Annotated in this window: 32 protein-coding genes and 2 tRNA genes (1 of these 34 cut by a window edge); 8 read left to right on the forward strand and 26 right to left on the reverse strand. The window is 33.8% G+C overall.

The window, feature by feature from the left end:
* From recN to GWR14_RS21915, 7 genes are all read right to left on the reverse strand, one after another.
* On the reverse strand, window positions 1-1,478 hold the 5' portion of the coding sequence (recN, locus tag GWR14_RS21885) for a DNA repair protein RecN (protein ID WP_163411279.1). The gene continues 175 nt to the left of window position 1, outside the view; the window shows 1,478 of its 1,653 coding nt (coding positions 1-1,478); the start codon lies at window positions 1,476-1,478; its stop codon lies beyond the left edge, outside the window.
* Window positions 1,479-1,519: 41 nt separating this feature from the next.
* Complete coding sequence (porD, locus tag GWR14_RS21890) at window positions 1,520-2,404, reverse strand: type IX secretion system protein PorD (RefSeq protein ID WP_163411280.1); 885 nt, start codon at window positions 2,402-2,404, stop codon at window positions 1,520-1,522.
* Window positions 2,397-3,608, reverse strand: a complete 1,212-nt coding sequence (gene coaBC, locus GWR14_RS21895) for a bifunctional phosphopantothenoylcysteine decarboxylase/phosphopantothenate--cysteine ligase CoaBC (RefSeq protein WP_163411281.1) — start codon at window positions 3,606-3,608, stop codon at window positions 2,397-2,399. The genes porD and coaBC overlap by 8 nt, the downstream gene beginning before the upstream one ends.
* A 9-nt stretch (window positions 3,609-3,617) precedes the next feature.
* Window positions 3,618-3,935 carry a DNA-directed RNA polymerase subunit omega gene (locus tag GWR14_RS21900; RefSeq protein WP_008463064.1) on the reverse strand — a complete coding sequence of 106 codons (318 nt, stop codon included), beginning with the start codon at window positions 3,933-3,935 and terminating at the stop codon, window positions 3,618-3,620.
* 8 nt (window positions 3,936-3,943) lie between these two features.
* Complete coding sequence (locus GWR14_RS21905; RefSeq protein ID WP_163411282.1) at window positions 3,944-4,738, reverse strand: outer membrane protein assembly factor BamD; 795 nt, start codon at window positions 4,736-4,738, stop codon at window positions 3,944-3,946.
* 135 nt (window positions 4,739-4,873) lie between these two features.
* Window positions 4,874-5,755 (reverse strand): 4-hydroxy-tetrahydrodipicolinate synthase, encoded by an 882-nt coding sequence (dapA, locus tag GWR14_RS21910; protein ID WP_163411283.1) that lies wholly within the window; start codon window positions 5,753-5,755, stop codon window positions 4,874-4,876.
* Between the two features lie 16 nt (window positions 5,756-5,771).
* Window positions 5,772-6,269, reverse strand: a complete 498-nt coding sequence (locus tag GWR14_RS21915; protein ID WP_246236367.1) for a DUF6913 domain-containing protein — start codon at window positions 6,267-6,269, stop codon at window positions 5,772-5,774.
* Window positions 6,270-6,331: 62 nt separating this feature from the next.
* Here GWR14_RS21915 and GWR14_RS21920 point away from each other — a divergent pair, with 62 nt between their 5' ends.
* Both GWR14_RS21920 and GWR14_RS21925 read left to right on the forward strand, forming a co-directional pair.
* A complete protein-coding gene (locus GWR14_RS21920; RefSeq protein WP_163411285.1) occupies window positions 6,332-7,111 on the forward strand; it encodes a 5'-nucleotidase C-terminal domain-containing protein in 780 nt (259 codons plus the stop codon).
* A gap of 54 nt (window positions 7,112-7,165) precedes the next feature.
* Window positions 7,166-8,077: a bifunctional metallophosphatase/5'-nucleotidase gene (locus GWR14_RS21925; RefSeq protein ID WP_163411286.1), complete on the forward strand. Its 912-nt coding sequence runs from the start codon at window positions 7,166-7,168 to the stop codon at window positions 8,075-8,077.
* Here the strand turns inward: GWR14_RS21925 and GWR14_RS21930 are convergent.
* From GWR14_RS21930 to rpsF, 9 genes are all read right to left on the reverse strand, one after another.
* Window positions 8,067-8,747 carry a hypothetical protein gene (locus GWR14_RS21930; protein ID WP_163411287.1) on the reverse strand — a complete coding sequence of 227 codons (681 nt, stop codon included), beginning with the start codon at window positions 8,745-8,747 and terminating at the stop codon, window positions 8,067-8,069. The genes GWR14_RS21925 and GWR14_RS21930 overlap by 11 nt on opposite strands.
* Entirely contained in the window at window positions 8,734-10,740 is a 2,007-nt protein-coding gene (gene ligA / locus GWR14_RS21935; protein WP_163411288.1) for an NAD-dependent DNA ligase LigA, read from the reverse strand. The genes GWR14_RS21930 and ligA overlap by 14 nt, the downstream gene beginning before the upstream one ends.
* A 243-nt stretch (window positions 10,741-10,983) precedes the next feature.
* Complete coding sequence (locus GWR14_RS21940; RefSeq protein WP_163411289.1) at window positions 10,984-12,918, reverse strand: OmpA family protein; 1,935 nt, start codon at window positions 12,916-12,918, stop codon at window positions 10,984-10,986.
* An 11-nt stretch (window positions 12,919-12,929) separates the two neighbouring features.
* Window positions 12,930-13,862, reverse strand: a complete 933-nt coding sequence (locus GWR14_RS21945) for a PorP/SprF family type IX secretion system membrane protein (protein ID WP_163411290.1) — start codon at window positions 13,860-13,862, stop codon at window positions 12,930-12,932.
* A 47-nt stretch (window positions 13,863-13,909) separates the two neighbouring features.
* Window positions 13,910-24,157 carry an Ig-like domain-containing protein gene (locus tag GWR14_RS21950; RefSeq protein ID WP_246236368.1) on the reverse strand — a complete coding sequence of 3,416 codons (10,248 nt, stop codon included), beginning with the start codon at window positions 24,155-24,157 and terminating at the stop codon, window positions 13,910-13,912.
* 1,281 nt (window positions 24,158-25,438) lie between these two features.
* On the reverse strand, window positions 25,439-25,912 hold the full coding sequence (locus tag GWR14_RS21955; protein WP_163411292.1) for a DUF6495 family protein: 474 nt from the start codon (window positions 25,910-25,912) through the stop codon (window positions 25,439-25,441).
* Between the two features lie 130 nt (window positions 25,913-26,042).
* Entirely contained in the window at window positions 26,043-26,483 is a 441-nt protein-coding gene (gene rplI, locus GWR14_RS21960) for a 50S ribosomal protein L9 (RefSeq protein ID WP_163411293.1), read from the reverse strand.
* Window positions 26,484-26,549: 66 nt separating this feature from the next.
* Complete coding sequence (rpsR, locus tag GWR14_RS21965; protein ID WP_007138295.1) at window positions 26,550-26,846, reverse strand: 30S ribosomal protein S18; 297 nt, start codon at window positions 26,844-26,846, stop codon at window positions 26,550-26,552.
* A gap of 5 nt (window positions 26,847-26,851) precedes the next feature.
* Window positions 26,852-27,193 carry a 30S ribosomal protein S6 gene (gene rpsF / locus GWR14_RS21970; protein WP_035634940.1) on the reverse strand — a complete coding sequence of 114 codons (342 nt, stop codon included), beginning with the start codon at window positions 27,191-27,193 and terminating at the stop codon, window positions 26,852-26,854.
* 179 nt (window positions 27,194-27,372) lie between these two features.
* On the opposite strand from rpsF, the gene GWR14_RS21975 reads away from it, so the two are divergent.
* Window positions 27,373-28,071: a LytR/AlgR family response regulator transcription factor gene (locus GWR14_RS21975; RefSeq protein WP_163411294.1), complete on the forward strand. Its 699-nt coding sequence runs from the start codon at window positions 27,373-27,375 to the stop codon at window positions 28,069-28,071.
* Here GWR14_RS21975 and priA read toward each other — a convergent pair.
* The 5 genes from priA to nadC all read right to left on the reverse strand — a co-directional run bounded on the left by priA (window position 28,068) and on the right by nadC (window position 33,596).
* Window positions 28,068-30,518, reverse strand: a complete 2,451-nt coding sequence (priA, locus tag GWR14_RS21980; protein ID WP_163411295.1) for a replication restart helicase PriA — start codon at window positions 30,516-30,518, stop codon at window positions 28,068-28,070. The two genes, GWR14_RS21975 and priA, sit on opposite strands and share 4 nt — an antisense overlap.
* Before the next feature lie 25 nt (window positions 30,519-30,543).
* Complete coding sequence (gene bla-B1-FLAV, locus GWR14_RS21985; protein WP_163411296.1) at window positions 30,544-31,302, reverse strand: subclass B1 metallo-beta-lactamase; 759 nt, start codon at window positions 31,300-31,302, stop codon at window positions 30,544-30,546.
* Window positions 31,303-31,319: 17 nt separating this feature from the next.
* Window positions 31,320-31,751 (reverse strand): DUF2147 domain-containing protein, encoded by a 432-nt coding sequence (locus GWR14_RS21990; protein ID WP_163411297.1) that lies wholly within the window; start codon window positions 31,749-31,751, stop codon window positions 31,320-31,322.
* Window positions 31,752-31,754: 3 nt separating this feature from the next.
* Complete coding sequence (locus tag GWR14_RS21995; protein ID WP_163411298.1) at window positions 31,755-32,675, reverse strand: YihY/virulence factor BrkB family protein; 921 nt, start codon at window positions 32,673-32,675, stop codon at window positions 31,755-31,757.
* A 63-nt stretch (window positions 32,676-32,738) separates the two neighbouring features.
* Window positions 32,739-33,596, reverse strand: a complete 858-nt coding sequence (gene nadC, locus GWR14_RS22000; RefSeq protein ID WP_163411299.1) for a carboxylating nicotinate-nucleotide diphosphorylase — start codon at window positions 33,594-33,596, stop codon at window positions 32,739-32,741.
* A gap of 270 nt (window positions 33,597-33,866) precedes the next feature.
* Between nadC and GWR14_RS22005 the strand changes: the two genes are divergently transcribed.
* The 4 genes from GWR14_RS22005 (at window position 33,867) to GWR14_RS22020 (ending at window position 36,708) form a co-directional block, all read left to right on the forward strand.
* On the forward strand, window positions 33,867-34,967 hold the full coding sequence (locus tag GWR14_RS22005; protein WP_163411300.1) for a DNA alkylation repair protein: 1,101 nt from the start codon (window positions 33,867-33,869) through the stop codon (window positions 34,965-34,967).
* 169 nt (window positions 34,968-35,136) lie between these two features.
* Window positions 35,137-36,018 (forward strand): pirin family protein, encoded by an 882-nt coding sequence (locus GWR14_RS22010; RefSeq protein WP_163411301.1) that lies wholly within the window; start codon window positions 35,137-35,139, stop codon window positions 36,016-36,018.
* A gap of 3 nt (window positions 36,019-36,021) precedes the next feature.
* Window positions 36,022-36,417 carry an OsmC family protein gene (locus GWR14_RS22015; RefSeq protein ID WP_163411302.1) on the forward strand — a complete coding sequence of 132 codons (396 nt, stop codon included), beginning with the start codon at window positions 36,022-36,024 and terminating at the stop codon, window positions 36,415-36,417.
* Between the two features lie 6 nt (window positions 36,418-36,423).
* Window positions 36,424-36,708, forward strand: a complete 285-nt coding sequence (locus GWR14_RS22020) for a GNAT family N-acetyltransferase (protein WP_163411303.1) — start codon at window positions 36,424-36,426, stop codon at window positions 36,706-36,708.
* Here GWR14_RS22020 and GWR14_RS22025 read toward each other — a convergent pair.
* From GWR14_RS22025 to GWR14_RS22035, 3 genes are all read right to left on the reverse strand, one after another.
* Window positions 36,697-37,653: an ABC transporter ATP-binding protein gene (locus GWR14_RS22025; protein WP_163411307.1), complete on the reverse strand. Its 957-nt coding sequence runs from the start codon at window positions 37,651-37,653 to the stop codon at window positions 36,697-36,699. The genes GWR14_RS22020 and GWR14_RS22025 overlap by 12 nt on opposite strands.
* 103 nt (window positions 37,654-37,756) lie before the next feature.
* A complete protein-coding gene (locus GWR14_RS22030; protein ID WP_163411304.1) occupies window positions 37,757-38,452 on the reverse strand; it encodes an OmpA family protein in 696 nt (231 codons plus the stop codon).
* 17 nt (window positions 38,453-38,469) lie between these two features.
* Window positions 38,470-38,973: a lipocalin family protein gene (locus tag GWR14_RS22035; RefSeq protein WP_187356557.1), complete on the reverse strand. Its 504-nt coding sequence runs from the start codon at window positions 38,971-38,973 to the stop codon at window positions 38,470-38,472.
* Between the two features lie 202 nt (window positions 38,974-39,175).
* Between GWR14_RS22035 and htpG the strand changes: the two genes are divergently transcribed.
* Window positions 39,176-41,059: a molecular chaperone HtpG gene (gene htpG, locus GWR14_RS22040; protein ID WP_163411305.1), complete on the forward strand. Its 1,884-nt coding sequence runs from the start codon at window positions 39,176-39,178 to the stop codon at window positions 41,057-41,059.
* 395 nt (window positions 41,060-41,454) lie between these two features.
* Here htpG and GWR14_RS22045 read toward each other — a convergent pair.
* Window positions 41,455-41,540 (reverse strand) — tRNA-Leu (locus GWR14_RS22045).
* Window positions 41,541-41,545: 5 nt separating this feature from the next.
* Window positions 41,546-41,618, reverse strand: a tRNA-Phe gene (locus tag GWR14_RS22050).
* Window positions 41,619-41,621: the final 3 nt, after the last annotated feature.

The following is a 41,621-nucleotide window of genomic DNA, read 5'->3' on the forward strand; positions in this document are numbered from 1 at the left end:
ATCTGCGGCAAATGTGTAATAGCGAATATTTGCATTTTTGCACTCATCTCTTTCATAATTTCCCCCATTCTAATGGCAATTTCTCCGGAAACCCCTGTATCTATTTCATCAAAAATCAAAGTTGGCAATTTAGAATATTGTGCTAATATTGCTTTTACTGCCAGCATTATACGTGACATTTCACCCCCTGAAGCCACTTTTTTCAGTAGCCCGAAATCTGTTCCTTTATTAGCGGAAAACAAAAATTGCAATTCATCTTTTCCGTTTTGAAAATAAGTTTCAGAAGGAGTAAGCTCCATTTTAAACTGCACATTCGGCATTCCTAAAGTTTCTAATATCGAAATCAATTGTTTTGACAGAACCGGAATCGCTTGTTCCCTATTTGAATGAATTTTGACGGAAAGACTATCTAATTCTTCTGTTTTTAATTCAATTGATTTTGATAAAGCAGCTATTTCTTCTTCAATATTGCCTAATTCTAAAACAGAGTTTTCCAGATTTGTCTGTATCTGCAATAACTCCTCAACAGTTACTACCTGATGCTTCTTTTGCAAATTATAAATCATCTGCAGTTTTTGACTAGTCATCTCTAACTTTTCAGGATCGTTTAATACCTTTTCAGAAACGTTTTGTAATTCTTTCGAAACATCATCAAATTCGATAGCAACACTCGAAATTCTGTCAAATAAACTTTGATACTCAGACGAAAAAGCCGTTATTTTTTGCAATGCCGTCTTGATTTCGTTCAAATTATGAAAAACACCAAATTGCTCTTCATTTGCAATTGCCAGCGATTTATCAATTGATTCTTTTATAATCTCAACATTGTTTAGCTTTTCAAAATCATCTTCTAACTCTTCCTGTTCCCCTGATTTTAATTTTGCAGCCACCAGTTCATTCAATAAAAAAGTATTGTATTCCTGTTCTTTTCCAGCATCGCTTTGTTTTTTAAGCAAAGCGTTTAATTTTGATTTTTCTGATTTATATAATTTCAGTAATTTCTGATACGAATCTATAATCTCTGAATTTTGCGCAATCGCATCAATTATTTTAAACTGCACTCCTTCATCTGAAAGCTCCTGGGTTTGCTGCTGTGAATGGATATCGATCAAAAACAGACTTAGATCCTGCAACTCCTGAAGATTTACCGGACTGTCATTGATAAAAGCACGTGATTTACCCGAAGGAAGTATTTCTCGTCTGATAATTGTTTCATCTTCATAATCCAAATCATTTGCTTCAAAAAATGCTTTCAAATTATATTTTGAAATTTCAAACTGCACTTCAATTACACACTTTTCTTCTTTATTCTTAAGAGATGTCAAATCTGCCCTTTTTCCTAAAACCAATCCTAAAGCTCCTAAAATAATAGATTTTCCCGCCCCTGTTTCACCAGTGATTATAGAAAATCCTTTCGAAAAATCTATAGAAAGTTTTTCAATTAATGCATAATTTTTAATTGACAGCGAAGTAATCATATAGTATTAAAGTAAAATTATTGACGAAAAATAAAAAATAATTAATATTTAATCTGTGACCATTTTGTAGAGTTTAATGGTGAAACCCTGTTTAGATTATCCACCAAATCAGTAACAGTAATACTTGGCCCTCCTGAGAAAATTGATACAATCTCATCAGATTTTGCATCAAAAAATACCCTTGTTAAAAAAGCGTTTGGCTTAACTGAATTCAGTTTCCCTATTAACATTAGAGACGATTTTATTTTTTCTTTCGCCCCTTTTAAATCCTCACTCATTATATCTAAACCTGAAAAATAAAGAAAAGTAGTTTGTCTCAGATCAGAATAAACAGGAGCTGCCATATCGTTTATCAAAAAATAACGATTTTGAAGTCCATCAGCCTGAGTCCATCCTTTAGAACCTCCCTGCTGTGCTACATTGGCAACATTTTGGGCTGTTTCAAAATAAGGGTTACCTCCCGCAAACTGAAATGTATCAGCATCCATTCCTAAAATCATATAACTGTAAAAAGATATTACCGATACTAAATTAGACTCAAACGTAGTTGGATTGTACAATAAAGGCTCAAATTCTGTATACCTGAAATTAAAATCTTTATCATTAAAATTAAAAACAGGCGATGAATAGGTTGAATTATAAATTAATCTCGAAGACTGTACTTGTATTGTCCCTGAAAACTGGTCTGAGTTATGAGACATAAGCGTAATATACATAGAACAGTTAATTCGCTCATTTTGTTTTAAAACTGCACCCATCCAATCCGTTTTATTTACAAATTCAGATAAAGAAGCCTGAAGTGTTTTATAAACCTGCAGATTTGGATTTGGCAATCTTTCCGTATTTATAGTAACCGTACAATTTAACTGTTGTGCCTGCCCAAAACTAAAAAACAAAAACGCTAAAAAAGTAACTAATTTATACATAAAAATGCCCTATAACTTTGTTTAAAATATCTACTGCAACAGATTCTTTTGATTTTAAATCCATCGGTTCAATTTTAAATTCCTTATCTATAAAAGTAACTTTATTTGTCGGCTGCTGAAAACCTGCCCCTTTATCTTGTAAAGAATTTAAAACAATCAAATCTAAGTTTTTTTTCTGGATTTTCAACTTGGCATTTTCAATTTCGTTTTCAGTTTCCAAAGCAAAACCAATTAAAAACTGATTTTTTTTAATTCTACCTAACGAGAATAAAATGTCTTTTGTTTTTTCGAGTTCTATTGAAAACTCATCAGCTGCCTTCTTAATTTTCTGAACAGCAATTACTTTTGGTTTATAATCTGCTACAGCAGCTGCTGCAATAGCAACATCTACATCATTAAAATATAAATGACAGGCATCATACATTTCCTGTGCTGAAACTACATTAACAACCTCAATCAGGGAGTTTTCAATACTTAAATTTGTAGGCCCTGAAACCAAAACAACAGAAGCCCCCAGATTAGCTGCTGCTTTTGCAATATCAAATCCCATTTTTCCTGAAGAATGATTTCCTATAAAACGTACAGGATCTATCGCTTCGTATGTTGGTCCGGCAGTTATTAGTATTTTTTTTCCTTTTAAAGGCAATTTACTTTCCAGATCAGCTTCTAAAAAAGCAACTATATTTTCAGGTTCTGCCATTCTTCCTTCACCTGACAAACCACTTGCCAGTTCACCTTTTTCAGCGGGAATCATTACATTTCCAAATTGCTTTAAAGCATTAAAACTGGATAAAGTAGAAGGATGTTTATACATGTCCAAATCCATTGCCGGAGCAAAATAAACAGGACATTTAGCCGATAAATAAGTAGCAATTAAAAGATTATCACTATTTCCTGTTACCATTTTAGACAACGTGTTGGCAGTAGCAGGAGCAATTAACATAAGATCAGCCCAAAGAGCCAGATCAACATGATTGTTCCAGACAGCATCCTGGTCGTCTTCATTAAAAAAACTGGAGTGTACAGGATTTTTTGATAACGTAGATAACGTAAGTGGAGTTACAAAATCCTTAGAAGCAGGTGTCATGATCACCTGGACATGTGCACCTGCTTTTATAAAGAGTCGTACTAATGAGGCTGTTTTATAGGCTGCAATTCCACCGGAAACACCCAGTAAAATTTTCTTCCCGTTTAAAACTGACATTGTACTGTATTATTTGTTTGAGCTTCTGTGGTATGTTTTACCGTCTAACCATTCCTGAACAGCTAAAGCGTGTGGTTTAGGCAATTTTTCGTAAAATTTAGAAACCTCAATTTGTTCTTTATTTTCAAAAACTTCTTCAAGACTGTCATTATAAGTCGCAAACTCTTCTAATTTCTCAGTTAATTCTTTTTTAATTTCAGAATTAATCTGGTTCGCTCTTTTAGCCATAATAGTGATTGCTTCATACACATTTCCTGTTGGCTCTTCAATAACTGTTTTATTGTAAGTTATTGTATTTACAGGAGCATTCGTCTTTTTTAAATCCATGACTTTATTTATTTAGTAAATTTTTGTAAATCTGTTTCAACTCTGGCATTCATTTCATCTGCCTGTTTTTTGTATTTTGTGTCGCTTTTAAACTTCAGCAAGTTATTATAAGCCACTTTTGCAACATTTAAACGTTCTTCCATTTTTTGAGGAATACTGTTTATTGCCAATTGATATGCTGAATCATATTTGTAAAACAATGCATCTTCTTTAAAAGGAGTTCCCGGATAGTCTGCAATAAAATTATCGAAAGCAATCAATGCTGATTTATAATCTGAAATGGTATTATAACCTTTGGCATTCTCATATGCTTTTTTCTCTAACTTACCATTTAGAATCTTTACAGCTTCATTTGCCTGAGCAATGTATTCCGAGTTTGGATAATTATCAATAAAAGCTTGTAATTTATCTAATGCCTTAACTGTATCTGTTTGATCCAGACTATAAACCGGAGCTAATTTTGAATAGCTGTAAGCTCCCAAAAAAGCAGCTTCCTGAACTTTTTCACTTCGCGGATAACCAGAAACAAAACTTTCAAACTGATAACCTGCTAAATAATACTGTTTTGTTTTATAGTATGACTGAGAAAACATATAAAACAGTTTTTCTGCCTGAGGTTTTCCTCTGTATGTAGGGGCTAATTGTTCAAAAAGCCTAATTGCCTTATTATATTTACCTGCATCATACATTTTTGTTGCAATTTCAAACTTTGCGGCAACATCTTCATTTTTTAATGCTTTTTGGTAATCACTACAGGAACAAAAAAGGGCAACAACAATTAACAGCGATACTATTTTTTTCATTTTCTTACTTTTATTATGATTTCTTAGACAATTATGCCAAAGCAAAATCACACCGAAGATTCGGTGGCAAATTTAGTTATTAATTTAGCTACTACAAAATATTTTTTAGCATAATAAAACGCAAGTATTTTTACTTTATTTTAATGCTTCTTTCACAAATTTATTCAATCGGTCAGCTAATGATTCATCAACAGAAACCAATGGTAAACGAACAGTATTATCTGCAATTCCTAAAGCCTGAAACACATGTTTGATTCCCGCAGGATTTCCCTGTTCAAAAATCATATCAATACAATCAGACAAGAAGTATTGGGTTTTGAAAGCTTCATTTACTTTTCGGTTCAGACCTAAACGAATCATTTCTGAAAATTCTTTTGGAAATCCCTGACCAATAACTGATATAACTCCTGCTCCACCGGCCAAAACCATTGGCAAAGCAATCATATCATCGCCTGAAATTACAAGAAAATCTTTTGGTGCGTTTTTAATCAGCTGCAGAGCCTGAGCCATATCACCGGCTGCCTCTTTTATCGCTACAACATTCTTAAAGTCATTTGCAAGACGAATAACTGTTGCCGGAGCCATATTGCTTGATGTTCTTCCGGGAACATTATATAAAATTACCGGAACAGGAGAAGCTTCTGCAATAGCTTTAAAGTGCTGATAAATTCCTTCCTGTGTAGGTTTATTATAGTAAGGGGAAACAGAAAGAATAGCTTCAAATGCTGAAAAATCCCTGTTTTTTAATTCTTCAACAATCTGCAACGTATTATTGCCTCCAACTCCAAGAACCAAAGGCAATCTTCCATTATTAACTTCAATAACAGTATTAATAACTAACTCTTTTTCGGTTTGCGTCAATGTCGCATTTTCTGCGGTTGTCCCCATAACAACAAGATATTCAACTCCTCCGTCTATCGAAAAATTAACGATTCGGTGCAAAGCTTCTATATCAATTGAAAAATCTTTTTTAAATGGAGTAACAAGGGCAACACCAGTTCCTATTAATGATTGCATATTCTAAATTATATTTTTATTTTATACTTCTTAAATACTTAAACAATTCGAAAACGAAAAGTTTATAATCTTCTAAAGCTGTATTTATCATCCAACGATTTATATTTTTATCAATGGAGGCAAATCCTACCTTAAATTTAGCTTTTGATTGATTCGTAATCAGTTTCAAAACAGGCTTCTGAACATCATAATAACTAATCAAAAGATCAAATTCTGTCTCTATAAATTCAGTCAAAAAAGGTGTTTTAACACTCCCGTTCCAGTCTACATGCTTTTTTCCAAAAGCGGGAAACGAGTATTCCTTTTTATCCTTAAATTTATTTCTGTATACAACAATTTTAATTTTATCAGAATTAATTCCGTTTAAAACCAATTCTTTTATCAACGCTTTTGAATGCCTGAAATCACTTTCATCAATCAATAAGCCAATTGTTTGTATATTACGGGTAAAGACTTCTTTTTTTACATTATGTAAATTATTTTTTAATGTTTTTTTTATGAAAAAATCCTTCAAATAATTTAAAAACATACTACTTTTACCAGATTACAAAATTAATTATTTAAGTCGCATTTAAGATGGTAAAACTAAAAAAGTATAACGGATTTTTAAAACTTTTTGTTATATTCTTAACACTTTTTTTCATATTCTCATGCAGTCAAAAGAATTACAACTTAACTAAGATAGAAGGAAAACAACTTCCGGTTACTGAAAAGGACAGTCAGACTCCTGAGATTGAAAATTTTATCAAACCTTATCGTGATCATATCAATAAGGATTTAGACAGCGTCTTAGCTTATTGCCCTGAAACACTTGATAAAAGCACCGGAAAATGGCAAACTAGTATTGGAAACCTAATGGCTGATATTTGTTTACAAAGGGGAAATCAGGTTTTTAAAACCCGTGAGAAAAAAGACATCGATTTATGTTTTTTAAATCATGGCGGAATAAGAGCTATATTGCCAAAGGGAAATGTGACTACAAGAACTGCTTTCGAGATTATGCCTTTTGAAAACAATTTGGTCGTACTGGCATTAAAAGGCGATCAGATTCTGGAAATGACTGCTTATATAATTAAAGAGAAAAAACCTCATCCCTTGGCAGGAATGACTTTTTCCATTTCGAAAGACAATACTGCTAAAAATATTCAAATTCAGAGAAAACCACTTGATGCTAATAAAACGTATTATGTTGCTACTAACGATTATTTAGCAAATGGTGGTGACAGCATGAACTTTTTTCTCAAAGCTATTCAGAAATATGATCTGAATTATAAACTTCGTAACGTATTAATCGATTATTTTAAAGACGTAGATACGATTCCGGTTCCAAAAGACATCAGAATCACCGAAGAATAATTTAGACTCAAATTCAAAATAAAAATCCAGGCGTTTTTGCAAAACACACACACAATGAAAAGAAGAGAATTTATCGAAAAAACCGCTGCAAGTACCGCTTTATTAAGTTTAGGCTTATCATTGAGCAGTTTTGAAACTAACGATATAAAACATCTTACCGTTCTGCATACCAATGATGTGCACAGCCATATAGATCCTTTTCCTGCCGATGATCCACGTAATCCTAATAAAGGAGGAGTATCACGCCGTGCTGCACTCATTGAAAGCATCCGAAAAGAAAATCCAAATGTGCTTTTATTAGATGCCGGGGATATTTTTCAGGGAACTCCTTATTTTAATTATTATGGAGGTGAGCTTGAATTTAAACTAATGAGCATGATGAAATATGATGCTTCAACAATTGGAAATCATGATTTTGACAATGGTGTTGACGGGCTGTATGCTCAAATGCCGCATGCTACGTTTGAATTCATCAATTCCAATTATGATTTTAAAAACACAGTCATGAACGGACTTGTTAAACCGTATAAAATTTTCAATAAAAACGGAATTAAAGTTGGTGTTTTTGGATTAGGAATAGAACTTGAAGGGCTGGTTGACAAAAAAATGTACAAAGAAACAGTTTACAATAATCCTGTAGAAATTGCCCAGGACATGACTCAATTGCTAAAGAAAGAAGAAAAATGCGATCTTGTTATCTGTCTTTCACATTTAGGCTATAAATACAAAGATGACGCTACAAAAATTTGCGATTTGAAATTAGCAGAATTAACTCAGGATATCGATTTAATTATTGGCGGACACACTCATACTTTTTTAGATAAACCTACCATTGTAAAAAACAAAGCGAGCGAAGATGTTTTGGTTAATCAGGTAGGATGCTACGGAATAAATTTGGGCCGAATCGATTTTTATTTCGATAAAAATAAATCACATACGAATCAGGGAAAATCAATTATCGTCTAATTCTCTTTTTTCCTGAGTTTACAAAGTATTTTGACATAAAAAAGTAAGCCAGAATTTGGGTTACATCACAAATTAGCACTAATACTAAGGAATAAGACGATTTATTGAAAATAAAAAACATATCAGAAATAATAAAACAAGTGACCATTAATGTCATAAGTAAAGTCACATACGAACCTCTCGTTATATAATTTGTATAACAGATAAATCCTAAAACACTTAAAACAACACCATATAAAGTGTATAAAAAATGATACTTATTCATTTTTTCAAACTGCAGACTCAGAACAGAACATAATAAATAAACAATCAGAACTACTACCAAAATTATTGGCAACATGTCATTCTTTTTTAATCTGATTCTTTCGTAATCGCTGACTATTGTTTTAATAAGCAATAAATACACAAATAAAAAGCATATCATGGATCCTTCATCTGAGATTTCTACATTCATGATATGAAATACTTCTCCGACAAAACACAATATGTAAATTAGAATTTGGTATTTATTGATTTTAAAGTTATTTGACGAGTAGAAGTAAAAGAAAACCGATGGCACAACAATAGATTTCATACAAACAGTAAGATAATCGTATTGAAGAATATCAAACACAATTGTAAAAAAAAATGCTATCGAAAAAAGAATAAGTGAAGGTCTACTCGGTTTCATTCAGTTTATTTATAAATTCTTCCTCTGATAATATTGGAATGTTTAATTTATTTGCTTTCTCTAATTTGGCTGGCCCCATATTGTCTCCCGCAACAACAAAATCTGTTTTTGCAGAAATGGAGCTTCCAACTTTTCCTCCGTTATCTTCTATGGTTTTCTTTAGTTCATCTCTTGAAAACTGAGCAAAAACACCAGAAACGACAAATGTTTTTCCGACAAATTTTTCAGTCGCATCAGGATTTATCTTTTCAACGATTTCAAACTGAACACCATAACTTTTTAAGCGTTCAATTATTTTTTGGTTCTCTTCATTCTCAAAAAACTCAATTACACTTTTTGCAATTCGTTCTCCAATTTCATCCACTAAAATCAAATCCATTATTGAAGCCTTACTTAATGCGTCAATATTTTTGTAATGTCTGGCTAATTTTTTAGCAACTGTTTCTCCCACAAAACGGATTCCAAGTGCAAACAAGACGCTTTCAAATGGAATTTCTTTGGATTTTTCAACACCATTTACCAGATTTTCAGCAGATTTTTGTGCCATTCTTTCTAAATCCAAAAGATCTTCTACCTTTAATTCATACAAATCAGCATAATTGTGAACCAAATCATTTTTAAAAAGCAAGGCAACTGTTTCTCCACCAAGTCCTTCAATATCCATGGCTTTTCTTGAAATATAATGCTGGATTCTTCCTATAATTTGTGGTGGACATCCATAGAAATTAGGACAGTAATGATTTGCTTCGCCTTCATTTCTAACTAATTCTGTCTCACATTCAGGGCAATCTGTGATATATGTTGTGACTTCTGAATTTTCAGGACGTTGTTCCAAATCAACAGCGATAATTTTCGGAATGATTTCACCTCCTTTTTCTACAAAAACAGTATCATTTATTCGAATATCTAATTTTTCGATTTGATCAGCGTTATGCAAAGAAGCTCTTTTTACAATAGTACCAGCCAACTGTACCGGTTCTAAATTTGCAACCGGAGTAATAGCCCCTGTACGCCCAACCTGATAAGAAATCGACTTTAATTTAGTAGAAACCTGTTCTGCTTTAAATTTGTAAGCTATCGCCCAACGTGGTGATTTTGCGGTATAACCTAATTCTTCCTGATGGCGGTAACTGTTTACTTTTACAACAACACCATCAGTTTCATAAGGCAATTTATGACGATGCGTATCCCAATAATCAATAAAGTCGAAAACTTCCTGCATGTTATTGGCCAATTTTGCTTCGCTTGGCACTTTAAAGCCCCAGTCTCTTGCTGACTGTAATCCTTCAATTTGCGAAGAAAAAGGTAAATTATTACTTGTCACTGAATACAATAAACATTCTAAAGGTCGTTTAGCAACCTCAGCACTATCCTGCAGTTTTAAACTACCTGAAGCTGTATTTCTTGGGTTTGAATATGGTGTTTCACCAATTTCAATCAAATCCTGATTCATTTTTTCGAAACCTTTTAATGGTAAAATGATTTCGCCACGAATATCAAATTTATCAGGATAGTTTCCTTTTAATTTTAACGGAATTGATTTAATGGTTTTGATGTTATTTGTAACTTCATCACCCTGAAAACCATCTCCACGCGTCAAAGCCTGAACAAGTTTTCCATTTTCGTATGTAATGCTTATTGAAGCGCCATCGTATTTTAATTCGCAGGTATATTGCAAATCAACATTTCCCAGAACTCTCTGAATACGAGTTTCCCAATCCAACAAATCTTCTTTCGAATAAGAGTTATCCAGAGAATACATTCTGAACTGATGGGCAATGGTTTTAAAGTTTTTGGTAACCGTTCCTCCAACACGCTGAGTTGGGGAATGCTCATCAAAAAATTCAGGGTGTTTGTTTTCTAAATCCTGAAGTTCCTTTAATTTCAGATCAAAATCATAATCAGAAATCGTAGCGTCATCAAGTACATAATAATTGTAATTGTGCTGATTAAGTTCATTTCGTAAAGCCTGAATTGTCTCTTGAATACTCATAAAATATTAAAATAGTGCCGGTTGTAATTTAGAAAAACTGAATCTCAAAATTAGGATATTTTTATTGAAAAATATTAAAACCCAAAAGTTTTAAAAAATCAAAAATCAAGTTGCAAAATCATGCAACTTGATTTTCTTCTTGTCCATTATTCTTTAAAAGAATTTAAACAAAACCAACTTCCAAATGGTTTTACTTTCTACACTTTTAAAAGTGATAATCAAGAACCTAATAAACAACCAAATTTATTTTTGAATAATAATGAAATCCGAACGTCTGTTTAATAAATGTTCTTCTTCTGTACATTTTACACCATTTTTACATTTATTAATTAACCTGCTTTCCCCGTAACCAATCGCACTTTCTATCCTTGAAGCATCAATATTTTGTGAAATAATATAATCACGTGTCGATTTTGCTCTGTTGTCAGAAAGTTTCAGATTGTAAGAGTCTTTTCCTCGAGAGTCTGTATGTGATTCAATTTTAATACGGATGTTAGGGAATTTTTGCATTATAAAAACCACTTTAGTCAATTCTTCGATTGCCAAAGGAGTTATGTCATATTTGTCGTAATCAAAATAAATTGGTTTTACATCTACTTTTTCAACACCTTTTTTCTTTACAACCAAGTCATCATAATTGCTAAGTTCAAAATTGACATTTGGAATTTCTCCTTCGTTTTCTAATGTGGTTTCTACTGTTTTTTCATCACTGGCATAATTTGGCTTTGCTGCAATCATTTTAACAACTTTTCCGCATGGAACTGTTAAAGCATATTTGCCCTCAAAATTCGTTTTTGTTTCGCCAAGAATATCACTGAAAGAATTGTACCCCATAATTGTAACATCGGCAAGAGGTAATTTTGTTTTACGATCTACTGCAATTCCTGAAATCGTCTGATTGCAAACCGGGTCTTTTTTTGTAAAAGAATAAATATCGTCATCTCCTTTTCCTCCTTCTCTATTGGAAGATAAATAACCAAAATGACCTGTTTTGTCAATTATAAAAGCAAAATCATCTTTGTTACTGTTTATCGGAGCTCCCAGATTTTTTGGATCAGAAAAAATTCCGTCAGATAAAAATTTACTTTCGTAAACATCCAGATCTCCCCATCCGTAATGTCCATCTGAAGAAAAATAAAGTACTCCGTTACTAAAAAAAGGAAAAAGGTCATTACCAATAGTATTAATTTTTGGCCCTAAATTTACAGGAGAACTCATTGTTCCGTCAGCAGCAATTTTTACATAATACAAATCAGTTTCTCCATATCCACCCGGCATATCTGATGCAAAGAAAAGCCATTCTCCATCTTCACTTAATGAAGGATGACCAACTGAATATTCATCGCTGTTAAAAAATACTTTTTGTGGGTTTTCTAATTTATTATCGGTAATAGTACCTTTAATAATCTGAAAATTATTGGTTTTTGTTTCATCTACAACCAGTTTATTCTTTTTAACAATGTTTGTCGAATAATAAATTGTTTTGCCGCTGGCATCAAAAGTAGCGGTTGCCTCGTGATATTTAGTCATTACATTTGGCAAAAACACGCTTTCGTTGAACAGACTTCCATCAGCCTGATTTCTTTCGGCAACATATAAATTTAGGAATGGCTGATTATTCCAGGTATATAGCTTTTCGCTAAATTTAGTAGTATCCCTGGCAGAAGTGAAAACCACTTTTTCCTGAAAAAATGTTGCTCCGAAATCAGATTTACTGGTATTAATATCCAGATTTTTTATTTCGTAGAGAGATTTTACTTTAGATAAACTGTCCATTTGCTTTTTTTGAGCCAAATAGCGATTGATCTCGTTTTTATCTCCTTTTTTATCCAGATATTCTTTTGTAACCCTATTTGCTTCATCGTAATCCATTACGGCTTTCATGGACTGGATGTAGCGTAAATAGTAAATATCAGTTAAATTATTTCCCTGAGCTTCATATAATTTTCGATACCATTTAAGTGCATTTCTTGAATCAGAAATGAAATAATATGAATCGGCTGCATTCTTTAATGTTTGCGTCGAAGGTTTCTTTATGTTCTGCAAAATTTCTTCGTATGCTTTTGATGCATCAGCATACGAATAGTTTTTAAACAATGCATCGGCCTTTTTTAAATTTGTCTGAGCAAAACAAACCGTAAAGCTCAAAACCAGACTTAAGATATATAGTTTTTTCATAAGGTTCATTTTTAGAAGAATCTAGGTGATTTGATTTTGCTTTGATTTTTGTTAAACTGATATTTCAGAATGATTTCGTGCGAACCATCATTATACTTATTCAATTCACTTACTGTGTAATCAAAAGCGTATCCGATATAAAAGCTTCGTGATATTTGAAAACCTGCAAGAATACTTACAGAGTCATCGGTACGATAAGCACCTCCGATTACAAATTTTTCATAAAGCATAAAGTTTGCAGAAACATCAGCTGTAAGCGGAGCTCCACTCACGGCTTTAACTAAAAATGCAGGTTTGAATTTTAAATTCGGATTCAAATCAAACACATATCCTCCCATAAAATAATAATGCAGACGATCATAATTTATAGATTCCTGAACATCATCATAATAATCATTTTCGATAAAACTAGGAATTGAAAATCCTAAATACCATTTGTCTGTATAATAATAAACCCCTGCCCCAATGGCTAACTTCATCTGATTATCAATATTTTGATTCAGAAGAACATCATTTGGGTCATAGTATCTTCCTTTTGTCCAGTCGATATTCAACATTCGCATTCCGGCTTTTAAACCAAAGGCAAGTCTTTTTTCATAACCTAATGCCAATGAATAAGAGAAGTTTCCATCAAGGTACAATTCGTCGGAAGGACCAATTTTATCATTAACAACACTTAATCCCAATCCAACCTTTTCGTTTCGAAGCGGTGCATGAATCGAAAAAGACTGTGTTTGAGGAGCTCCTGAAATTCCTACCCATTGTGAACGGTGTAAAAGTGTAGCTTCCAGAACGCCGGTAGACCCGGCATAAGCCGGATTTACCGCCATCGTGTTATACATGTATTGTGTGTACTCCGGATCCTGTTGTGCCTTTGCACTAAATGTGATTATAGAACATATTATGATTAAATACGATTCTAATGATTTTATATATAGTTTCATAACGATACTTATTTAGTTTTAATTAATTAGATGATTAATAACGGTGCTTATCTCATTATAGATAACCATCCTTTTTTAACTTTTCCGTCTCCAATTTCTATTACATAAAAATAAGTACCGGTTGGCAGCATATCTCCTCTGTTTATAACTCCGGATACATTGGCAGTACCGTCCCAATCGTTTTCATAACCTCTTTTGCTGTAAACCAAAGCACCATATCTGTTAAATACTTTCAATTCATTGTTTGGATATGATTCGATACAATCAATTCTGAAAAGATCATTTGATCCATCATTATTTGGCGTGAATTCATTGTAAACCGTTAAACAAATTGGTTCTACCGAAGCTGAAGCTGAATTGTTTGTCGGATCAACATCTAAAGGAGTTGAAATTTCGATAGTTGCTACATTTAAATAGTTACCATTTGGCAATACAATCACTCTAACTTCAAGCGTTTCACTTTCTCCCGGATTTAAAGTTGGAATTGTCCAGATCTGAGTTGCAGGATCATATACTCCGGTAGTTGTAGAAGACGAAACTAATTCATATCCGCTTGGAATTAACTCACTAACAAGTGTGTTAAGAATAATACCCTGACCTACATTATTTACAGTTATTGTAAAGGTTACCTCATCACCAAAATTAGGAGTTGGATTACTAACTGTATTGGTTATTGTAAGATCAGAACATGTTGCTACTGTTACATTTAATATTTTTGTAGTAGTTTCATCACATATATTGATATAAGTTACCGAAACTGTTCCCGGACCAATATCAGACCATGAAATTGTTGCAGTTCCATCAGCAGTTCCTCCTCCGGATGTTATTGTTCCGTTAGTAACAGACCATACATAATTTGATTTTCCGTTGGCTATTGAATACGTTACTCCCTGAAAAACACATGGTGTATCGTCTGTTGAAGTTATTTGATACAATGCATCATTTTCAAAACTAACCGCTATTGCTAAACGTGTTGCATTTGTACAGCCATTTGTTATATTACTAAGCAATGTAGCGTAATAAGTTGTGGCTGTAAGCGCTGTATTTGCTGCTAATGGTACTCCTCCTGTTGGATTGCTGTACCAAACTACATTTGTCTCATTTACCTGAATATCAGCAATGGTTGGTGTTTTTGATAAACAGAATTTTTGCGATGTATTTGTAGTTGTAACCATACCAGGAGTATTTACATTTACTGTAACTATCAATCGTACAGGATTTTCACATCCTATTGTACTTGAAATAGCTCCATAATATAAACCTGTAGCTAAAGGTGTTATTGAGGCTAATGCCGTTCCGCCACTTGGATTACTGTACCAAACTACGTTCGCTTCATTTACCTGAATATTAGCTACTGTTGGTGCATTTAATGAACAGAAGTTTTGTGTCGCAGAGTTTGTAGTAGGTGTTGCAGTCGGATTATTAATCGTAACACTTACCTGCAATCTTGTACTGCTCTCGCAACCAGTCATCGGATTCAAAATAACTCCATAGTAAATTCCGTTTATTAAAGCTGTTGTTGGCGCTAATGGTGTTACTCCTGTTAATGTGCCATACCAAACTACATTCGCTTCATTTACCTGGATATTGGCAACCGTTGGTGAATTAGCAATACAGAAATCTTGTGTGTTATCTGTAGTTGTTGGCGTAGCCGGATTGGTTACAGTAACAGTAACCTGTAATCTGACAGCACTTTGACAACCTGTTATTGGATCTAGAATAGCTCCATAATAAATACCGTTTGCCAAAGCGGTTGTCGGAGCAATAGCTGTTGTACTGGTTAGAGAATTGTACCAAACTACATTGGCTTCATTTACCTGAATACTCGCAACTGTTGGTGCATTTACTAAACAGAAATCCTGTGTATTGTCTGTAGTAGTTGGTGTACCAGGATCATTTACAGAAATAGTCACCTGCAAACGAACTGAACTTTGACAACCTGTTACAGGATCTAAAATAGCTCCATAATAAATGCCGTTCACTAAAGCGGTTGTTGGTGCAATAGCTATTGTACTGGTTAGTGAGTTATACCAAACTACATTCGCTTCATTTACCTGAATACTGGCAACTGTAGGTGCATTCACTAAACAGAAATCCTGTGTATTGTCTGCTGTAGTCGGTGTTAATGGATCAGTAACTGTTATAGTAACTTGTAATCTTATTGCACTTTCACAACCTGTTACAGGATCTAAAATAGCTCCGTAATAAATACCGTTTGCCAAAGCGGTTGTCGGTGCAATCGCAGTAGTACTGGTTAATGAATCATACCAAACTACATTGACTTCATTTACCTGAATACTGGCAACAGTTGGTGCATTTACTAAACAGAAATCCTGAGTATTATCTGCTGTAGTCGGTGTACCAGGATCATTTACAGAAATAGTTACCTGCAAACGAACTGCACTCTCACAACCTGTTACAGGATCTAAAATAGCTCCGTAATAAATGCCGTTTACTAAAGCGGTTGTCGGTGCAAGCGCTGTTGTACTGGTTAAAGAGTCGTACCAAACTACATTCGCTTCATTTACCTGAATATTAGCTACCGTTGGCGCATTAACCAAACAGAAATCCTGTGTATTATCTGCTGTAGTAGGTGTACCAGGGTCATTGATGGTAGCAGTAACTTGTAATCTAACTGCACTCTCGCAACCTGTTACAGGATCTAAAATAGCTCCGTAATAAATACCGTTTGCCAAAGCAGTTGTCGGTGCAATCACTGTTGTGCTGGTTAAAGAGTCGTACCAAACTACATTGGCTTCATTTACCTGAATACTGGCAACAGTCGGTGCATTTACCAAACAAAAATCCTGTGTATCGTCTGTCGTAGTTGGTGTGCCAGGATCATTGATGGTAGCAGTAACTTGTAATCTTACAGCACTTTCACAACCTGTTACAGGATCTAAAATAGCTCCGTAATAAATGCCGTTAGCCAAAGCGGTTGTCGGTGCAATAGCTGTTGTACTAGTTAATGAATCATACCAAACTACATTCGCTTCGTTTACCTGAATACTGGCAACCGTAGGTGCATTTACTAAACAGAAATCCTGTGTATTGTCTGTAGTAGTTGGTGTACCAGGATCATTTACAGAAATAGTTACCTGCAAACGAACTGCACTCTCACAACCTGTTACAGGATCTAAAATCGCTCCGTAATAAATGCCGTTTGCCAAAGTGGTTGTCGGTGCAATCGCAATAGTACTGGTTAGTGAATCATACCAAACTACATTGGCTTCATTTACCTGAATACTGGCAACAGTTGGTGCATTTATTAAACAGAAATCCTGTGTATTGTCTGCTGTAGTCGGTGTACCAGGATCATTTACAGTAATTGTAACTTGTAATCTCACTGAACTTTCGCAACCTGTTATTGGGTCTAAAATCGCTCCGTAGTAAATTCCGTTTGCCAAAGCGGTTGTCGGTGCAATTGCTGTTGTACTTGTCAATGAATTATACCAAACAACATTAGCTTCATTCACCTGAATATTGGCAACCGTTGGTGCATTTACTAAACAGAAGTCCTGAGTGCTGTCTGTGGTAGTCGGTGTACCCGGATCATTGATGGTAATAGTAACCTGTAAACGAACTGAACTTTCGCAACTTGTTACAGGATCTAAAATAGCTCCGTAATAAATACCGTTTGTCAAAGCAGTTGTTGGTGCAATCGCAGTAGTACTGGTTAATGAATTATACCAAACTACATTGGCTTCATTTACCTGAATACTGGCAACAGTTGGTGCATTTATTAAACAGAAATCTTGTGTACTGTCTGTGGTGGTCGGTGTACCTGGATCATTAATAGTAATGGTAACTTGTAATCTCACTGCACTTTCGCAATTAGTTATCGGGTCTAAAATAGCTCCGTAATAAATTCCGTTTGCTAAAGCGGTTGTCGGTGCAATTGCTGTTGTACTTGTCAATGAATTATACCAAACAACATTAGCTTCATTTACCTGAATATTGGCAACCGTAGGTGCATTCACTAAACAGAAATCCTGTGTATTGTCTATAGTCGTCGGTGTACCTGGATCATTAATAGTAATGGTAACTTGTAATCTCACTGCACTTTCGCAATTAGTTATCGGGTCTAAAATAGCTCCGTAATAAATTCCGTTTGCTAAAGCGGTTGTCGGTGCAATCGCAGTAGTACTGGTTAGTGAATCATACCAAACTACATTGGCTTCATTTACCTGAATACTGGCAACAGTTGGTGCATTTACTAAACAGAAATCTTGTGTATCGTCTGTAGTAGTCGGTGTACCTGGATCATTTACAGAAATAGTTACCTGCAAACGAACTGAACTTTCACAGCTTGTTACAGGATCTAAAATAGCTCCGTAATAAATGCCGTTTGTCAAAGCAGTTGTTGGTGCAATCGCAGTAGTACTGGTTAATGAATCATACCAAACTACATTGGATTCGTTTACCTGAATATTAGCAACTGTTGGTGTATTCACCAAACAGAAATCTTGTGTATTATCTGTTGTAGTTGGTGTATCCGGATCATTTATTATTACAGTTGCTGTCTGAAGTGTACCTGCAATATTTTCACAAGTTGTATCACTTGAAACCCCAACATAATACGTAACAGGACTCACAGCGCGAGTTAAACCTGTTACCGTTAAAACTCCTGTAGAACTTATGGTATATGTTACACCGCTTATAGTTCCATTTGTTATAGGCTGAGTTTTATTTGCATCAAAATACCAATAAAACACCTTATTTGTTAATGTACTTGTAGGTGTTAAGACTGCCGGAACATTATGACAAACTACCGCATCATCTACTAAAATATCATTTTGATTCGATGGAGGCAATATAGTAAAGGTAATTTGTTTTCTGTCTGCTTCTGCAGTTTCACAAAACTCATCTGAACTAACTCCTACAAAATAAGTGTAAGTCCCTGGAGTCAATCCATTTCTAATTAACTGACTCGTTGTTTCACCTGCAATTAACTGACTCGTTGTTCCGTCAAAATTATACCAATAATAAATTGGGTTTGTCAATGATGGAGTTCCACTTAAACTTGTATTTAAAGTCACTGTTCCTGTTGGAGAACAAATCGAAGTGTCCACTCCTCCATTAAGAGTAATGTTTGTTAAAGCATTTTCAGGACTTGAAGCTCTGACTTCAACAGTAACTTCTCCTCTTGATAAAGCTTCACAATTATAGCGTACCGGTTGCACATAATATTTATAAATCCCGGCTGCTAATGTCGAAGGAACTGTAAAAGTAATTCCATTAGCTACAACAGAACCACCAATAGGCGAATCGTACCATATATAATTTGAACAGGCATCTGTTGGAATCTGAAGTGTAACATCTGTTCCCGGACAAACCGTTATTTTGTTATCAGGATCGCTTCCAATTACTTTCGTATTTGCTACACGTTCAACTGTATGAACTCTAAGAAAATCTAAAACTCCCGCAACACCGCCAAAACGAATTCTTACGCGGTCATATGCTTCTGGCAGTGAGGAAACAAGTACCATTGACATTGTATTTCCTGGCAATAGTCTTATACTTAATAATGTACTATTGTTTTGAATTGGAGCACCAACAGCAACATTTCCTAAATAACGCTGAATACTAAATCCGGTCAATAAATTAACGTCTAAAAGAGTCCCCGGTTTAGAAACCACAAGTCTTAAAGTATCACTTACAATTGATGGAGTTTTAAATGTAACCGTTAAATCAGCTGCAGCAAGAACTCCCGCACCACTATACATTGTTGCATAGGTAGAAACATCATTATCAGCTACATTCCATGCATCGCTCACTCCAACTGTGGAAGTTAAAGCTCCTATTGGCAGTCCTAAATCTGTTGCTCCATAAAATACATCCTGAATATCACCCGGAGTACAGGCCACTGTTGAAACTTTTTTAGTATAATAAGCATCGAACACTTTTGTGTTTTGAATAACACTCAAAAGTGCCCCGGATATTACTCTGATTCCGTCGTAATCTTGTGGTCCGGAGCCATTTGAAGGAACAAAAGTAAACTCATATGATTTTTCTCCCGGTAATAAATTTAAAAACGCTCCTGAAACAGGTATCATTGTTCCAATATCAACTCCGCTTTTAGTTCCAATTACCGATAAACCTTGTGCAACAGCCAATAGACTGTATTCAGCTCCCAGCTTAACAGTGACCGGTGTTCCTTTTGCTATGTTAGCTGGCCAGGTCAAATTCTGCCAGGTAGTACCTACTCCTAAAAGACCTACACCTGTCGTTATTGTAGAATAAGTTTGCATATTTCCGTCAATGGCGTTAGTTGGATCAGCTACTCCACCTGTTACAATTGAACCCGAACTTTGCCCGGTTGCATACACTCTTTCAGTTAATAATTGACAACTATTTGGATCTATAACATTGATCGTTATTGTTGCTGAAGTTGAACAATTAAGAGCACTTGTAGCCACTACTGTATAAGTATAAATTCCCGGAGTATTTAAAACTCCTGTTGTAAATACCGGACCTGTCAAAGCATTTCCCTGAGGGTCAAACCATGCTAATGTCCCATTTGATGTTGCATTTAGCAAAACATTCGTACCTGCATTTACTGATAAGAAAGGTGTTGCAACAACCAAACTTGGTAACGGGTTAACAGAAACAGTTACCGGCAACTTTCCAGATGGACATGTAACACCGTTACCTTGAGCCTGAATTGAGTAAACACCACTTGTATTTATATTAGCTGCAGCAGCTGCAGGTAAAATATTGTCTGAAGGGTCATAGAAAATATAAGTTGTATTTCCTGTTGTATCAAAACCTGTTATAGCATTAGCCAGATTTACTGTTCCACAACCTTCCAAAGTAGTACCAATTACAGTTAAAGGTGTAACTGATGGAGAGTTAACCGTTACTTGTTTCAGTGTATTAATAGCATTTTCACAAGTAACAGCATTAACAACAGATACATAATAATTATAAGATGGCACTGCTGAACTTAGACCATTAATTGTTAATGCCCCTGTTGTTGAATTTTTAGAGAAAGTTACTCCCGGCTGTGCAACAACTGTAGAACCGGTTATAATTTCCTGTGTTTTATTTTGATCAGTATAATATTTGAATTGCGCTCCAACTAAAGCTGATGTTGGGGATAGAACAACACTTCCGGAGCAAGAAGCTTCTAATGGAGTATTAATAGTTACGTCTGCAGCAGTTGCAAATGGTGATACTGTTACAGTAACAGGCTGACGAACACTATTTATACAAGTTCCATCACGTGTTGCTTCTACATAATAAGTTGTTGTTGCTGTTAAAGCCGGTGTTGTATATGTTGCTACAGAAGAAAGTTCCGTTCCTGCACTTGCAGCATCATACCATTTAAATGTTTCTCCGGCTACACTTGAAGTGGCTGCTAAATTAGCTGTTTGGCCGCTACAAATTGGAGATGTGGCTCCAGTAATTACAGCATCTTTAAATCTATATGAAGCTCCATAAATATCTAAATTTGTTAATAAAGTAACCAATCCTCCCAATCGAATTTCAACTTTATTAAATGTTGCTGTTGCTGTAAAACTTGCTTTAAATCTATCTCCGGATAATAGCTGTAAGCTCAACAAATTATCAGTAAGAAAGTGTCTGTCATTGTTATAAGTTACTCCATTATAGGTTGCTAAACTAATTCCGCCTAATAATGACACATCAGCCAATCCTCCGGGCAATTCTAATTCAACATCTATAATATCTCCTGCCTGGCCCGTTGTTGGAAAAGTTACTACTTGTTCAACATAGGCACCAGCTATTCCTGCAACTGTAGAAAGTCTGGTAAATGTACTTGGATTTGTATCAACAGATCCTCCGGGATCAGTAAAACTACACAAAACACACAATAAACCCGGATCTAAAGTTGTAACTTGTGAATTAGCCTTTAAACAGCTGCTTGCTGAATTATTTATCAAAACATTAATCGCTGTTCTGGCACTGCTTGTACAACCTGATGTGATACCTCTCGCAGTCACATAGTAGGTTTTATTTAACGTTAAAGCTGGCGTTGTGTAGATATTGGTTCCCGTTGCCAGAGCAGTTCCATTCGTTGGTACATCATACCAGTCAAATGTCACGTTCGAATCTGGGCTTGATACCTGCAAAGCAACACTCTGTCCTGACTGAATAACAACATTTGACGATGCTGCAATTGGTGCCGCAGGTAATGGATTTACAGTTACTGTTACAGAAGTACGTGTTGCACTCACACAGCTTCCTATTGAGGCTTCAACAAAATAATTTGTATTAGCAGTTAAATTTGGCGTTACAAAAGAAGTACCTGTAAAAACTAAATTTCCTGCAGTAGCTGCATCATACCATCTGTAAATAGTACCTACAACAGGCGCCTGAATATTTAATGTAGTAGTCTGACCACTACAAATTGTTGTACCCGCAGCACCGATAACAGGAGCTATAGGATTGTCAATTGATATCAACACAGGAAAACGCACACTATTGACACAGCCATTTCTGGTTATTTCTACATAATAAGTAGTTGGAACCGTCAAAGCAGGAGTTGTATAAGAAGTGGTACTTGCCAAAGAAGTTCCTCCAGAAGCTACATCAAACCAATTAATAGTTTCACCAACTCCAATATTAGCAGTTATAGTTGTTGTTTGTCCGCTGCAAATAGTTCTATTAGCTAAACCCGCTGGGGATTTATATCTGTAAGTTGCCTGATAAATATCTAAACTGGTCAATACTGCTGCCAAGCCTCCTAATCGAATCTCAACACGATCAAAAGCTGCTCCTGCCTCGACACTTGCTTTAAAACGATTTCCGGATAATAATTGCAACGTTACCAGAGAATTATTAATTAAAACTCTATCATTATTATAAGTTGCTCCATTATAAGTTGCCAAACTAACAACACCTAAAAGAGCAACATCTGCTAATCCGCCTGGTAATTCTAATTCAACATCAACAATATCTCCTGCTCTTCCAGGGTTATTGAATTGTAATGTTTGCTGAATCCATCCGTTTATTAAACCAACAGGAACTGTTAGTCTTGTAGCTGTTGCAGAATTTCCGTCAACAGAATTATTCGGGTTTGTTACACCACACAATAAACATAAACCGTTTTGAAGTGTTTGTTGACTACCAGCTTCTAAACATCCTCCCAATGCTGATGGTATAACATTCACCACTACTGGAACTCTTGCACTAACACAATTCCCTGTGGCACTTTGACTTTCAACATAATATGTTTTTGAAGCAGTCAAAATCGGTGTAGTAAATGTTGGTGAATTGACTGCAATTGCAGATCCCCCACTGGCAACATCGTACCAATTCAGCGTAACACCTGCCTCAGAAGTAGTAGCATTCAAAGTGGCGTTTTGACCAGACTGAATGGTGACACTTTGAGTTAAAACCGTTGGAACAGAAGGTATAGCTGTCGAAATCACATCAACCTGAGTTCTTGCCGGACTCAAACAACTTCCTATCGCAGCCTCAACATAAAAACTTGTCGTACCTTGAGGAACTGTTGGCGAAAAAGTATTTCCTGAAGCTAAAGAAACCCCGTTTGATGCTACGTTATACCAATTATAAGTGGTTCCCGGTATTGGATTTACTACAGATAATGTAGTTTGCTGTGTTGCTCCTGAAGAACATATAGAAGTTCCTGAAGCACTTATCACTGGTGCGACAGGATTAGATACATTAATTTGTACCGGAATGCGATCACTGCCTTCACAGCCCACAGCTCTCGTAACTCCTAAATAATATGTAGTATTAACCGTTAAATTTGGAGTAGTATAACTATTTCCTGTTACCAATGGTGTTGTTGAAGTTGCAGAACTATACCATGCAAGTGATGTCCCGGCTACAGGAGTTGCTGATAAATTTAAAGAATTTCCAGAACAAACAGTTTGCGTTAAACCATTAGTAACGGTAGGTTTAGCAAAATCAAGCCTTACATCATACACTCTTAAATTCACCAATAAACTAAGAAGTCCTCCTACCTGAATTCTCACTTGATTTGTATCACCTGGCAATGTATATCGTATTACGGCTATTTCATTCCCTGGTAATAATTGAAGATTTAATAGTCCGTTATTTAACGCCACCGGATCATCTACATTTGCTCCCGAAAGTTTTGCCTGAATTGTCGCATTTGATAATAGACTCAGGTTCAGCAATCCTGATCCTGTTCCAAAATAAATTACAATTTGATCACCAGCTTTCGCAGTTTGATTAAAAGTCAATGTTTCTTGTGCAAAACAAGCTAAACCAAGTACATTGCTTATTTCAGCAAAAGTACTCATACTTGTGTCAAATGCATCATTTGGATCTGTCACGCTCATACCTGCACATAAAAGGCCGCCCGTACTATTAGTTTGCGAGATCGGCCTACATACATTTTGAGCAAAAGAATTTGAAAATAAAAGCAAAAAAAACATTGCTCTTAATAATCCCTTCTGGAAGCTGAGATTAAGAATTTGTAATTTTTTTTTCATAATTTGGAAGATTAGAAAATGGACAATAGAAACCATGTTGCAAAAAGACATTATTATCTTATGCAATTTTAAAAAATCAAAAATCAGTCAATTAAAAACCAAGCTCTAATACAAAAAGTTGAGCTTAATCTAAATTTTAAAAAAATAAAATAGTAACAAAAGAGCACTTTTATTGATAAATAAAAAGCGTCTTAAACATTTGCAGAAGAATGAACTCTATCAAACTTCAAAAAAGGAGTGATTTGTTTTTAGGTTAAGTTGAAATAAGAAATTCCCTTTCTAAGTATGTTGTGTAATTATATTTATAGTAAGTTGATTATGCTTTCTATAAAAAACAATTTTTAAAGTTTGGATACAACAACTTCAAAATATATTTTTCCGTAGTAAAAATTAAATGAGAGGATTTCCATGCCAACAAAGTTGTCAATTGGGGTAAGGAATTAAAAATAAATTACAGACGTAATTTTTCAATCTATAGAAAATTTTTAATATGTGAATAAACTTAATTGAACATAAGTTTATAAAAGCTAAAATAATCGAAATACTGAATGCAAACCTGACGAAAGTAAATATTAAGTCCATAAGCAACCATTTAAATAATTATTATAAAAATTTCATATTAATTCTAAATAAGATCAAAATAAAGACTTCATTTATTTTTTGGGGTAGTAAAATGAATCAGTTTTTTGAAAAGGCGAAAACATTTTGTTTAATCTTAACAATCTAAAATTAGAAAAAAATAAAATACAAAACAAACAAAAAAATATTATTTTTTTAAATTTCAAAATAAAAACGCCTTTAAAAAGCATATAAACATCATAAAAAGCATGTTATTGAAGACAAATAATATTTACAAAAATGACAAAAAAAAATCTATTTAATCATGATTCAAACTCTAAAATAGATTAAAAACACCTATAAAAATTACAAAATGGATTATTTTTACAAAATCAAAAACAAAAACCAACCCTATTAAATCAATAAAAACAAGTTTTCAATATTATAGAAAAAGTAAATAAAACGTGAACATATAATCCAAAATAAAAGATTAAACAAAAGTTAAAATAAAAAAAAGACAAAACACTTGTTATTAGCATTTTATCTTTTTAAGCTATAATTTGTATAAATTTATGATTCTATGATAGAATTTATCTGCTTAAACAATTGTCCGTCACTCAAAAAAGCTCCTTGCTGAATCAACTCAAAAATAGAACAATTACGATCTTCTGTAAAAACCTTTTTCCCTGTCTTCATTTCAATCGTATCTGTAAACATATTATCACTTAACCACTGCAAACCTTCTTTAGTCAAAAAATCAGTTTCCGGAACTAATGATTTCAGAACAATAGATTGCACATGCGTTTCAAAACACTGAAATAAAAATATATGGTTTTTAGAGAAATGTTCCAAAAATTCTGCTCTGGACAAAACACCTTCCCAAATTAAATCTGAAAAAACATCTAATTCCTGCTCAGCAACTTCAGGTTTGTTTATTTTAAGAGAATCCCATTCAGCTTTATCAATTGCCTGAGTTGCCAAGAAACTGGCAAATTCAGCATGCAGTTCATCAAATTGCTCTTTTGTTAATCTTGCGTATTTCATTTATAGATTTTTTTTTAATTATAAGCTACGGACAAAATTTCATCCTAATGTCAGTTGCATTCATATAATATGTTCATAAACAAAAAAATCCCGATTTGCATCGGGATTTTTATAAAATAATTTTAAACTATTACTTTTCAGCAATAATTTCGTATGGTAAATCTACAACAACATCTCTGTGTAAACGGATGCTTGCAGAATATTTCCCTGTACGTTTTACGATACCGCTTGAGATAAATTTTCTATCAATAGCGTTACCTGATTTCTCTAAAGCTTCTGCAATATCAATATTTGTGATAGAACCAAAAAGTTTCTCTCCACCAGCTTTTGCAGTAAGTTTAATTTCAAGAGCTTTCAAAGTTTCAGCTAATGATTTAGCATCAGCAATAACTTTAGCTTCTTTGTGTGCTCTTTGTTTTAGGTTTTCAGCTAAAACTTTTTTAGCAGAAGGAGTTGCCAAAACAGCAAAACCCTGAGGAATTAAAAAGTTACGACCATAACCAGGTTTAACAGATACTACATCATCTTTAAATCCTAAGTTCTGTACGTCTTGTTTTAAAATAAGTTCCATGTTGTTGTCCTTATATTTTAGAAGTTAGGTTCTGCTTTAACAGAAACCAGCGACTAGAGTTTTTAATTATTTTAATAAATCGGCCACGTATGGCATTAAAGCTAAGTGACGAGCTCTTTTTACAGCTACAGACACTTTTCTTTGGTACTTCAAAGAAGTTCCTGTTAAACGACGAGGAAGAATTTTTCCTTGCTCATTAACGAATTTCAATAAGAAATCAGCATCTTTATAATCGATATATTTGATGCCTGATTTTTTGAAACGACAATACTTTTTAGTTTTGTTAGTTTCTATATTCAAAGGCGTAAGATATCTGATATCTCCGTCTTTTTTTCCTGAAGCAGATTGTTGTAATGTTGCCATGATAATTAAGCTTTTTGAGATTTAAGTTTTGCTCTTCTTCTTTCAGCCCAAGAGATAGCATGTTTGTCAAGACTTACAGTTAAGAAACGCATAACTCTTTCGTCACGTCTAAATTCAGTTTCGAAAGCTACAAGAACTTCTCCAGCAACTTTGAACTCAAATAAGTGATAGAATCCACTTTTTTTGTTTTGAATTTCGTAAGCCATTTTTTTAAGGCCCCAATCTTCTTTCGATACCATTTCAGCTCCACGACTAGTAAGAAAATCTTCAAATTTGCTTACTGTTTCCTTTACCTGAACTTCAGATAAAACGGGATTTAAAATGAAAACAGTTTCATAATGATTCATAAATACAGTATTTAATTTATTAAAATTGGGTGCAAAAGTAACCATTATTTCTGAAAAAACAATACTTTTTTTCTTTTATTCGTTGAAAAGCAAAAAACAGACGTTCTTTTTAGTTTTCTTTCCAAAAAAGTAATACATTTACTTATGCTATCCTGAATTTATTTAAAATTTAAACTCTTATGAAACTAAACTGTGTTGTTGTAGATGATAGTTCTATACAGAGGGCAATTATTGCAAAATTAGTTAACAATCATCCGGGATTGCACTTGGTAGGAGACTTCTCAAATGCAATCGAAGCGAAAAGTTGTATCTCTCTGAATAATATAGATTTAATTTTTTTAGATATTGAAATGCCTGTTATCAACGGATTTGATTTTCTTGATGGTTTAAAATCAAAACCGCAAATTATATTTATTACTTCTAAGGCTGAATATGCGTTAAAAGCTTTTGATTATGATGCAACTGATTATCTACAAAAACCTATAGCTGTTGACCGTTTTAACGCTTCGGCAAAAAGAGCTATCGACATGCACCTTCTTAAAAAAGAAGTAAAAGAAGAAGAAGGCGAACATATTTTTATCAAAAGCAATCTGAAAAAACTGAAAATTTTTACAGCGAAAATCAAATGGATTGAGGCATTTGGAGACTATGTAAGAGTCGTAACAGAAGATGACAGTAATTTAGTGCTTTCAACTATGAAATCTTTTGAAAACGATTTATCAAAAGAGAAATTCATCCGCGTCCACAAATCATACATTATTAATATTGATAAAGTGGAACGCTTTAACAGTAAATTTGCTGAAATCGGCATTACTAAAATTCCGCTGAGCCGAAACAAAAAAGAAGATCTGGTAAGAGCATTATCAACATCATCTTAATAAAAATCAACATTTACCGTTAACTTTATAGCTCTGTACTGAGCCACCGTCTCAAAACTATTCAGCATTTTCTGAATAGTTTTTTTTGTGCTCCCTAATGGCATATTTTGCGGAATTTTAATCAAAATTGCCCGAATGTATTCATTCCTAATTCTGTTGATAGCAGGTTCTTCAGGTCCTAAAACCGGCAGATTTAAATTCTGACTTAAAACCTTATACATCCACATTGAACCTTCCTTCAATTTATCATACTCTCGATGTTTCAGTGTTAGCTTTATAATTCTGAAATAAGGTGGGTATTTATAAATCTGCCTATCATATAACTGCTCCTTATACATACCTATATAATTATGGTTTGTAACCTGCTGAATTGTATTGTGATTCGGGTTATAAGTCTGAATAACAGCTTTTCCTTGTTTTTCAGATCTTCCGGCTCTTCCCGCAACCTGAGTCATCATTTGAAAACTGCGTTCAAAGGCTCTAAAATCAGGATGATGTAACATATTATCAGCATTCATAATTCCAACCAGACTGACATTCTCAAAATCCAGTCCTTTGGCTAACATTTGGGTTCCTACCAAAATATCAATTTCACGATTTTTGAAATTATCTATGATTTTTTCAAAACCAAATTTACCCCGCGTAGTATCCTGATCCATTCTGGCTGTTTTTGCTTTTGGAAAAAGTGTCAACAACTCCTGCTCTATTTGTTCAGTTCCAAAACCTTTTGTAGTCATATCAATACTCGAACAGTTGTGACAATTAGTAGGTTTTGCAATAGAATAACCACAATAATGACATCTCAGCTGATTCTTATGTTTATGATACGTCAAGCTCACATCGCATTGTTGGCAATGAGGCACATGACCGCATCGTAAACATTCCATAACAGGAGAATATCCTCTTCTGTTTTGAAACAAAATAACCTGCTCGCCCAAAGACAAAGCCTCTGCGATTTCTTCAATCAAAAAATCACTAAAATGCCCTGTCATTCTTTTTCTAAAATGTTTGTCCTTTAAATCAACCAAAACCACTTCAGGCAGTCGGACATTTTTATAACGCTCGCTAAGAGTTACCAATCCGTATTTATCAGTTTGGGCATTAAAATAGGTTTCAATACTTGGTGTTGCCGAACCTAATAACACTTTTGCTTTATGAAAATTAGCCAAAACAATTGCTGCATCTCTTGCATGAAATCTTGGCGCAGGATCTGTCTGTTTAAAAGTCTGCTCATGTTCTTCATCAACGATTAACAATCCTAAATCATTAAAAGGCAAAAACAAAGCCGACCTGGCTCCTATTACAATTTGTGCTTTTGGTAAATTTTCAAGCGTTTGTTTCCAGACTTCCACTCTTTCATTATTACTGTATTTCGAATGAAAAACAGCTACTTTATCTCCAAAGTAAAGACGCAGGCGGAAAACCAACTGTGTTGTAAGTGCAATTTCAGGAAGCAGATACAAAACCTGTCTTCCTGTTTGCAGATATTCTTCAATCAGCTTAATATAGATTTCAGTTTTTCCACTCGAAGTCACTCCATGAAGCAGACAAACTTCCTTCTGAGTAAACTTATCTTTGATTTCATTAAAAGCATTTTCCTGTGCTTCGCTCAGTTTCAGTTCATTTTCTGATTTCTCTCCTTTAAACAAAACCCGATCCTGCTGTAAAAAATATTCTTCAAAAATTTCTTTTTCAATTAATGATTTTACAACCGCTGATCCTGCATTCGAAGCTTCTATAAGTTTTTTTACCGTAATTGGCTTTTTTTCTGAAGCGCTGATCTGGAAATAAGTTAAAACAATTTCTTTTTGCTTATTAGCATTTTTCAGCACCATTAACAATTCTTCCAGACCACTACCGGATTCATATTTAGAATGCAGTCTCACATAACGCACCAACTTGGGTTTGTAAGTTTCTTTTATTTCTTCTTCTAAAAAAATAATATCCTTTGCTATTAATTTTTGAAGAATCGGAAGTATATTTTTTCTGTTTAAAATAGAAGCTATTTCCTGAACTTTCAACGAACTTTGGTGCTGCAAAGCTTCATAAATCAAAAATTCATCATCTGAGAGTTCGCTGTCATTTACAGCAACATCAGGTTTATGCGAAATAATTGTTTCGCTTTCCAAAAGCAATCCGCTTGGAAATGCACCACGATAAACATCTCCAATCCCACACATATAGTAGTCCGCAACCCAAAGCCAGTGTTTGATCTGGATTTCTGTTGCAATAGGCTTTTCGTCTAAGATCTGATGAATTTCTTTGGCTTCATATAAAGTTGGAGCATTTTCATGAACATCCAAAACAAGTCCCGTGTATATTTTACTCTTACCAAAAGGTACCGCTACCCGCATTCCTTTTTTTATAAAATGGTATTCAGCTTCAGAAATTCGATAAGTGAATGTCTTAGCTAAAGAAAGCGGTAAAATAACTTCAATGAAATGCATGGAATATTTTTATAAGTCAGTATTATTATTTCTGACCGGATTTAAGAAAGCCTTTTTTTGAAAGATTATAATCTTTAACAAGTTTCATTGTATGAGTTAATGATTGAATACTAGTCCAGTCATCATGACCAGGAATAATATATTTCGGATTTTTAAATTTTGACTGAACCTTCTTTATTGATTCTTCCCATTCTTTTACATCTGCATCACCCAAATAACCTAAGTCTTTTGCTTCGGTACTTTTTATAAAACAGCCTCCATAAAGCACTTTTTCCTTATCAAACCAAACCACAATATTATCAGGAGCATGTCCTTTGCCTGGATAATAAACTTGAAACTTATGTGTCCCAACAGTAAATATCGTATCATTAGGAATTACAAATTCGGCTCTTTCTTTGTTGCTCCCTTTCAGTATTTCATCAGTAGATTTGATTGTATAGGTTTTGCTTTCTTTTTTCTTGTAAAAATCAAAACCCCCTGCACGATCATCATGCGAATGAGTTCCGAAAACCATTATTACATTTTTATTATGCTTTGCCTTTATACTGTCTAATAATGGCTGAAACTGAGTTTTATCCCAAGGAGCATCAAACATTACTACACCTTTATCTGTAACCAGATACATCGCATTTGCAGAAATTTTTACTCCTTTATAATTATTAAAAGTCCTGTAAACATAAAAGTCACCTGTAAGATGACTTATTTGTAATGGCGAGTTTTCAGATTGTCCAAAATTTTTTGAAACAATAGTCAGGAATAAAATTATCGAAACTAATTTCCACATGTTTTAAAAAAACCAAATTAATTCTTTACTCTCGTCCAGTATTGTGTTCTTCCTACAAGTGAAATACCTACATAACCACGCAATTTTAACTTATCTGCAGACTCTAATGTAATATAACATTTGTATTTTTTTCCGTTTGTAGGATCTAAAATTGTTCCTCCGTTATACTCGTCCCCGTCTTTTTTTAAACCATTCATAATAACCATTCCTAAAATTGGTTTGTTTTTTTCTGCTCCTTCACATTTTGAACAAACATCTTTTTTATGATCTGCACGAAGTATCTCTACAACTTTAGCATAAATTTTTCCGGACTTTTCATAAACCTCTACTATTGATTTTGCCTCCCCGGTTTCATCATCAATTGTTTTCCATTTTCCAACAACTCCCTGAGCCTGAATAGAGCTGAATGTTAGAAAAAATATACCAATAGTTAATACCCAATTTTTCATAATCTATTTATTTTTTTGTCTTAATTTCCTGATAGTCGCATTTAGTTCAAAACCTAAAAGTAAAATCATACAGTTTATCCAAATGTAAAACATTAGAATTAATAATGTCCCAATAGAACCATAAAGTTCGTTGTATTTTGAAAATTTTATAACCCAAATCCCAAAAAAGAATGAAGATATAACAATTAAGATAGTCGTAAAAACAGACCCTATACTTATAAAAGGTACTTTATTGTACTGCTTAGTACCATAACGCAATAATATTGAAGATGTTATCAAAATCATCAGAACAACAAACAGATAACGTCCTAAAATAATAAGCGGGATCCGGTCACTAAGTACATCCTGAATAATTGTTTTTTGAATAAATACCTCAAAAACTACAATCGTCGCTACCGTTACAAATAATATAACGGTCATTACAAGCGAAATTGCCAAAGCCACCAAATACTGATGCAAGAAACCGCGTTTATCAAAAACATGCTTTGAAGATTCAAAACCACTCAAAATTGCGTTAATACCATTTGCCATCAAAAAAATAGAAAGAAAAAATCCTGATGATAACAATCCTGAATGACTGTTATTTAAAATATCACTAATAATTTTACTGATTGCATCATATGTATTTGGTGGAACTCCCTGTTGAACAAACTGCAGAAAATCATCCTGAAAATTATCTATAGGAATAAACGGAATTAAGTTTAAGATAAACAACGCAAAAGGAAACAAAGCCATAAAAAAGCTAAAAGAAACCGCACTTGCGTGATACGAAAATGCACCATCAACAATACCGATAGTATACATTTCGAGCAGATCATACAATGAAAAACCTTCCAGCCAGGGCAGTTTTATTCTTTTCAAAAGCTGAACTAAAGAACGTACCACAGGCAGTTTTTCAATCCGCTCTTCTATCTCTTGCGACATATTTTTTTAAGTTTTTTTAGATCGTTAGACTTTTATATTTCCAAATATTACTTAATTTACAATTTAAAAGGCCTTCAGACTCAGATCCATGTTGTGAACAGAATGTGTTAAAGCTCCTGACGAAATATAGTTAACACCGCAAAGTCCATATTCACGAATCGTTTTTTCACTGATATTTCCTGAAGATTCTGTCTGACATTTATCACCAATTAATGCTACAGCCGTTTTAGTATCTTCATAATTAAAATTATCAATCAAAATTCTATGAATACCGTCGCTTAGTAAAATTTCTCTGATTTCATCTAAGTTACGGGCTTCAACAATAATTTTTAAATCGAGGCTGTTCGCTTTCAGATATTCTTTGGTTTTTTTAATCGCATGTGTAATTCCGCCGGCAAAATCAACATGATTATCTTTTAACATAATCATATCATACAACGCATAACGATGATTTTCTCCCCCTCCTATCTTTACAGCCCATTTTTCTGCCACCCTGAAATTCGGAGTTGTTTTTCGTGTATCTAATATTTTAGCGCCTGTCCCTTCCAAAAGCTTCATCAAATTGCTGGTTTTTGTAGCAATTGCCGACATACGCTGCATGGTGTTCAAAACCACTCTTTCAGCTTTTAAAATAGCCTGTGAACTTCCCGAAACTTCAAACACAACTTCACCATATTCTACATGAGTCCCATCTTCAATAAACGTTTTTACTTTCAGTTTCGGATCTACATGTTCAAATATCATTTTAGCAAGTTCAACTCCCGCAATTATCCCCTGATCTTTTACCAATAATTTGGCCTGACCATATGCAATATCCGGAATACAGGCAAGTGAACTGTAATCACCTGTACCAACATCTTCTCTAATGGCATTACTTATCAAAAGTTGCAATTCTTTCTGAAACTGAGCTTCGCTTATCATTTTTATGTTTTTAATAATATGCTAAATTAGGATATATTTTATGGATTTGAAAGTTTCAATAACATGAAAAGTTATACAAAACATCAAAAGTTTCCTTTTTAACTATTAAGGCATTAAGAAAATTTAAGTTTTATTTTTTAGTAAAATTTAATTATCCTCATTGAATAATCAGTATGAAAACTTAAACTCAAAATCTTAATAAACTTAATATCTTACTAGTTGAAAGATAGAAGAACATTAAATATCTTTGAGGTTCATTCAAATAAAATTATGGGATTAATTAAAGATATTTACTCGCTTTCTTTTTACGAAAAATTTGGACAGGCTGTCGCTGAAGTACATATTTCATTCAATAAACAAAAATTCATCGAAACTATATACGAAGGTGATTTTGCCCAAAAAGAATGGAAAGAAAGAATGAAGCACACTACAATTGTATTTCACAGGTTTATGCCTGAAAGTTTTCCTGAAGCCGTATCTTTAATAGATAAAATCATCGAAAACCTAAAGAAAAATAGTTTTACTGATGGCAATCTGGCTTTTATTTTCTTTGCTGATTATATCGAAATGTACGGTTTAGAGGATTTTGAAACTTCAACAAAAGCATTTGTTTCTATAACACAGTTTATAAGCTGTGAATTTGCGGTTCGTCCTTTCATTTTAAAATATAAAGAAAAAATGATTGCTGAAATGATAAAATGGTCTCTACACGAAAATCATCATGTTCGTAGATTAGCAAGTGAAGGTTCAAGACCAAGATTACCCTGGGCAATGGCAATTCCGTTTCTAAAAAAAGATCCTTCTTCTATTCTTCCAATTTTAGAGAATTTAAAAAAAGATCCGTCAGAATATGTTCGAAGAAGTGTTGCTAATAATTTAAATGATATTGTAAAAGATAACCCGAAAATTGTACTTAAAATTGCTTCAAGATGGAAAGATCATAGCAAAGAAACAGACGCAATCATCAAACATGGCTGCCGAACTTTATTAAAACAAGGACATCCTGAAATTTTAAGTCATTATGGCTTAGAAAGTACAAATATTGAACTTTCATCTTTCGAAATTAAAACACCAATTGTGAAAATTGGAGATTATTTACAGTTTTATTTCCACCTAAACAATAAAAATGAAGAACCAAAAACAGTTCGTTTAGAATATGCTGTTCATTACAAAAAGGCAAAAGGGCATCTGGCGAAAAAAGTCTTCAAAATCAGTGAAAAAATCTATCATCCCAACCAATTAACCAAGATTGAAAGAAATCAGTCTTTTAAACTGATTACAACACGTGTTTTTCATACCGGCATTCACCAATTATCAATTATAATTAATGGAACGGAGAGTGAAGTTTTAGATTTTGAATTGATTAATTAAAACAAAAAATTCACATATTAGAACAAATGGTTTTATTACAATTTGTACAATTCGTGTTTCTTTTATTTCTTATTTTTATAGTTACAAATTCAAAAATAGCTTTTCTTAATCTAAATTAAGTTACAGACTTGCACTACTGCTGTAATTTTGTTTTCAAATCAAATAAACCATGTCAAACATCAGTTTAATTATCGAAGAACGTGCTGCTAATATTGGCAATTTTATGGTGGGGAGATTATTACCTTTCCGTGAAAAAAGAGCCGTTGGACCATTTGTATTTATCGATCATATGGGACCTGCACATTTAAATCAATATCAAAATATGGATGTTCCTCCACATCCGCATATCGGACTTTCAACTTTAACATTCTTGTTTGAAGGCAGCATCATGCACCGTGACAGTTTAGGAACAGAATTAGAAATAAAGCCTGGTGCCGTAAACTGGATGACAGCCGGAAAAGGAATTGTACATTCTGAAAGAACTCCGGAATATTTAAGACATTCAGACAAAATGCTTCACGGATTACAGATTTGGGTGGCGCTCCCAAAAGAATTGGAAGAAATGGATCCGAATTTTACACATGTTGAAGCTCAGGATATTCCGGCTTGGGAAGAAAACGGCGTTTCATATAAATTGATTGCCGGAGAAGCTTTCGGAAAAAAATCTCCGGTTCCTGTTTATAGTCCATTATATTTTATTGAAATTAAAAGCAAAGAAACTCAAAAAATCAATATAGGAAAGGATTTATTTGGCGAAAGCGGTTTGTATATTTTAGAAGGAAGTATCAAAAATGGTGAACACGTTTACGATCCAAAACAAATTTTAATTACAAACGACAGTACACTTTGTGAATTCGAAATTGCCGCAAATTCAACTATTTATATTTTTGGCGGACAACCTTTTCCTGAAGAACATTTTATCTTTTGGAATTTTGTTTCATCCGATAAAAATCTTATCGAAAAAGCTAAACAAGACTGGACATCACAAACCTTTCCGAAAGTTCCGGGCGAAACCGAATTTGTCCCATTACCAGAACCAAGAATTAAATAATTTATGGAAACATTATCAGCAAAAATAGATACTCGTTTATATCGCACAGAAATAACATCTGCAAGCGGAAATATTGTGATTGCCGACGAACCTCAGGAAGCAGGCGGGAAAAATTTAGGATTTAGTCCGTCAGAATTACTTGCTTCATCATTAGCTTCCTGTACTTTAATTACTTTAAGAATGTACATTAACAGAAAACAATGGAATGTTTCTGAAATTGATGTAAAAGTTGATTTTGAAAGGAATTTAGATCAAAAAATATCATTATTTACCCGAAAAATTGAAATTACAGGAGAAATCGATGAAACTCAAAGACAACGATTGGAACTCATTGCAAACAGCTGCCCTATTCATAAAACATTAACCAATTCAATCGAAATTAAAACGACACTAATATAATTTATCATGGAAATTCAACAAATAAACGACACAAGAAGAGGCTATTTTGAAGCTGTAGAAGATGGAAAACAAGCAGGAAAAATGACCTACACCTGGGCTGGTGATGCAAAATTCATTATTGACCATACTGAAGTAAATGAAGAATTTAACGGAAAAGGTGTTGGTAAAAAATTGGTTATGGCAGCAGTAGAATACGCCAGAACCAACAATTTAAAAATTATCCCTCTTTGTCCTTTTGCTAAAAGCGTTTTTGACAAAACAGAGGATATTCATGATGTATTATTCCATTAAAGAATTAAGCCCCAGGAAAATTGTTATTTCAAGAGGTAAATCAAACTCGTTCTCAAAAAATATCAATTGTCTTTTATAAACAGTTTCAATCAAATAGTGATTTCCTCTAAAATAGGTTCTTCTGATTTTAACTTCCAAATCAGAATGCTCAACCATAATCAGTTGATGAGGATAAACTAATGATTTTTCAGTTTCATCTTCGGAATATCGTAACAAATGAGTCGAAATCTCATTCACTTCTCCAAAAAGAGAAGCGACATATTTCGAAGATGGATTCTTATAAATTTCTGCCGGATTTCCCTTAATGATAATTTCTCCGTTACGCATAACTATCGCTTCATTTGCAAATGATAATGCATCGGTACTGTCATGGGTTGCAATAATACAGGTAATTTTTTTCTGCTTTAAGTATCTGAATAAATTTCTTCGCAAAGCATTTTTTCGAAAAGCATCAATCTGACTAAATGGCTCATCAAGTAAAATCACTTCAGGCTCTAATGCCAAAACACGAACTAATGCTACTCTTTGCTGCTGTCCACCACTTAAAAATTTTGCTTTAACATTCGAAAACTGTTCCATCTCAACCATTTCCAAAAGCTCCTGAACACGAAGTTTTTTCATATTAGCAAAACCGTTAGAAAGAAACTTACCTACATTTTCAGCTACAGTCTCATAAGGAGATAAATCGAAGTCCTGTGCCAAATATTTCATATAAGGCATTCCGGGAATCAAATTATATTTTGGCCCCAAAATGGGTTTTTCTTCGTAAAAAATCTTTCCTTCATCCAAATCATACAAACCATACATAAGTTTTAAAAGCGTACTTTTTCCACAGCCGCTTTCTCCAATAATGGCAATATTTTCACCCTTATTAATTGTAAATGAAACGTTTTTTATAACGGATTTATCAGTATACGAAAAAGAAATATTTTGAATATCAAGCATGAGTTCTAATTGAGAGTTCAAATTTACAATGTTTAATTTCGAAAGGCAAAAAAAAGCTGCTTCAATTAAGAAACAGCTTTTAATAAATTTTATTGTAAATTAATTATTTTCCAGCTTGCGCTTTAGCATCATTCACCATTTTATCATTTGCTGTAATAGCAAACTCAACACGACGGTTTTGAGATCTTCCTTCAGCAGTATCATTAGTCGCAATTGGATCAGCTATTCCTAATCCTGAAGTTTTGAAACGACTAGCTTTTAACCCTTTAGAAACTAAGTAAGCCTGAACAGATGCTGCTCTCTGCCCTGAAAGTGTTAAATTATATTCTGGTTTCCCAGTGCTATCAGTATAACCAAAAATTTCGATATTCGTATCCCCATAATCAGTAAATACTGGAACTAACTTATCTAAATTTGCTTTCGCCTGAGAAGTTAATGTTGATTTATTAGTATCAAAACGAACAGCATTTTCATTCAAAGTCAAATGAATTCCTTCACCCACTCTTTCTACATCAGCACCAGGAAGAGCCTGATCAATTTCACGAGCCTGCTTATCCATTTTGTTTCCAATAAGAGCTCCTGTTCCTCCACCAACTGCAGCTCCAATTGCAGCTCCCAAAGCGGCATTACCGCCTTTTCCTAAGTTATTACCTAAAATACCTCCAATAACACCTCCTGCAACTGCACCAATTCCTGCGCCTTTTTGTGTATTATTTGCATTTTTAACCGAATCACAACTTGCAAAAAAACTAACCAATACAAGTAAACTGCTCAATCCTAAAATTGTTATCTTTTTCATCTTTATTCTATTTAATATTAATTAGCTCTTTGAAACTGGTATGTTACATCCTTAGTTTGTCCACCAACATTGATATTATCAATCAACTGAAATGAATTATCAGTTATTCCTGCTACTTTTAGCAAATATCCTGATTTAACATTCTTTGATTTAGTTCCCGGATCAACAATTTTAAGTACAAAAAGTCCCTGATCGTTAATACTCCAAACAATTGGAGAAGTAAATGCTGTACAACTTGAAGCATTCAGAGTCATTGATCCTTTATTATTATTTGAAATAAAATTCCATGTACTGCCAATGAAACATTTAGAATCTGCAAGATCAAAAGAAGTTACCTTAATATAATCAGAACCTGGATATGATACATTTGTAAGCACCCAGTTTCCCTTTAAAGCTACCTGAGTAGGTCTGTCTAGTTTAGTTGAAAGTTGTGTTGCTTCAGTTGAAGCAGTTGTAGACGAAGCTGATTTACACGCAAATAAAACTGCGGACATCATGCAAATGAAAACAATTTTCTTCATGTTTGTACATTTATTTAGGTTAATACTTACACATTTAACGATTATTCTATAACAAAGATACAATTCGTAGAACTATATTCTATTCCAAAATCAGATTATTTTCTTTCAAAATTAACACATACGACATTTTGTCACTATGAAAATAATTGGTATTCTATTTGAATAAGTGAAAATCATCACATTAAATCAAAAATTAAAAAATATGGCAACAGGTAAAATTAATGTTTCAGTAGAAAACATTTTTCCCTTAATTAAAAAGTTCTTATACAGCGACCACGAAATTTTCTTGCGCGAGCTTGTTTCTAATGGTACTGATGCTACTTTAAAATTAAAACATCTTATCAGCATTGGCGAAGCGAAAGTAGAATACGGGAACCCAATAATTGAGGTTAAAGTGGATAAAGAAGGTAAAAAAATCCACATTATCGATCAAGGTTTAGGTATGACTGCTGATGAAGTTGAGAAATACATCAATCAGGTTGCTTTTTCTGGAGCTGAAGAATTCTTAGACAAATACAAAGATTCTGCTAAAGACTCTGGAATTATCGGACATTTTGGTCTTGGTTTCTATTCAGCTTTTATGGTAGCTGAAAAAGTGGAAATCATTACAAAATCATACAAAGACGAACCAGCTGCACATTGGACATGCGACGGAAGTCCTGAGTTCACGTTAGAGCCAGCTGACAAAACTTCACGCGGCACAGAAATTATTCTTCACATTGCTGAAGATTCTCTTGAGTTCTTAGATGATTCTAAAATCAGTAGTTTATTGAATAAGTATAACAAATTCATGCCTATTCCAATTAAATTTGGAACAAGAACTGAAACACTTCCAAAACCAGAAGATGCTCCAGAAGATTACGTTAATGAAACTGTTGAAACTGACAACATCATTAACAACCCAAATCCAGCCTGGACAAAACAGCCTTCTGAATTATCTGATGAGGATTATAAAAACTTCTATAGAGAATTGTATCCAATGCAGTTTGAAGAGCCGTTATTCCACATTCATTTAAATGTTGATTATCCGTTTAATTTAACTGGTATTCTGTATTTCCCTAAATTGGGTACAGACATGCAAATCCAGAAAGACAAAATTCAGTTATACCAAAACCAAGTTTACGTTACAGATAATGTAGAAGGAATTGTTCCTGAATTCTTGACAATGCTAAAAGGTGTTATTGATTCTCCAGACATTCCGCTAAACGTTTCTCGTTCTGGATTACAGGCAGATGGCGCAGTTAAGAAAATTTCAAACTACATTACTCGTAAAGTAGCGGATAAATTAAAAGCTTTATTCAATGAAAACCGTGCTGACTTTGAAGCAAAATGGAATGATATTAAAATCGTTTTAGAGTACGGAATGCTTTCTGAAGATAAATTCTACGAAAAAGCAGGTGCATTTGTTTTATATCCAACTGTAGATTATACTTATTTTACTTTAGAAGAATTAAAAGAAAAACTAAAAGAAAACCAAACAGATAAAGATGGCAAATTAGTTGTTCTTTATGCCGGAAACAAAGATGCTCAACACTCTTATATTGAAGCAGCAAAAGATAAAGGTTATGAAGTATTACTTTTAGACTCTCCTATTATCTCGCATTTAATTCAGAAAATCGAAAACGATAACAGCGGATTAACTTTCGTACGTGTTGACTCTGATCACATTGACAACTTGATCAAAAAAGAAGAAAACACTATTTCTAAATTATCTGATGACGAAAAAGCAACTTTAAAAACTTCATTAGAAGCTTATATTCCAAAAGCTTACAGTGTTCAATTAGAAGCTATGGATTCTCAAGCAGCTCCATTCATTATCACGCAGCCAGAATTTATGCGAAGAATGAAAGAAATGAGCCAAACTGGCGGAGGCGGAATGTTCGGAATGGGTAATATGCCAGAAATGTACAATTTGGTTGTAAATACAAATTCTAATTTGGCTTCAAGCATCTTAAATACAGAAGACAAAACGCACAAAGAGCATTTAGTTAAACAAGCTTTAGATTTGGCTAAATTATCTCAAAACCTACTAAAAGGTGAAGCCTTGACTGCGTTTGTAAAAAGAAGCTTCGAAATGATTAAATAATTTATATTTAAATTAAAAGCAATAAGGACTGTCCCTCGGGACAGTTTTTTTATGTCTAATATTTAACAACATTTATACATTGCTCAATAAAAATCCGATACAATAAATTTCTAATTCGAAATCTAATACGATTAAATTAAAAAATTGAGTAATTAGAACTGCTATTTTTTTTAAATACCAATTTCATCATAATGAGGACCGGGCTATCCAGGCTACTTCGGCAACTTCTTCTTATTCCTCTCCCGGTTAGGTTTTCACCACAATACTTTTATTTATTATCAAACACAGTTATTTAATTAATGTTCCGAATTAACTAAAAACCTTTGTTCAAATTTCTCCAAAACCCAAAAAGCGCAATTACATTTATTTAGTAATTACGCTTTTTTTTGTTTTTGTACTCAGAGCGGGACTTGAACCCGCACGAACATTTCTGTTCACTGGATTTTAAGTCCAGCGTGTCTACCAATTTCACCATCCGAGCAATAGTGGTACCTCCAGGGATCGAACCAGGGACACATGGATTTTCAGTCCATTGCTCTACCATCTGAGCTAAGGTACCTCT

Source organism: Flavobacterium ajazii (assembly GCF_010614725.1).
GTDB lineage: Bacteria > Bacteroidota > Bacteroidia > Flavobacteriales > Flavobacteriaceae > Flavobacterium > Flavobacterium ajazii.

Coding starts and splice junctions, on each gene's coding strand:
- GWR14_RS21930 (WP_163411287.1), bottom strand. CDS start 8,747: ATGAAACCGAGTAGACCTTCACTTATTCTTTTTTCGATAGCATTTTTT.
- coaBC (WP_163411281.1), bottom strand. CDS start 3,608: ATGTCAGTTTTAAACGGGAAGAAAATTTTACTGGGTGTTTCCGGTGGA.
- htpG (WP_163411305.1), top strand. CDS start 39,176: ATGGCAACAGGTAAAATTAATGTTTCAGTAGAAAACATTTTTCCCTTA.
- priA (WP_163411295.1), bottom strand. CDS start 30,518: ATGCATTTCATTGAAGTTATTTTACCGCTTTCTTTAGCTAAGACATTC.
- rplI (WP_163411293.1), bottom strand. CDS start 26,483: ATGGAACTTATTTTAAAACAAGACGTACAGAACTTAGGATTTAAAGAT.
- GWR14_RS22030 (WP_163411304.1), bottom strand. CDS start 38,452: ATGAAAAAGATAACAATTTTAGGATTGAGCAGTTTACTTGTATTGGTT.
- GWR14_RS21920 (WP_163411285.1), top strand. CDS start 6,332: ATGGTAAAACTAAAAAAGTATAACGGATTTTTAAAACTTTTTGTTATA.
- GWR14_RS21900 (WP_008463064.1), bottom strand. CDS start 3,935: ATGGATTTAAAAAAGACGAATGCTCCTGTAAATACAATAACTTACAAT.
- GWR14_RS22010 (WP_163411301.1), top strand. CDS start 35,137: ATGTCAAACATCAGTTTAATTATCGAAGAACGTGCTGCTAATATTGGC.
- nadC (WP_163411299.1), bottom strand. CDS start 33,596: ATGATAAGCGAAGCTCAGTTTCAGAAAGAATTGCAACTTTTGATAAGT.
- GWR14_RS21995 (WP_163411298.1), bottom strand. CDS start 32,675: ATGTCGCAAGAGATAGAAGAGCGGATTGAAAAACTGCCTGTGGTACGT.
- GWR14_RS21990 (WP_163411297.1), bottom strand. CDS start 31,751: ATGAAAAATTGGGTATTAACTATTGGTATATTTTTTCTAACATTCAGC.
- rpsR (WP_007138295.1), bottom strand. CDS start 26,846: ATGGCAACATTACAACAATCTGCTTCAGGAAAAAAAGACGGAGATATC.
- dapA (WP_163411283.1), bottom strand. CDS start 5,755: ATGCAATCATTAATAGGAACTGGTGTTGCCCTTGTTACTCCATTTAAA.
- GWR14_RS22015 (WP_163411302.1), top strand. CDS start 36,022: ATGGAAACATTATCAGCAAAAATAGATACTCGTTTATATCGCACAGAA.
- GWR14_RS21950 (WP_246236368.1), bottom strand. CDS start 24,157: ATGAGCGTGACAGATCCAAATGATGCATTTGACACAAGTATGAGTACT.
- GWR14_RS21955 (WP_163411292.1), bottom strand. CDS start 25,912: ATGAAATACGCAAGATTAACAAAAGAGCAATTTGATGAACTGCATGCT.
- rpsF (WP_035634940.1), bottom strand. CDS start 27,193: ATGAATCATTATGAAACTGTTTTCATTTTAAATCCCGTTTTATCTGAA.
- GWR14_RS22025 (WP_163411307.1), bottom strand. CDS start 37,653: ATGCTTGATATTCAAAATATTTCTTTTTCGTATACTGATAAATCCGTT.
- ligA (WP_163411288.1), bottom strand. CDS start 10,740: ATGAGTATTCAAGAGACAATTCAGGCTTTACGAAATGAACTTAATCAG.
- GWR14_RS22020 (WP_163411303.1), top strand. CDS start 36,424: ATGGAAATTCAACAAATAAACGACACAAGAAGAGGCTATTTTGAAGCT.
- bla-B1-FLAV (WP_163411296.1), bottom strand. CDS start 31,302: ATGTGGAAATTAGTTTCGATAATTTTATTCCTGACTATTGTTTCAAAA.
- GWR14_RS22005 (WP_163411300.1), top strand. CDS start 33,867: ATGGGATTAATTAAAGATATTTACTCGCTTTCTTTTTACGAAAAATTT.
- GWR14_RS22035 (WP_187356557.1), bottom strand. CDS start 38,973: ATGAAGAAAATTGTTTTCATTTGCATGATGTCCGCAGTTTTATTTGCG.
- GWR14_RS21945 (WP_163411290.1), bottom strand. CDS start 13,862: ATGAAACTATATATAAAATCATTAGAATCGTATTTAATCATAATATGT.
- GWR14_RS21905 (WP_163411282.1), bottom strand. CDS start 4,738: ATGAAAAAAATAGTATCGCTGTTAATTGTTGTTGCCCTTTTTTGTTCC.
- GWR14_RS21975 (WP_163411294.1), top strand. CDS start 27,373: ATGAAACTAAACTGTGTTGTTGTAGATGATAGTTCTATACAGAGGGCA.
- GWR14_RS21940 (WP_163411289.1), bottom strand. CDS start 12,918: ATGAAAAAACTATATATCTTAAGTCTGGTTTTGAGCTTTACGGTTTGT.
- porD (WP_163411280.1), bottom strand. CDS start 2,404: ATGTATAAATTAGTTACTTTTTTAGCGTTTTTGTTTTTTAGTTTTGGG.
- GWR14_RS21925 (WP_163411286.1), top strand. CDS start 7,166: ATGAAAAGAAGAGAATTTATCGAAAAAACCGCTGCAAGTACCGCTTTA.